General features: G+C 58.4%; 42 protein-coding genes and 2 tRNA genes. 18 read left to right on the top strand and 26 right to left on the bottom strand.

The genetic code is table 11. The annotated features are described in order from the left end of the window. Window positions 1-110: 110 nt before the first annotated feature. From HMPREF2787_RS00215 to gyrA, 4 genes are all read right to left on the bottom strand, one after another. A tRNA-Ala gene (locus HMPREF2787_RS00215) sits at window positions 111-183 on the bottom strand. 31 nt (window positions 184-214) lie between these two features. Further along, a tRNA-Ile gene (locus HMPREF2787_RS00210) sits at window positions 215-288 on the bottom strand. Between the two features lie 203 nt (window positions 289-491). After that, the gene (locus HMPREF2787_RS00205; RefSeq protein ID WP_049189406.1) at window positions 492-824 is read right to left on the bottom strand and encodes a DUF3566 domain-containing protein; all 333 of its coding nucleotides are present in this window, start codon (window positions 822-824) and stop codon (window positions 492-494) included. A 4-nt stretch (window positions 825-828) separates the two neighbouring features. After that, a complete protein-coding gene (gyrA, locus tag HMPREF2787_RS00200) occupies window positions 829-3,345 on the bottom strand; it encodes a DNA gyrase subunit A (protein WP_246824105.1) in 2,517 nt (838 codons plus the stop codon). A 257-nt stretch (window positions 3,346-3,602) separates the two neighbouring features. On the opposite strand from gyrA, the gene HMPREF2787_RS00195 reads away from it, so the two are divergent. Both HMPREF2787_RS00195 and HMPREF2787_RS00190 read left to right on the top strand, forming a co-directional pair. After that, entirely contained in the window at window positions 3,603-3,830 is a 228-nt protein-coding gene (locus HMPREF2787_RS00195) for a hypothetical protein (RefSeq protein ID WP_049170125.1), read from the top strand. Continuing rightward, a complete protein-coding gene (locus HMPREF2787_RS00190; protein WP_070595880.1) occupies window positions 3,827-4,165 on the top strand; it encodes a hypothetical protein in 339 nt (112 codons plus the stop codon). The genes HMPREF2787_RS00195 and HMPREF2787_RS00190 overlap by 4 nt, the downstream gene beginning before the upstream one ends. Window positions 4,166-4,178: 13 nt before the next feature. Here the strand turns inward: HMPREF2787_RS00190 and HMPREF2787_RS00185 are convergent, their stop codons facing one another. From HMPREF2787_RS00185 to dnaA, 7 genes are all read right to left on the bottom strand, one after another. Then, window positions 4,179-6,131 (bottom strand): alkaline phosphatase family protein, encoded by a 1,953-nt coding sequence (locus tag HMPREF2787_RS00185; RefSeq protein ID WP_070858076.1) that lies wholly within the window; start codon window positions 6,129-6,131, stop codon window positions 4,179-4,181. Window positions 6,132-6,178: 47 nt separating this feature from the next. After that, window positions 6,179-7,075: an alpha/beta fold hydrolase gene (locus tag HMPREF2787_RS00180; protein WP_369449440.1), complete on the bottom strand. Its 897-nt coding sequence runs from the start codon at window positions 7,073-7,075 to the stop codon at window positions 6,179-6,181. Window positions 7,076-7,149: 74 nt separating this feature from the next. Continuing rightward, the gene (gyrB, locus tag HMPREF2787_RS00175; RefSeq protein WP_016421743.1) at window positions 7,150-9,189 is read right to left on the bottom strand and encodes a DNA topoisomerase (ATP-hydrolyzing) subunit B; all 2,040 of its coding nucleotides are present in this window, start codon (window positions 9,187-9,189) and stop codon (window positions 7,150-7,152) included. A 289-nt stretch (window positions 9,190-9,478) separates the two neighbouring features. After that, a complete protein-coding gene (locus tag HMPREF2787_RS00170; RefSeq protein WP_049170117.1) occupies window positions 9,479-10,141 on the bottom strand; it encodes a DciA family protein in 663 nt (220 codons plus the stop codon). 5 nt (window positions 10,142-10,146) lie between these two features. Next, complete coding sequence (gene recF / locus HMPREF2787_RS00165) at window positions 10,147-11,346, bottom strand: DNA replication/repair protein RecF (protein WP_070549578.1); 1,200 nt, start codon at window positions 11,344-11,346, stop codon at window positions 10,147-10,149. 9 nt (window positions 11,347-11,355) lie between these two features. Beyond that, the gene (gene dnaN, locus HMPREF2787_RS00160; RefSeq protein ID WP_070600956.1) at window positions 11,356-12,546 is read right to left on the bottom strand and encodes a DNA polymerase III subunit beta; all 1,191 of its coding nucleotides are present in this window, start codon (window positions 12,544-12,546) and stop codon (window positions 11,356-11,358) included. Between the two features lie 502 nt (window positions 12,547-13,048). After that, window positions 13,049-14,797, bottom strand: coding sequence for a chromosomal replication initiator protein DnaA (gene dnaA / locus HMPREF2787_RS00155; RefSeq protein ID WP_070858075.1), 1,749 nt, complete (start codon window positions 14,795-14,797; stop codon window positions 13,049-13,051). Window positions 14,798-15,490: 693 nt separating this feature from the next. On the opposite strand from dnaA, the gene rpmH reads away from it, so the two are divergent. The 8 genes from rpmH to HMPREF2787_RS00120 all read left to right on the top strand — a co-directional run bounded on the left by rpmH (window position 15,491) and on the right by HMPREF2787_RS00120 (window position 22,012). After that, window positions 15,491-15,628, top strand: coding sequence for a 50S ribosomal protein L34 (gene rpmH, locus HMPREF2787_RS00150; RefSeq protein ID WP_005511646.1), 138 nt, complete (start codon window positions 15,491-15,493; stop codon window positions 15,626-15,628). Window positions 15,629-15,648: 20 nt separating this feature from the next. After that, window positions 15,649-16,029 (top strand): ribonuclease P protein component, encoded by a 381-nt coding sequence (rnpA, locus tag HMPREF2787_RS00145; protein ID WP_070858074.1) that lies wholly within the window; start codon window positions 15,649-15,651, stop codon window positions 16,027-16,029. Further along, on the top strand, window positions 15,989-16,321 hold the full coding sequence (yidD, locus tag HMPREF2787_RS10795; protein ID WP_083326608.1) for a membrane protein insertion efficiency factor YidD: 333 nt from the start codon (window positions 15,989-15,991) through the stop codon (window positions 16,319-16,321). The genes rnpA and yidD overlap by 41 nt, the downstream gene beginning before the upstream one ends. A gap of 87 nt (window positions 16,322-16,408) precedes the next feature. Then, a complete protein-coding gene (yidC, locus tag HMPREF2787_RS00140) occupies window positions 16,409-17,557 on the top strand; it encodes a membrane protein insertase YidC (protein WP_070858073.1) in 1,149 nt (382 codons plus the stop codon). 320 nt (window positions 17,558-17,877) lie between these two features. After that, on the top strand, window positions 17,878-18,513 hold the full coding sequence (rsmG, locus tag HMPREF2787_RS00135; protein WP_224783766.1) for a 16S rRNA (guanine(527)-N(7))-methyltransferase RsmG: 636 nt from the start codon (window positions 17,878-17,880) through the stop codon (window positions 18,511-18,513). A 278-nt stretch (window positions 18,514-18,791) separates the two neighbouring features. Continuing rightward, window positions 18,792-19,748 carry a ParA family protein gene (locus tag HMPREF2787_RS00130; protein WP_048733133.1) on the top strand — a complete coding sequence of 319 codons (957 nt, stop codon included), beginning with the start codon at window positions 18,792-18,794 and terminating at the stop codon, window positions 19,746-19,748. Window positions 19,749-19,769: 21 nt separating this feature from the next. Next, window positions 19,770-21,047 (top strand): ParB/RepB/Spo0J family partition protein, encoded by a 1,278-nt coding sequence (locus HMPREF2787_RS00125; protein ID WP_069358896.1) that lies wholly within the window; start codon window positions 19,770-19,772, stop codon window positions 21,045-21,047. Between the two features lie 11 nt (window positions 21,048-21,058). Beyond that, complete coding sequence (locus HMPREF2787_RS00120; protein WP_049170104.1) at window positions 21,059-22,012, top strand: hypothetical protein; 954 nt, start codon at window positions 21,059-21,061, stop codon at window positions 22,010-22,012. Between the two features lie 26 nt (window positions 22,013-22,038). On the opposite strand, the gene HMPREF2787_RS00115 is transcribed toward HMPREF2787_RS00120, so the two are convergent. From HMPREF2787_RS00115 to HMPREF2787_RS00085, 7 genes are all read right to left on the bottom strand, one after another. After that, window positions 22,039-23,223, bottom strand: coding sequence for an N-acetylmuramoyl-L-alanine amidase (locus tag HMPREF2787_RS00115; protein ID WP_048733139.1), 1,185 nt, complete (start codon window positions 23,221-23,223; stop codon window positions 22,039-22,041). A gap of 410 nt (window positions 23,224-23,633) precedes the next feature. Beyond that, window positions 23,634-23,954 (bottom strand): thioredoxin, encoded by a 321-nt coding sequence (gene trxA, locus HMPREF2787_RS00110; protein WP_016421730.1) that lies wholly within the window; start codon window positions 23,952-23,954, stop codon window positions 23,634-23,636. A 393-nt stretch (window positions 23,955-24,347) separates the two neighbouring features. Further along, complete coding sequence (gene trxB / locus HMPREF2787_RS00105) at window positions 24,348-25,286, bottom strand: thioredoxin-disulfide reductase (protein WP_049170102.1); 939 nt, start codon at window positions 25,284-25,286, stop codon at window positions 24,348-24,350. Window positions 25,287-25,450: 164 nt separating this feature from the next. After that, window positions 25,451-26,014, bottom strand: coding sequence for a sigma-70 family RNA polymerase sigma factor (locus tag HMPREF2787_RS00100; RefSeq protein WP_224783764.1), 564 nt, complete (start codon window positions 26,012-26,014; stop codon window positions 25,451-25,453). 235 nt (window positions 26,015-26,249) lie between these two features. Continuing rightward, entirely contained in the window at window positions 26,250-29,858 is a 3,609-nt protein-coding gene (locus HMPREF2787_RS00095; RefSeq protein ID WP_070858072.1) for a murein biosynthesis integral membrane protein MurJ, read from the bottom strand. A gap of 27 nt (window positions 29,859-29,885) precedes the next feature. Then, window positions 29,886-32,423: a hypothetical protein gene (locus HMPREF2787_RS00090; protein ID WP_070858079.1), complete on the bottom strand. Its 2,538-nt coding sequence runs from the start codon at window positions 32,421-32,423 to the stop codon at window positions 29,886-29,888. A 6-nt stretch (window positions 32,424-32,429) separates the two neighbouring features. Then, entirely contained in the window at window positions 32,430-33,278 is an 849-nt protein-coding gene (locus HMPREF2787_RS00085; RefSeq protein ID WP_070858078.1) for an NUDIX hydrolase, read from the bottom strand. Between the two features lie 169 nt (window positions 33,279-33,447). Between HMPREF2787_RS00085 and HMPREF2787_RS00080 the strand changes: the two genes are divergently transcribed. The 4 genes from HMPREF2787_RS00080 to HMPREF2787_RS00065 all read left to right on the top strand — a co-directional run bounded on the left by HMPREF2787_RS00080 (window position 33,448) and on the right by HMPREF2787_RS00065 (window position 36,673). Next, window positions 33,448-34,890 (top strand): CCA tRNA nucleotidyltransferase, encoded by a 1,443-nt coding sequence (locus HMPREF2787_RS00080; protein WP_016421726.1) that lies wholly within the window; start codon window positions 33,448-33,450, stop codon window positions 34,888-34,890. Next, on the top strand, window positions 34,890-35,531 hold the full coding sequence (locus HMPREF2787_RS00075) for a YqgE/AlgH family protein (RefSeq protein ID WP_048733149.1): 642 nt from the start codon (window positions 34,890-34,892) through the stop codon (window positions 35,529-35,531). Before HMPREF2787_RS00080 ends, HMPREF2787_RS00075 begins: the two co-directional genes overlap by 1 nt. A gap of 111 nt (window positions 35,532-35,642) precedes the next feature. Further along, complete coding sequence (locus HMPREF2787_RS00070; RefSeq protein ID WP_048733174.1) at window positions 35,643-36,326, top strand: AzlC family ABC transporter permease; 684 nt, start codon at window positions 35,643-35,645, stop codon at window positions 36,324-36,326. After that, window positions 36,323-36,673: a branched-chain amino acid transporter permease gene (locus HMPREF2787_RS00065; protein ID WP_049189416.1), complete on the top strand. Its 351-nt coding sequence runs from the start codon at window positions 36,323-36,325 to the stop codon at window positions 36,671-36,673. Before HMPREF2787_RS00070 ends, HMPREF2787_RS00065 begins: the two co-directional genes overlap by 4 nt. 50 nt (window positions 36,674-36,723) lie before the next feature. Here the strand turns inward: HMPREF2787_RS00065 and HMPREF2787_RS11200 are convergent, their stop codons facing one another. The 4 genes from HMPREF2787_RS11200 to HMPREF2787_RS00045 form a co-directional block, all read right to left on the bottom strand. Then, window positions 36,724-37,638 carry a hypothetical protein gene (locus HMPREF2787_RS11200; protein WP_048733154.1) on the bottom strand — a complete coding sequence of 305 codons (915 nt, stop codon included), beginning with the start codon at window positions 37,636-37,638 and terminating at the stop codon, window positions 36,724-36,726. Between the two features lie 14 nt (window positions 37,639-37,652). Beyond that, window positions 37,653-38,783 carry a DUF695 domain-containing protein gene (locus tag HMPREF2787_RS00055; protein ID WP_070858071.1) on the bottom strand — a complete coding sequence of 377 codons (1,131 nt, stop codon included), beginning with the start codon at window positions 38,781-38,783 and terminating at the stop codon, window positions 37,653-37,655. 108 nt (window positions 38,784-38,891) lie between these two features. Continuing rightward, window positions 38,892-39,875, bottom strand: coding sequence for a bile acid:sodium symporter family protein (locus HMPREF2787_RS00050; protein WP_070607150.1), 984 nt, complete (start codon window positions 39,873-39,875; stop codon window positions 38,892-38,894). A 72-nt stretch (window positions 39,876-39,947) separates the two neighbouring features. Further along, window positions 39,948-40,559: an SdpI family protein gene (locus tag HMPREF2787_RS00045; RefSeq protein WP_070858070.1), complete on the bottom strand. Its 612-nt coding sequence runs from the start codon at window positions 40,557-40,559 to the stop codon at window positions 39,948-39,950. Window positions 40,560-40,619: 60 nt separating this feature from the next. Here HMPREF2787_RS00045 and leuS point away from each other — a divergent pair, with 60 nt between their 5' ends. Next, entirely contained in the window at window positions 40,620-43,538 is a 2,919-nt protein-coding gene (gene leuS / locus HMPREF2787_RS00040; protein WP_070858069.1) for a leucine--tRNA ligase, read from the top strand. 156 nt (window positions 43,539-43,694) lie between these two features. On the opposite strand, the gene HMPREF2787_RS00035 is transcribed toward leuS, so the two are convergent. From HMPREF2787_RS00035 to HMPREF2787_RS00015, 4 genes are all read right to left on the bottom strand, one after another. Beyond that, complete coding sequence (locus HMPREF2787_RS00035; RefSeq protein WP_070858068.1) at window positions 43,695-44,111, bottom strand: hypothetical protein; 417 nt, start codon at window positions 44,109-44,111, stop codon at window positions 43,695-43,697. 43 nt (window positions 44,112-44,154) lie between these two features. Further along, the gene (locus HMPREF2787_RS00030; protein WP_005511918.1) at window positions 44,155-45,087 is read right to left on the bottom strand and encodes a universal stress protein; all 933 of its coding nucleotides are present in this window, start codon (window positions 45,085-45,087) and stop codon (window positions 44,155-44,157) included. Between the two features lie 158 nt (window positions 45,088-45,245). Next, window positions 45,246-45,737 carry a MarR family winged helix-turn-helix transcriptional regulator gene (locus HMPREF2787_RS00025; protein WP_016421708.1) on the bottom strand — a complete coding sequence of 164 codons (492 nt, stop codon included), beginning with the start codon at window positions 45,735-45,737 and terminating at the stop codon, window positions 45,246-45,248. 523 nt (window positions 45,738-46,260) lie between these two features. Continuing rightward, complete coding sequence (locus HMPREF2787_RS00015; protein WP_016421706.1) at window positions 46,261-47,346, bottom strand: inositol-3-phosphate synthase; 1,086 nt, start codon at window positions 47,344-47,346, stop codon at window positions 46,261-46,263. A gap of 272 nt (window positions 47,347-47,618) precedes the next feature. On the opposite strand from HMPREF2787_RS00015, the gene HMPREF2787_RS10965 reads away from it, so the two are divergent. Genes HMPREF2787_RS10965 through HMPREF2787_RS00005 form a run of 3 tightly spaced genes read left to right on the top strand, consistent with a single transcriptional unit; the run spans window position 47,619 to window position 50,671 of the window. After that, window positions 47,619-47,990, top strand: coding sequence for a DUF5318 family protein (locus HMPREF2787_RS10965; RefSeq protein WP_224433683.1), 372 nt, complete (start codon window positions 47,619-47,621; stop codon window positions 47,988-47,990). An 11-nt stretch (window positions 47,991-48,001) separates the two neighbouring features. Then, window positions 48,002-50,479, top strand: a complete 2,478-nt coding sequence (locus tag HMPREF2787_RS00010) for a transglycosylase domain-containing protein (protein ID WP_070858066.1) — start codon at window positions 48,002-48,004, stop codon at window positions 50,477-50,479. Continuing rightward, a complete protein-coding gene (locus HMPREF2787_RS00005) occupies window positions 50,480-50,671 on the top strand; it encodes a hypothetical protein (RefSeq protein WP_016421704.1) in 192 nt (63 codons plus the stop codon). It abuts the gene before it with no gap. Window positions 50,672-50,793: the final 122 nt, after the last annotated feature.

The following is a 50,793-nucleotide window of genomic DNA, read 5'->3' as shown; positions in this document are numbered from 1 at the left end:
CATTTTTGTCATAAACGCAGTCAGTAACTCGGCGTTCTTGCCCCCTCCCCGTCTACATCCCCAAAACGCAAAAATCCCCCGGCCTTACGACCGGGGGATTTTGTTCCTTGTGGAGCTTAGGGGAATCGAACCCCTGACCTCCTGCTTGCAAAGCAGGTGCTCTACCAATTGAGCTAAAGCCCCGTACACCGAGCAATTATACCTTGTTCGGCAGTGGGCCTAGGAGGACTTGAACCTCCGACCCCTTCGTTATCAGCGAAGTGCTCTAACCGCCTGAGCTATAGGCCCCGTGGAACGAGATATAACTTAACCCGTAACCATGACACTTCACAAATCGCCTGGTCAGAGGCCTAAATATTGAGTTAAAAAGCAGTCATTAAGTAGTCATTACGGCTACTCCATAACCAGATCACTGAAAACACCTCTGAACCAACGCGGCCCCGGGGCCACCGAACGGGGGTGACACCGGGGCCAGCGGGAGGCTAGGCAGCCTAGTCGTCGTCGGCAAGCGAAATCTTGAGACCTCCGACGAGACCGCCGCAAGCGTTGTAGATGACCGCGCCGAGGGCCATGAGCCCAATCGACAGCACCCACCACAGCGCTCCTACAGCGGCCGCCAGGCCAAGGACGAGACCCGCGCTGATGGAATCCTCCCCGCCGACCATTTCACTAATCGGAGCGAGCAATCCCATCCCGGAGAGCAAGAGGTAGAGCAGGCCAACCGCGGCAAGCCAGACGAGGAAGCCAATGAAACCAGTGGCCGCCGTAATGCGCATGGCGGACCAGGGGCTCACCTTGTCGACTACCAAGTTAGTTTCGGCCATACGCTTACTCCTTCTCCGCCTCCGAGTCACCGGACTCAGCGGCACCGGTGCTCTTGGTCGCGCCGGTGCGCTTCGGGACTACGTCCAAGGTTCCGGCCTCAGAGACCTTAGAAGCGGTCTCTTCGCCCTCATCCTCGACGTTGCGGTCGATAGCCAGCAGTTCCACGCCGTCAGCGAGGTTGACCAGGCGCACGCCCTTAGTGGCACGCGAGGTGGCGCGAATCTCGTTGACGTTGGTGCGGATGATGTCGCCGGCGGAGGTGACAGCGAAGATTTCGTCGTCGTTGTCGACCACCAGGGCGCCCATCAGCGGACCACGCTTCGGGTCGTACTTGAGCGTCAGCACGCCCATACCGCCACGGTTCTGCGGGGTGTACTCGCTGAGCTTGGTCTTCTTGCCGAAGCCACCGGTCGTGGCGACCAGCAGGTTGTGCTCTTCCTCGACCACGACCATGCTGAGCAGCTTGTCGTCGCCCTTGAAGCGCATACCCTGGACACCGGCAGTGGCGCGGCCCATCGGGCGCAGCGCGTCGTCGGAGGCGGTGAAGCGAATGGCCTGGCCACGCTCGGAGACGAGCAGCAGGTCATCGTCAGCAGAGCACAGACGAGCACCGATGAGGGAGTCGCCTTCGCGCAGGTTGATGGCAATCAGGCCAGCGGAGCGAGCGGACTCGTAGTCCTCCAGGCGAGACTTCTTGACCTTGCCCTCGCTGGTAGCCAGCACCAGGTACGGGCTGTCCTGGTAGCTCTGAATCTGCAGCACCTCGGCGATGCGCTCCTCCGGCTGGAACTCCAGCAGATTGGCGACATGCTGGCCGCGGGCGGCGCGAGTGGCCTCCGGCAGTTCATAGGCCTTGAGGCGGTAGACGCGCCCCTTGTTGGTGAAGAACAGAATCCAGTCGTGCGTGGAGCAGACGAAGAAGTGGCGGACGATGTCGTCCTGCTTCAGGTCCGCACCGCGCACGCCCTTGCCACCACGGCGCTGTGCCTTGTAGGCATCGACCTTGGTGCGCTTGGCGTAGCCCGTGGAGGTAATGGTCACGACCACGTTTTCGCGGGCGATGAGGTCCTCTTCGGTGACGTCGCCCTCAGCGGCCACGATCTGGGTACGACGGTCATCGCCGTACTTCTCCACGACCTCGCCCAGCTCTTCCTTAACGATGGCGCGCTGACGCTCCGGCTTGGCCAGGATGTCCTTCAGGTCGGCGATCTCGAGCTCGATCTCAGCCAACTCGTCAATGATCTTCTGGCGCTCCAGAGCAGCCAGGCGACGCAACTGCATCGCCAAAATGGCGTCAGCCTGAATCTCGTCGATGTCGAGCAGACCCATCAGGCCCGTGCGCGCGGTATCAACCGTGGCGGACCGGCGAATCAGGGCGATGACCTCGTCCAACATATCCAGAGCCTTGACCAGGCCGCGCAGGATATGGGCGCGCTTTTCCTTCTCGTCCAGGCGGAACTGGGTCCGTCGAACAATGACCTCAATCTGGTGGGCGACATACAGCGTCACCATCTGGTCAATGCGCAGCGTACGAGGCACACCGTCGACGATGGCGAGCATGTTCGCACCGAAGCTGGTCTGCAGCTGGGAGTGCTTGTACAGGTTGTTCAGCACCACACGCGGTACGGCGTCGCGCTTGAGCTTGACGACGATACGCATGCCCCACTTCAGGTCAGATTCGTCATCAATCGAGGCAATGCCCTGCAGACGCCCGTCCTTGACCTGATCCGCGATGTTGGCAATCATGCGGTCCGGGTTGACCTGGTACGGCAGCTCAGTGATGACAATCGACTGACGAGTGCCCTCCTGCTCAATCGAGGTCACACCGCGCATGCGAATCGAACCACGGCCGGTGGTGTAGGCCTCCTTGATGCCCTTATCGCCGACAATTTGGGCGGCAGTTGGGAAATCCGGGCCCTTGATGCGCTCCATGACCGCATCCAGCGTGGTCTTTTCATCCGCTTCCGGGTTGTCCAGGCACCAGTTGATGGCATCCGCGACCTCACGCAGGTTGTGCGGTGGGATATTGGTGGCCATACCGACGGCAATACCGCCAGAGCCGTTCATCAACAGCTGCGGGACACGCGACGGCAGAATAACCGGCTCTGTCGTACGACCGTCATAGTTCGGCTGGAAATCGACGGTGTTTTCGCGAATGTCGCGCACCATTTCCATGGCCAACGGCGTCAGACGAGCCTCGGTGTAACGCATAGCTGCGGGGCCGTCGTCACCGCGGGAGCCGAAGTTACCCTGACCGTCGACAAGCGGATAGCGCATGGACCACGGCTGCGCCATGCGCACCATGGTGTCGTAAATAGCTCTGTCGCCGTGCGGGTGGTAGTTACCCATCGTGTCCGAAACCGGCTTTGCGGACTTCACATAGCCGCGCTCCGGGCGGTAGCCGTTGTCGAACATGGCGTAGAGAATGCGGCGGTGCACCGGCTTGAGACCATCACGGATCTCCGGCAGCGCACGGCCAACAATCACGCTCATGGCGTAGTCGATATAGCTCGACTGCATCTCTTCATTGATGTCGATCGGGCGAACCTGGTGGCCCAATACTCCACTTCCGAAAGATGAGCCGTCGTTGTTGTTATCGTCGCTCAATGACTGCTTCCTTTACTTAAAAGAGGTTCGCATCCATTCTACAGGGCTTTAGAGCCCGCTTTACGACGCCGTGTGCAACTTTTCGATACCATTGTGGTATCAAATCTGGGGTTTTAGGCCTAGTAGAGACGAATAAGACGGCACAAGCTAGGCAGCAAGGAGCAAATGCGATGGCGATGACCTTGAGACTCACGAAAGAACAGGACACCGCTCTGGCGCTGCTGGCGCACATGGAGGGCGTGTCTAAACACGAGGCCGTCATTCGCGCCATCGAATCCGCCGCCACGAGAGCCCTTCAACAAGGTCAGGCCCGGGAAATTACGGCAAGCGTAATTGATACCGACATGGCGCTGCTGCGAAAGTTGAGCTCCCCAAGGCCCCGCGGAGTACAAGAATGAGCGCGCCCCAGATTCAGCCTCTCAGCGAGGCCGCTATCCTGGCGGCTACCGATGAACTGGTGGCCACAGTGCCGGAATTGGCCGACGCTACACTTGCGAGGCCGTGGACAATCAGCGCTATTGTCGCCGCCAGCTCAGGAGTCATTGCTGGTCACCGTAGCTTTCCCGCGATTTCTGCGGCAGCGCAGGCGGTCGCTTACGCAACGTTTCACGTGAAACCACTAAGTTTTGGCAACACCGCACTGGGCGCACTACTTGCACACATACTCCTCACCACCAACGGCGAAGAGCTGTCATTCGCAGAGACGTGGGAGCTAGTCAAAGGTGGCACTTAGCCGGGGACAGGGCCTAGTCACCCTTTCGGGTAAACGGGCTCGTCGGAATGCGATTGCCGGACTCCAGCCGGCCCGTGTAATACGCCGTGGCCTCACCTTCAGTCAGCTCGACCTCGTACCAGCCATCACGGACATAATCAGCCGTCCGGTCTTGCCCGCCAACCAGAACACGTCCCGCCGCGTGCTCCAAAGTGACTTCCGGCAACGCCTTCGCCGTCTTGCTGAATACACGCAGGAAGCGGTCCGGGCCGCACACGGTAAGTTCGCGCTCCAGGAGTCCAATTCGCAGCTCTAACGTACCGAGCACCGTGTGATGCTCCACCCTATTGCCACTGTAAACAGCAAAAACAGCCTCACGGGAACCGTCATTGACCAGTACAAGATTGCCGTCTTTGAGGTAGGCGTGCAGCCGGTACGGTGTCGGCAGCGCGGTCGCCTGCTCGGACTCCTGCACAGGATAGTCACCGGCCGGCTCCGCCTCCCAGCGCTTCACAAACTCCGGCGCTGGTCCCGGCTGCTCTGGAAGCTGCATTCCCGTAGACGCCGAGAAGTCCAGTGTGGATACCAAATCACCACATACCCGACGACGCCAATCAGTGATATTTCCGCAGCTCACGCCGGTGACTTGCTCCAGGAAACGGATCACCGAAGTGTGATCGAAGACCTCTGAGGACACCAAACCACCCACCGACCACGGTGAAATGACAGTCATCGGGACGCGGAAACCGAGCCCCTTCGGCTTGCCCAGGTACCACTCCCCCGGCTCATTCTTCGGCGGCAGCGGCGGCACCACATGGTCGAAGTAACCATCAAACTCGTCAAAGTTAATCAGGAAGATGGTCTTGGCCCACACCTCCGGGTTGGAGGCCAACGCATCCAACAGGCGGTAAGTGATATTCGCCGACTGAATCGGCGAGGACGCTCCCGGGTGCTCGCTTTCCGCGGCCGACGGCACAATCCAGGACACCTTTGGCAGCTCCCCAGATTCAACATCCCGTCGGAAAGCGTCGGTTAGCGTGCCCGGCTGGCGGCGGTGCAGCGCGCGATCATAGAGATCCCGTTCCGCCTCAGGCAGCTTCTCCACAGCGGCATTCAGGCGGTCGACCATCTGCTGCTGCTCTGCAGTTGGCGGCATCCCATCGCCCAGTTCCAGCAGCTCCTCGTGGAAGCCCGTCATGTCGAGACCAGGCAGCCCGGCCTCACGAATGACCTTGCGGCCAATATTTCGAAACGCGGCGAAGAAATCCAGGTTGTTGTCCGTGTAGTTATCCCACTCCTGGTAGACGCGCCATGGCACCCCAGCCGCCGAGAGATCCTCGGCATACGTGCGCCACCTGTACCCCGGGTGCGTCGGCTCGTACGCCGCATTGCCAACCGCTCCAGTCCCCCACGGTTCCTTTCGGGTATCACCCGAAAACAGGTAGTTGCGGTTCGGGCTTGTCGACGTAGGCATCGAGGAAAAGTAACCATCGCAGATAGTGAACGTCTCTGCGAGAGCGAATTGGAACGCGATGTCCTGACGGTCATAACAGGCCATCGTGCCCTTGCCCTTGGCCTCGATCCAGCCGTTACAGCGGCCGCCGTTTAGTGCAACCTGCCCGTCTTCCCAACCGTGCGGCAAACTTGCAATGTACTCCACCGAGAGATCACCGCGATTAGCGGCGTTGCGAATCAGGTATGGACTGACCCCACTCTGGTTGAAAACGCCCGGCAAAGCGGAATTGTCGTTGTACCCCCGCACACCTCGGAGCGTGCCGAAGTAGTGATCAAAAGAGCGGTTTTCCTGCATCAACACGACAACGTGCTCAACCTGGTCGAGGGAGCCAGCCGGTCGGGGCTGCGCGAGTGCATGGAGCAACGATGGCGGCAGCAGCGTGCTCGCAGCCGCTGCAGCACCGACTCCAGCGGCGGTCTGCAGGAAGTGCCGACGGGAAAATTCAGATATATTTTTAGGTGAAGTTGCCATAGGCATCTACGTTAAGAAGCGCAGATTACAGGCTGGAAAATTGTGGTTTAAATTTCCTCAATAAACCGCTCTAGACGGTCAACCACAGCCTGCGGCTCACGCGCCCAGCGATTGTGGCCCAGCCGCTGCTCAATGAACTCGTACTTTGCCGAATTCGGCAGCATCCGTGCCAGCGCCTGTGCGGAGGCCTCCGGGCAGTCACGGTCACCACCACAGTTCAGCAGCAGCGCCGGGGTAGTTACTTTCGGCATCTCAGCGGCATAGTCGATGTCTGCACCCCGTGGTCGCAGCAAGCCCGTGCGCGAGAAGCGCGCCCACTCCACCACATGGTTACGGGCCTGGCGGCCGTAGCCGGCCACATCAAACCTGCCCGCCGGCCAATAACCCAGAATCTGGGACACCACCTGCATAAACGGTGCTCCGTAGCGAAGCCGCTTGTACTCGTTGCCAGTAAAACACCTATAGTGCGGGGTGCCGGATCCGACCATCACCACGCCGGCCACATCCGCTTCCGGTCGGGCCAAATACAGAGAAGCAATCTGGCCGCCCATGGAATGACACAGCAAATAAACGGGAAGCTTCTCCCCTGCTGCCAGATGGTCGAATTCCTTCCGAGCACGAGCCACGGCCAACGGGTAATCCACCGATGCGAGATCCTGGTAGCCCCAATTGTGACGGCGGGTGGCCACTGCAGTCTGGTTACCCTGGCCACGCAACTCCGAGGTCAGGACGCAAAAACCTCGGCGCTGTAACTCTTGGGCAATCGGCCGGTAGTAGCGAGCACCCATGCCAAAGCCCGGCCAAATAACGACAATGCCCCGAGGCGAACCTTCGGGAAACCGAAGCGCCATCGGGGTCACGGAGCCATCTGGCAATGTCTCCTGCACAATACGTGGCTCGACTGGCGGTTCCCCGTTGACCATGCTTCCCCGAGTATCTTCCATTTCATAAACATTAATGGCTGAACGGAGGTTTTGTCAGGGGAACCGACAAGCCGATAACCAGACTTGGTATCGGCTTAGACGTCGAGGAAGCGAACGTCCTTCGCATTACGGGTGATGAACGAACGTCGTGAAGCGACGTCATCGCCCATCAGAATGGTGAACAGTTCGTCCGCCTTCTGCGCGTCCTCGAGGGCGACCTTACGCAGCACACGGTGATCCGGATCCATGGTGGTATCCCACAGCTCGGCGGCGTTCATCTCACCGAGACCCTTGTAACGCTGAACACCATCGTCCTTGTTGATCTTGCGATTGGCAGCCAGCCCCTCTTCCAGCAGCTGATCGCGCTCAGCATCTGAGTAGGCGTAGCCCGGCTCACCCTTGGCCCACTTGAGCTTGTACAGCGGCGGCTGGGCGAGGTAGACGTGCCCTTCATCAATCAGCGGACGCATCAGGCGGAACAGCAGCGTCAGTAGCAGCGTGGCAATGTGCTGACCATCGACGTCGGCGTCGGCCATCAGCACAATCTTGTGGTAGCGCAGCTTCTCGATGTCGAACTCGTCGTGAATACCGGTGCCCAGCGCCGTAATAATGGCCTGGACCTCGTTATTCTTCAGCGTCTTATCCAGGCGCGCCTTCTCGACGTTCAAGATCTTACCGCGCAGCGGCAAAATGGCCTGGAACAGCGAGTTTCGGCCTGCCTTTGCAGAACCACCTGCGGAGTCACCCTCCACGATGAACAGCTCGGACTGCTTCGGATCCTTCGAACGGCAGTCCGCCAACTTACCCGGAAGACCGCCAAGATCGGTCGCGGACTTACGACGCACCAGGTCACGAGCCTTACGAGCCGCCTGACGGGCATGTGCCGAAGCAATGGCCTTGTTAACAATGGCCTTGGCCTCGGCCGGATTGGCCTCTAGCCAGTGACCGATGTGCTCATTAGTCATGCGCTGGACGAAGGAACGCACCTCGGTGTTACCCAGCTTCGTCTTCGTCTGGCCCTCGAACTGCGGATCGGCGACCTTCACCGAAATCACGGCAGCGAGACCTTCACGGCAGTCCTCGCCGGAGAGGTTGTTTTCCTTCTCCTTCAACAGGCGGTGCTCACGCGCATAGCGGTTCATCAGCGATGTCAACGCAGAACGGAAGCCCTCTTCGTGCGTGCCACCCTCAATGGTGTTAATGGTGTTGGCGAAGGTGTGCACCGACTCGGAGTAACCCGAGTTCCACTGCATGGCGATCTCGACCTCATGGCCGTCACCTGCAGCATCGAAGGAAATGATGGTCGGGTGGATAATGTTCTTCGACTTGTTCAGAGTCTCGACATAGTCCCGCAGACCATTCGGGTAGTGGAAGACCTTGCGGCGCTCCTTCGGCTTGGTGGTCTTCTCTGCCTTCTCCTTCTGCTCCTCAACCGCATCCTTGGCGATTTCAGCGGATTCGGTCTCCGCCTGCTCCGCCAGAGCCTCGGCCTCGAGCTCCTCCTCGGAGACACGCTTGTCCACCAACGTGATGGTCAGGCCCTTGTTCAAAAACGCCATCTCGCGCAGGCGGCGAGAAATGGTGTCGAACTTGAAATCGGTGGTCTCAAAAATCTCCGGGTCCGGCCAGAAACGCTGCGTGGTACCCGAACCGCGAGTCTTCTTACCTCGGATAATTTCTTCCGGAACAGCCTGGTCGAAGTTCTGGTACCAGGTGTAGCCATCGCGGATGACCTCGGTTTCCATGCGCGTCGACAGCGCGTTAACCACCGAAATACCCACACCGTGCAGACCACCGGAAACAGCGTAGGACTCGGAGTCAAACTTGCCGCCGGCGTGCAGCTGAGTCATAACCACCTGCACCGTCGGCATACCCGACGGGTGCATTTCGACAGGAATACCACGGCCGTTATCGCGGACCTGAACGCCGCCGTCTTCCAGCAGAGTGACCTCAACATCGGTGGCGTAACCCGCCATCGCCTCGTCGACGGAGTTGTCTACAACCTCCCACACCAGGTGGTGCAAACCACGCTCACCAGTCGAGCCAATGTACATACCCGGCCGCTTACGCACGGCCTCGAGGCCCTCGAGGATGGTAATCGATGAGGCGTCATATTGATGTTCGGTAGCAGCCACGGTTCGGCGCGTCTCCTATTCTTGGTTCTCTCCCCGCGCAACATTCGTCAGCGCGCGAAAAATAGGCCGGCGGTCAAGTGCTATCAGCGCCAGCCAGAACCACCTAGGACTACTAGATAGGTCTGGCTAGTTTGGAAGTCGATAACGTCTCAAGAACCGCCTGCCGGTTTTCTCCTGCCCATCTTACCCCAACGTAGTCCCCTACTGTGGATATAGCCGATGCGCTCAAAGGACCAAATTTCGCAGTTTTACGCATACCGACGGCTAATCGTAGACCGTTTACCGACCTTTACCCGTAAGTATCACGCGGTCCTCGGCCCTCGATGTGCAATTTGCCCTTGCGCCAATTCGGCGCTTTTGGCCCAAGCACCTTAATTTCCTCAACCACTCCATCCCCGACGCGTTCCGCAATCGACTTCAAAACCTGTCGCTGTGCTAGCCGCAGCTGTGTTGCCCATGCTGTCGATTGGCACTCGACCACCAAAGTGCCGTCCTTGAACTCCTTGACCTGGGAGTGTTCCGCGACAACCTTGCCGACCATCGAATCCCACTCCGTCATGATCACACCGTGGGCAATATGGATCTGCCAGCCGCGATCAACTACTGCCTTATTCAGCACCGCACCAATCGGCGCAGGTCGACGGTCATATTTCCGGTACAGCCGAATCCCCGCCTCCTTCAATAGGCTCGGCGAAATCACCGTACCGGCACGATCTCGTACCACTGCTTGCGCTGCCCGCTGCTTATCGACGTCCGCAACAATCCCCTCCGCGGCCTTCACAGGCACACGGCTATCGAGGCCAGACCACGAGCCCTTCTTCTTCGGTGGCCGCTGGAGATTCGGTAACTTGTGACCGCCCTCCTTAGCGGCATCGCGCATGCGGAAGAAAGCGTCGCTAATCAGGTCCTTTTCTTCTTCCGGTGAGTTATCCGGCTCCATGTTCTCGACCATACCCGTCACTCTTCCGCGACTGGGTTTTCATCCAGCAGTGAGATTCGCCCCTGCTCAGTCTGCGCCACCGTCACCGTGTGATGAGTGACAGAAGAATCCTCGACCAGTGCCTGAGGCAACTCCTCCCCCACCGCCGAGGTGATCAACACCTGCTCAGCCTGCTGCGCGATTTCCATGAGAGCTTCCCGACGATGCCGGTCGAGCTCCGCAAACACGTCGTCAAGCACCAAGATCGGGTCGGGCCCATCGGCACGGAGCAAAAAGTACGCGCCGAGACGCAGCGCGAGTGCAAAAGACCAGGTCTCGCCGTGGCTAGCGAAGCCCTTGGCGGGGTCATTGCCGAGAATGAGGTTGAGATCATCGCGATGCGGACCAACGAGACAGGAACCGCGCTCAATCTCCGCGGTGCGGCGCTCCGCCATCTTCGTCAGCAGCAGTGCCTCGAGCAGCTCCGGTTCGCTGGGCAATGGCCCGCCATCCAGACTGTCGACCTTCGGCGCATAGGCAATCGTGGCTGGGCGCGAGTGCGGGGCAAGCGTGGCATAGGCCTCGCTGACGTGTTCCGACAGTTCGGCGATCAAATCCATGCGCGCAGCCATTAACGCCGCTCCCACCTGCGCCAATTGCGCATCCCAGGTATCCAGCGTGCTCAGTGCGGCCTGCCCCTCCGAGGAAGAATAGCCACGGCGCAGCGTCGAGCCCGCCGACTTCAGCAGCGCATTCTTCTGACGCAAAATCTTGTCATATTGAATGCGGATACCGGCGGACAGTGGCCGTCGTAAAGCGAGCAAATCATCGATGTATCGGCGACGGGAAGCGGGCTCGCCCTTGACCAGCGTGAGATCCTCGGGCGAGAAAAAGACCGACTTAACGATCCCCAGCAGCTCCCGCGGAGACTTCAGCCGCGTGCGATTGATCTGCGCCTGATTCGAGCGATGCGGATTGATGAGCAGATGCGCCGTCAGCTCGCGGCCATCATTGACCGCCGTCGCCGAAATGCGTGCCGACGGGGTCCCCGACCGAACCAGCGGAGCATCCGTAGACACTCGATGCGAGCCGAGCGTGGAGAGATACCCAACGGCCTCGACGATATTGGTCTTGCCGTAGCCATTTTGCCCGGTAAATACGGTAATTCCAGGCGTGAACTCGACTTCCAACTCCGGCCAGGAGCGGAAGTCCCGCAAGGACAAATACCGAATGTGCATAGCCGCAGACTAGCCCGGCAGGCGTACAGGCATCAGCAGGTAAGTGAAGTCGGTCTCCGGCGTTGGGTAGAAGCCGTCCTCACCGAGCTCCGGGATAGCTTCCGGCTCTGGAATGAGAATCGCGGGACGCGACGGCTGCGTAAAGCCCAGCAGAACGCGGTGGGAGCGAACAGCGCTGAGCCCCTCGAGCAGGTACTGCGGGTTGAAGGCGATCAGAAGTGGTTCCCCATAGAAGTTGCAGGCCACAGTCTCTTCTGCGTGACCAACTTCGTCGCCATGAGCGGAAAGGACAACTTGGCCGTCGGAGAAGTCCATGCGAATCTGTGCACCGTGATCCGCCATCAAAGACACACGACGGATGGCATCCTGCAGCTGGTCAACGCGGGCAACAGCCATGGAGGAATGCTGCTTCGGCAGCAGCGGACGGAACTTCGGGAACTCGGCGTCCAACAGTCGCGTGGTAGTGCGACGAGGATCGGCGAGGATAGCCAGCAGACCTTCGGAGCCGACCTCACGATCATCGGATCCGTCGCCGAATGCCAAGGTCACTGGCTCGCTGGAAGTGGTATCGAGAGTGCGGGCAGTCTCCGCGAAGGTCTTTGCCGGGATGAGCAGCTTGGTCTCCCCCTCCGGGATCTGCTCCCACTCGAAACTGCGAACCGCCAGGCGGAAACGGTCGGTGGCAGCGAGAGTGACCTCGTTACCTTCGGTTTCCATCCGGATACCGGTCAGCATCGGCAGCGACTCATCCTTGCCGGCAGCGATAGCGACCTGACCAATAGCCTCAGCCAACAGAGCGGCATCGACAGTGCCGGTAGCAGCCGGAGCTTCTGGTAGCTGCGGGTAATCCTCCAAGGTCAGACTTGGCAGCTCGAAGCGGGAAGAACCACAGCGAACGATGACCTTCGTGCCATCAAAGTGCATCTCTACCTGCTTATTCGGCAGCTTAGAGACAATGTCAGAAACCAACTTGCCATTGACGGCGAAGCGACCGGGCTCATCGACCTCTGCGCTAATACGAATCTGAGTGGAGACCTCGTAGTCATAGCCAGCGAGCTGCAGACCATTGTCATCCGCGAGAAAAATCATGCCACGCAGAATCGGCTGAGTCGGACGTGCAGGCAGGTTACGAGCAACCCAGCTCACCGCACCCGCGAGATCGTCCTTAGCCGCGCGAATACGGACATCGGTCTGCTCCATCGTTCCTCCACCGGTATTGGATGTCTGTTATTAGCCGTCTTTTGTGTTGTCAGCACGCTATGTCAGCGCACATGACTGGAGTTACAAAGATTCCATCGTACAACTCTACTGCAGACTGCCAAAGACCTCACTGGGATTCTTGTAGTCCGTCTAGTGCTTAATCGTAGTTCTTACTCGTTCTTGGCATTTATGAAGTTGTGCGCCAGAGGTTGTTTGCCCGAGGTTGTGCGCAGGCCCCCTTTTATCTAGAAGTTTCTAGAGATTTTTAAAGTCGGGAGTAGTAATAGGGGGTGTGCACATTGTGAAATTACATGATTCCCCCTGGTCTTCACTGGTTTCGAGCTGTGGATAACCAGTGCGTCTAACTGTGGATAACTTGGGGTGTCTGTGGATAGCGTTCGGGTTTCATCTTTCATCCACAAAATTTACGAGTTGTCCACAGCTCTGTGCACGGAAAAACCGCAGTTAATAACAAGAATTCCGCACGCCGAGCCCAAGGTTTTTAAGCCGTGCCGCGAGCTCGGTCACGAATGCGTGTAGTCAGGTCGTTGACCTGGTCCTTTGAGGGCTTCTTCTCCTGAATTTCCTTAACAATCTTGCGTTCAGCGTGCAAAACCGTCGAATGGTCACGATTTCCGAACTCCCGGCCAATCGACGGCAACGAAAGTTCGGTGAAGGACCTCGTCAGGTACATCGCGATCTGGCGTGCATGAGCGACCGGGCGAGTCTTACCCGGGCCCACCAAATCCGCAACCGTTAGGTCGAAGTACTCAGCCGTGGTGGAGATGATGATCTCCGGGGTAATCTGCACCTCGATTTCGTCGGCACCGAGGATCTCCTGCGCAAACTTCAAGGTCACAGGCTCATGAATCATGGATGCATGAGCGCTAATCTGCAGGAGACGCCCCTCGAGCTCACGAATAGAAGACGAGGTGTTCTCCGCGATGTACTGGAGTACATCATGCGGAACGACCAAATCAGACAGCTGTGCCTTCTTCGACAGAATTGCGATTCGCGTCTCCAAGTCCGGGTATTGCAGATCCGGATTGAGCCCCCACTGGAACCGGGTACGAAGGCGATCCTCCAGGGTCTTAAGCTCCCGCGGTGGGCGGTCCGACGACAGCACAATCTGGTGGTTGGACTGGTGCAGGGCATTGAACGTATGGAAGAACTCTTCCTGTGTACCTTCCTTGCCCTCCAAGAACTGGATGTCATCGATGATGAGCATGTCCAAATCGCGATAGCGACGCTTGAAGGATTCCTGGGCGTCGTCACGCACGGAATTAATGAAGTCGTTGGTGAACTCTTCCGAGGAAACGTAGCGAACCCGCAGGTTAGGGTACAAATGCTTGGCGTAGTGACCAATGCCGTGGAGCAGGTGCGTCTTGCCAAGACCCGAACCGCCGGAGATAAACAGCGGGTTGTAGGTGCGCCCCGGAGACTCTGCAACAGCGACGGCGGCTGCGGCAGCGAACTTATTCTGCGGACCAATAACGAAGGTCTCGAAGGTGTAGTTCGGGTTGAGGGTGGGCTCCTCGAAAGGCATGCTCATCTCGGTTGGAGTGCCGTGGCTCTCGGAACGGAAAGGACTTGTGACCTGGCGCTGATCAGCAATAGTCATCGGATTCTCGGCAGATGAGTGCGAAAGCCCCTGCGCCATTGAATCCACTGCGTCCATCGATCGGTGCTGTGACTGGGCACCCTGCTGATTATGGACATTCGGCTGGTGCGTCTGCGGGACTTGTGGCGTCTGCGTCGATCCCTGGTGCTGCTCGTGGAGATTGAAGTCGTTCGTATCTGCACTGGGGAACGGGTAGTTACGGCCAGACTGCTGCTGGTGCTGCTGGTTTGGCTGTTGACGCTGAGCTTGCTGCGGACGCGAAGCTGCAGATGGGGTCTGTCCCGAGTGCTGTGCAGGTGATTGAGTGGTCTCTGCTGCCTGGCTATCTTCAGCGTCGTCAGCAGGATCAGCAACGGTGATGACCGTTTCCAACTCCTCGCCGGTCAGCGAAGCTAAGACGGCCTCGATAATGCCCTTGAGCTCTTCTTTTACCAGCGCCTGCACCACTGGCGATTGAGTGCTGAGCAGGAAAAAACCTGGAAAGTCACCAGTGTGCGTCACTGACCGCAGCAGTGCCTTGTGTGGCGGGCGTAGTGGTGCAATACCCAACTCCGGCGCACCTTCTGGTGAAGTCAGGATAGAAACGACCTGCTCCCAGAGTCCACCTGGCAATTCTGGTTGTTCGCTCACTGTGTGAATGTCCTTTTACATGTTTACGTTCATCAAATTTATCGAGGCGACCTGTTTTTGTGGAGTGTTTTTGGCATGGCGAGAGCGCCATATATGCCCATTTGGGGGCTATTTCTTGTAATTCGCCCTGTGGGGTGTTTCTGCACAAGGCGCTATACGCCCCGAGCAGGACTTCCACATGTTTGTCCACACCTGTGGATAAACTTCGTCGCTAATTGACTAACAGTTTATCCACAGTTTGCCCACAATGAAAAATAGCCCCCTAGTCTGCGTTTACCTAGGTAAACGCGTTATTTCCCCTGCTCGCTGTGATTCATGGTGTGAAAGTTATCCACAGCTGATTGGATAAACACCCTGTGGATTGCAGTGCATAGGTCAGTATTTCCACAGGTCAACATTGGTACCGTCGGAAAACCTGGAAAATCATTCTCCAGGTAAATCCGGCGTGTTGATTTGAATTTCTCGCTCGATTCGACGTACCCTATCTGGGTGTTTCATATCCATTGAGATATGAGTCCGAGCTTGTGCTTGGACCCGACAGAACGCATGTAGCTTTCAATCTGTCGGTAAGTAATTTTTCCGTGCATCACGGGAATGCGTCAGACGCATCGCTGCCTCGCACTCGAAGCGAGGGTTCACTGCGGTGTGTTCAGCGTGGACTCGTGGTCGTTTGAGTTTCAAGGAGTGTCAACCGTGTCGAAGCGGACGTTCCAGCCGAATAACCGCCGTCGTGCACGCGTGCACGGCTTCCGTACCCGTATGCGTACCCGTTCCGGTCGCGCCGTTGTGGCAGCACGCCGCAGCAAGGGCCGTGCCCGCCTGTCCGCTTAAGTAAGAGGACGCCGATTTCGGTGCTCCCTCAGAGCAATAAGCTGCGTTCTTCGCGTGACTTCACGGTCACCGTACGACGTGGACGCCGAGTCGGACGCAAGACCTTGGTCTTGCATATTCGTGACACCGCCGCTTCTGGCGGTGAAGATAAGACCGATACGCAGATTGCCAGGTTTGGTGGTCCGCGTGTCGGTCTTGTCGTATCTAAAGCTGTGGGCAACGCCGTGACTCGTCACGCTGTATCCCGCAAGCTCCGCCATGTTATGGCCGCGGCCGCGCAGAATCTTCCGTCCACCATGGACATTGTCGTTCGCGCGCTGCCCGCATCTGCCACAGCCACCAGCCAGGAGCTGTCCCACGATGTGCAATCGGCACTCGCCACATACGAACGTCGGCGATAATTCGCTTGACGACGGTCCCCTCGCCCACGGCCCTGGTGCACGTGTGGCGGAGCGGGCGATTCTCTTCTATCGCCGTCGCATCTCTAACCTGAAGCCGACCAGCACATGTCGTTTTGAACCGACGTGCTCCGCATATGGTCTTGAGGCGGTACGTCGCTTCGGAGCAATTCGTGGCCTGTGGCTGACTCTCCTGCGTATCTTCCGTTGCGCACCCTGGCATCCGGGCGGCTGGGATCCAGTTCCCGCCACATTCCCCGGCCTGGGTTCGTGGTTGAAGCGAATGCACAGGTAACCTCTAGTAATGCTTAGCCTTTGACCGGGCTTTGTAGACGAAGGCGCGAGTGCGCTGTCCCCCTAAAGAACGGAGTGATCTTAGACCGTGCTCAATTTCGTGTATTGGCCGATTTCGGCCATCCTGTGGTTCTGGCATAAGGCCTCAGGTTTCCTATTCGATCCCTCCTCGGGTATCTCCTGGGTGCTGGCCATTGTTTTGCTTGTGGTCACCATCCGTATCCTCCTGTTTAAGCCGATGCTGAACCAGCAGCGTTCTGCCATCAAGATGCAGCAACTCGCTCCTGAGATGCAGGCGATCAAGGAGAAGTACAAGAACGATCAGCAGGCGCAGGCCCTTGCTATGCGCCAGCTACAGAAGGAAATGGGTGTCAACCCGCTCGGCGGCTGTCTGCCGATTCTGGTTCAGATGCCTGTGTTCATTGGTCTTTTCCACGTGTTGCGTTCGTTCAACCGAACGGGTACGTCGGGCAATGCGCTCGGCATGTCGGTGGAACAGAACTGGAATACGCCTAACTACATCTTCGGCGTAGATGAGGTGCGGTCCTTCCTGCTGGCTCGTGTGCTCAATGCTCCACTGTCCAGTTCGGTTGGTATGGGTGAGGATCAATACGCAGCCTTTACTGTGCCTGGTACGCCTGCGGACTTCACCCGCATGGACATCATGATCGTTGCCATTCCGCTGATTGTCATCGCGGCATTGGCAACGCACTTCAACGCTCGCATGTCTGTTGAGCGCACGCGTGCCCGCCAGGAAGCCGGTCTGGTGAAGCGCCAGGAAGGCGTTATGGGTCAGCAGATGGACATGATGAACAAGATGATGCTTTGGTTCTTCCCAATCATGATTCTTGTTACCGGTGCTTTCTGGCACATCGGCCTTCTTGTCTACATGGTGACTAACAACGTCTGGACCTACTTCCAGCAGCGCTACATCTTCGGCAAGCTGGATGAGGAAGAGAAGGAAGCTGTCGCAGCTAAGAAGGCTGCCAAGCGCGAGGCACAGGAGAAGCTCGCTCCGAAGGTTGGCCAGAAGCCAATCAATCCGAAGAAGGGTGGCAAGCGTCAGGCAGCGCAGAATGCGCAGCAGGCGCAGTCCGGTCAGGCCTCTGCAGCGAACAAGGCTTCTAGCCATCTTCCGGATGGTAATTCGGGGAAGGGACAGCAGGGCCCAGTCTCGAAGCCAGCGCCAGGACAGAAACCCGCAAATCGGAAGAACCGGAAGCGGAAAAAGAAATAGCTGAAGTGGAATCGCCCTTCGTCTACATAAGTTAATTAATCGAAACGCCCCGCAGTTGATGCGGGGCGTTTTTGCTTGCCTTGGTACTCTATCGCGCAGACAACGTCGCTGTTATTACAGGCATGTAATTTTCTGTGGGGCCTGGAGTTTGGCATCCAACTCCGGTCAATGTTTCACGTGAAACATGGCTGTTGCACTGTCGTACACTAGGGGTAATGAAAAGCTCGACGGGTGACGGCACAGCTGCCCCATTGGAAAGGTTAGTGGAACTGTTGAGTAACTCCGCGAAAGACGTCGATAATCAAGAAGCCTCCGCAGGTTTGGTCGATCCGGATCTGCGTTCGGTGATAGATACCGTGTTTGGAGGGAATGCCGATCGAGCATACCGCTACCATTCATGGTTGGCTGAGGAGGCTACAGTCCGAGGTTTGATTGGGCCACGTGAAACTCCAAAGCTGTGGGATCGGCACATTATCAATTCTGCGGTAGTTGGAGAAGCGATAGGCAAAGGGCTTCTAGTTGCGGACATTGGTTCGGGGGCAGGCTTGCCCGGGATTCCGCTTGCTCTTGCACGACCAGATTTGAAGGTGGTTCTTGTGGAACCATTGCTGCGCCGTACGACTTTCTTGAACGAGGTTGTGGAAGATCTCGAGCTGGACAATGTGACCGTGGTTCGCGGCCGCGCTGAGGAGAAAGTGGTTCGCGCTGAGGTTGGCCAAGTAGATGTCGTCACTTCTCGCGCTGTTGCCCCTCTTGGGAAATTGGCGGGCTGGTCGCTTCCTTTAGTTAAATCCGGAGGCGCGATGGTTGCACTGAAGGGTGGAACTGCGCAAGAGGAGATTGATCGGGACGCAAAGCTTATTGCCAAGGCGAAGGGAACTAATCCCCGCGTTGTAGAGGTTGGCGGTTCCGTGTTGGGAACTTCGACGTACGCCGTGATTATTCAGAAGAAGTAGGTTGTAAGTCCCCCTCCCCTACTCCACTGCCGGTTCGCTTGTGTTTTGGTTTCGACATTGAGGCGCGTAGTGCCGTCGGGCTAGAGTGGGATAAGTATCGCGGTATGGCAAAGTCCTACCGGCCAAGGTGGATGTTTCACGTGAAACATTTCCACAATCGTCGGCGTCTAACGCTTGTTGGGGCTTGATGATTACGCTTTTGCAGATAGTTACTAAGTTTTTATTCGCACTCCAGTGGCCATGATTGGTGATTGCTGTGCTTGTAAGGGGAATAGTTAATGAGCCGGAAGTCCTGGCAAGACACACCCATCGCTGCGGCAGCTCAACGGGCAGCGCAAGTTAAGGCCCCGAACCGTTTATCGCTTCCACGCCCCGAACGCCCGCGCCGTATTACTATCGCCAACCAGAAGGGTGGCGTGGGCAAGACCACTTCGGCAGTCAACATCGCGTCGGCGCTCGCGCGGCATGGTCTCAAGGTGCTAGTCATCGATAATGACCCGCAGGGAAATGCTTCTACGGCCCTGGGGATTGAGCATGTTTCCGGGACCCCGTCGACGTATGAGCTTCTAATTGGCGAACTACAGATTGACGATGTCATCCAGCGTTCCCCTGAATCTGAGAATCTCTTTTGTGTGCCAGCGACATTGGACTTGGCGGGCTCCGAGATTGAGCTGGTCTCGCTCCTGAACCGTGAGCGCCGACTTCTCGATGCAGTGTCAGATCAGTACCTGATTGACAACGGCTTTGACTTTCTCATTATTGACTGCCCTCCTTCGCTCGGTCTGTTGACTCTGAATTCGATGACTGCCGCCAACGAGGTTTTGATCCCGATTCAGTGTGAGTTTTACGCCTTGGAGGGTGTGACTCAGCTGATGAATAACGTGCAGATGATTCGTCAGCATCTCAATCCGGAGCTACATATTTCTGCTGTGCTGCTCACTATGTTCGATGGCCGCACCAAGCTTTCGGAAGAAGTTGCCAATGAGGTTCGTAACTACTTCGGTGAGGTTGTGCTACGTAATCTCATCCCTCGATCTGTGAAGGTATCGGAGGCGCCGGGATATTCGCAGACCGTAATTTCCTACGATCCAGGGTCTCGGGGCGCAGTTGCTTATCTTGACGCCGCGAAGGAATTGGCAACGCGTGGCGACTATTCAGCAGTTTCGGGTGGAAGTGCGATTGGGCAAAAACCAGCTTCCTCCCCTACCCCGTCCAATTCCACTGAGACAAATTAAAGCCACTAGGAGTAGTTACCGATGTCGAATCAAAAAAAGGAGAACCGCAAGGGAGGGCTCGGTCGCGGTATCGCCGCGCTGATCCCAACTGCTCCGGCGGCTAACCCCTCGGTAGGTGAGAGTGCCGCGGATATTATCTTCGGTCCCCGCCGTACCCAGGGGACGAAGCAGCCTGGAAGTAGCGGAGTTGCCGACGTACTGGGGGCAGCCGCGACGGGATCCGGCACCTCGTTGACTGAAGGGAAAAACGCCGGAAAATCTGCAAAATCCGGCCAGAGCAAGCCTCATACCGATGAGGCGCAGAAACGTCACAGTGACGATAAGGCTATTGGTAAGTCTAGCGATGTTTCACGTGAAACATTGCCCTCGGCGACGTCGGGAGTAGCGGACCATAGCAGCGCGGAGCCGACCGATGTTGACGCTTCGGCCGCAAACGAGTTTGGCGCGACCTATCGCGAGATCGACTTGAAGCTGATCACGCCGAACCCGAAGCAGCCACGAGAGGTCTTCGATGAGGAGCCCCTGAATGAGCTCGCTCACTCTATTCGTGAGTTCGGTCTATTGCAGCCGATTATCGTACGACCAATCTCTGAGGGTAGTCGTGCGGCCGCACTCGAGGCAGCGCGTAAGGAAGATCCGAACGCGCCGCAACCCGAGTTTGAAATCATCATGGGTGAACGTCGCTGGCGTGCTTCTCAGCGAGCTGGGGTCGACACGATTCCCGCCATCGTTCGCGATACTCCAAACCAGGACATGCTTCGCGATGCCCTACTAGAGAACATCCATCGCGTTCAGCTGAACCCACTCGAAGAGGCCGCTGCGTACCAGCAGCTACTCGAAGAGTTTGGTGTAACTCAGGCAGAGCTGGCGGATCGAATCGGTCGCTCGCGGCCCGTTATTACCAACATGATTCGACTCTTGCAGTTGCCGGTGGAGGTACAGCGACGAGTAGCGGTCGGTGTTCTGTCGGCTGGTCACGCACGCGCCTTGCTTGGAGTTAAGGCAGGTAAGGAAGAACAGCAGCGCCTCGCCGAGCGAATTGTTGCTGAAGGACTATCCGTCCGTGCGACCGAAGAAGCAGTGACATTACTCAATGCCGGCGAGCGACCGAAAAAGCAGCACCGCGAGCCCACTCCGCAGCCGGAGGTCCTTCACAATTGGGCTGACCGCCTGTCCAATTCTTTTGATACGAAGGTGACTGCCCAGATGGGCAAGCGTAAGGGCAAAATCGTTATCGAATTCGGCAACCTCGAGGACTTTGATCGCATCATGTCACTGATGCATCTCGACGAAGAGTAAACCCGGTTACTGTGACTGAAGTATTCATCGAGAAAATTTCGCTGGCCGACATCGAAGGAATCTATCCAGAGACGATGTTAAGCCTGTTTTGGGAACAGGGCATGGAGCATATCCGTACAGCAACTGCCCTACCCCAGTTCTCGACTGAGCCGCGCGAACCTAATTTGGACCCCAGCACGCCAGAAGAGGATGAAGCGCTCAACGGTGATTTAAAGCATTCGGACGGCCAACCCCCTACTCGGCCAGGCGGAGCTAGTGAAAGCCTCTTAAATGGCGATTTAAGCCCTGATTTAGCCGCCCAGGTGCGCTTGGAGAAGGAAGCATGGCTCAATACCGTCTACCTTTCCTGGGGACCGTGCGGATATTCACTACGACGAAAGCCACCGGCATCACTTATCGATGGGAAACTTGAGACCGTCGGCACGCTGCTCTTTGCTCCGCCACGCTTCTGCCCGACGACATTTTCCATGCCTTCCGGACCAATATCGCCGGATGCGATTGCGCTGACGAGTCTGCATTACAACGCTTTAGAGGTTGACGATGACATGCTCCGCGTGCTCATTGTGACCGCTCTGCACAAGCTCGCGCTGCGCGGGATTTCAGCGGTAGAAGCGTTTGGTTGCAGTGGCACGGCGGATTCTATGTCGGCATCCACGCCGTCGTCGCCAACGCCTGACGACGGTACGGAGAATCTAATCGCTGATTTCGAAGCGCAACTCGAAGAAAAGCTGAATCCAAAGCCGTGTATTTCAGATTCGTTGGCGGCGATTAACCATAACGCCGGTGATTTGATTCGTACGCGAACCCTTCTTGACTCCGGGTTTCGGGTGGTGACTCCACATCCGATTCATCCGAAACTCCGTATCGAGTTGGATGCGGAATTGGACTGGGACGAAGAAATCGGCCATGCGTTGGATCTAAGTGCGAAAGAACCCTTTATGCGCTCAAAGCTGTTCAGTCTTTAGCGCTGGGTTTCATTGGTCAGCCGTGTTTAGGCTTTTTCCTCTTCAATCAGCTGCGCAAAGCTGTAAGCGCCGGTCATTGGCTGCTGCTCTTCATCGCCCAGGTACAGACGCTTTACAGCGACAACGATAGATTCGGCAATTACGTCCCGCTGATCTGGGGAAGAAAGAATTGCGACGTCATCCTCGTTGGTCAGGTAACCAACGGCGACTTCCACCGTGGGCATCCTGGTCAGACGGAGGAGATCCCAGGTACGGGCGTGCGAGCGGCAGTCTACCAGGCTCGTACGGGCAACAATCTCTCGCTGGATAAGGCCAGAGAGCTGTTCGCCCAGAATGGAGTTGGAGCCCTTCATCGAGCCAAAGTAAAAGGTCGCAATACCGCTGGCGCGGTTGTTGTGATAGTGGTCAGCCTGCAGGGAGATGAAGACGTCAGCGCCAAATGCGTTGGCCATCTCAGCGCGATCCTCGATGGACGGATTGTCGGTACGAGGACGAGACAGAATAGTCTCTGCACCTGCCGCGACAAGGCGACCCTCAATGCGAGAGGCCAAATCCCAAAGAATCTCTTCTTCAGAAATCTGACCGTAAGGGCCGTCGACCACAATGCCGGGCTCCCCTGCCCCAAGACCTGGATCAATGACAATGCGCTTTCCAGAGAGCTTCGGCCCCATCGTGCGCAGTATTTCCTTCTCGTGGAAGGCGTTTACAGAGCCACCAGTAACCCTCCTGCCCAAGTAGCTGAGCGCCCGGAGAGTAACGGGACCACAGATACCGTCGGGCTCCAGCCCGTAATTGAGCTGGTATTCACGTACAGAGGCATCGGTCTTCGGGCCAAAGTGGCCGTCTACTCGGGCATCGTGGAAGCCGAGTTCCTGCAAGGTAGCTTGGAGAACGCCTACGTCCTCACCGGTCATTTGTGACAGTGGATCGTAGGACAGTACGCGGGTGCCCAGAGTGTACGAGGCTTCTCGCAGTAGGCGCAGGGTGCTGTCGCGGATAATCCCGTCGGCATAGACACCGCGGGACTGTTGGAACGCCAGAAGAGCGTTGCGCATGTCCTCATCAAAGAGGTCATCGTCACCAGACCACTGAGGCGAGTTCTCCTCCGCGGCTGAGCCCTCCCAATTGGGCAGAAGCCCAAGACGAGCCAGGGTAGAACGTACCTCGGCTACACGAGGTGACCTATCGCCCACCTTCAGAAACTCTGGCACGAAAACTCCCTTCCGAACTCCACAATTATGTTTAGGCCGTTGTGGGTCCTCACAACACTTAATCAGTATTACTGGCCAGTGAGCTAAACGAAACTTCAGTTAAGAAATCCCGCGCACTCTCAGAGGATATGGTCAGCAATACCTCTCAAGTTGGCGGCAACCTGGTTCCTTCACGGTATTAAGGAAGACGTAAACCGCCATTTCCAGCAAGATTACCAGGTCGCAGGCGCGAATTGATTGTTACGAGGGCGCGTCGGCTAGCCCGACGGCAGAACCCCAGGACTAACTCTAAATCACAACCACAACTTCAGTCACATCATAATGGGGTGTGTCCAACGAAGGTGGCAGTAGCGAAGTGACGGGTGGGCAGTCGTAACCTCGTATCGGATAAGGAGCAACCCCAAGTTCTTTTAAAGGTGCTTTTCGATGAGCGACGTGATTTCGCCCTTCGGGCGGACTCCGCGAATCTCTTCGACCTTCTTGCCGTCCTTGAATAGGAGCAGGCTTGGGATGGACATAATCTGGAACATGCCAGCCAGTGCACGCTCCTCATCGACGTTGACCTTGGCGATGACGGCCTTGCCATCGAGCTCGGTCGCAACCTCGTCCAAAACGGGAGCAATCTTCTTACACGGGCCACACCACTCTGCCCAGAAATCAACAAGCACCGGCTTATCGGATTCGAGGACATCGGACTTAAAGGTGTTGGCGGTGACGGTTACCGGAGCCATGAAATTCTTCTCCTTAGAATGAGCTCGTTTGAGTTCTTAGTGGTTTTGTTTTGTGGTCTTGATTCTAATTTTTCAACCTAGCTTCTTCAGCCTCGCGTACGGATTTGGCGCTCAAGGCGTCAAAAATTAGGGCTTCCGGTGGTGCGAGTGAAGTACTAAATTGTTAATTAATGGTGTTCTTGAGAACGCTGCAAGTGCTCGATGAGTACGGGGCGTACCGGGCTATAACACGTCCCGCTGCACCCTGATTGAGCTACAGCTAACAACAATTGGGCTTACCGACTATCGGATATTCCCCATAGTTGGATATCTGCAATCGTAGGGCTTATCCAACAATTGCGATACCCCAACTATTAGGTGTTTATCCAGCTAGTGCGACTGCCCTGCTGTCATCTACCGAGTAACAGTTTCCAAGTAGTGCTCAGCATCCAGCGCAGCCTTGCAGCCAGAACCAGCGGCGGTAATTGCCTGCTGGTAATGCGAGTCAACAACATCGCCCGCCGCAAAGACGCCCTTGAGAGAGGTCTGGGTGCTCGGAGCGGCTACCTGAATGTAGCCATTCTCATCGCAATCCAGCTGATTGCGAACCATCTGCGAACGTGGCTCGTGGCCAATTGCTACGAACATGGCAGTCACATCCAGGACGGACTTCTCACCAGTGACGGTGTCTTCCAGCTCGAGACCGGTAACCGAACCCTTGTCCTCACCAAGAACCTGGGACACAACCTTGTTCGTCGCAAAGCGAATCTTGTCATTGTTCTGCGCGCGCTCGACCATGATCTTCGACGCACGGAACTCATCGCGGCGATGGACAATCGTCACCGAGCGGGCGAACTTGGTAAGGAAGGTTGCCTCTTCCATTGCGGAGTCACCGCCGCCGATGACGGCGATATCGTGGTCGCGGAAGAAGAAACCATCACAGGTGGCACAGGCGCTGACACCATGACCAAGCAGCGCCTGCTCACCCGGAGCACCGACATAACGCGGAGCGGCACCGGTTGCCAGGATGACAGCGTGAGCCTTGTGCTCTTCTTCGCCAACCCAGACAGACTTGATATCGCCGGTGAGATCCATGCGATCGACAATCTCCATGCGCAGGTCAGCGCCGAAGCGCTCTGCCTGTGCGCGCATCTGATCCATCAGCTCTGGGCCCATGATGCCCTCGGAGAAACCTGGGTAGTTCTCCACATCGGTAGTCGTCATAAGCAGGCCGCCAAACTCGATGCCCTCGAACACCACAGGCTTCAGGTCGGCACGGGCTGCGTAGGTGGCAGCCGTGTAACCGGCGGGACCGGAACCGACGATGATCAGGTCGTGAACGATATCGCTCATGAAGACTCCTATAATTTTTATCTCTCACATCACATGGCGCACAGTGATGCTCAGTAGTAAGCAAATTTTTCAGCTCCGGGAAAGAAATTACCGGAACCAGCCACCTCAACCAACGTGAGGTTAGCCATCTCTATTCCCCCAGCCTCTCCCCTGCTCCGCAGTTGTTAGGCCACCTGCACTTCTTCCAATTGTCGCCGAAGCGTACGACGCGCCCGCGCCCGCCGAGACTTCAACGTCCCGCTCGGCTGCCCAATACTGCGAGAGGTCTCCTGCAGCGAATATCCAAAGATGTCCAAGTACAGCAGGGCATCCCGTTGATCCGTTGGCAGCTGCTCCAATGCGGCGGCCATAGTCACACGTAGCGGAACATCCGGGCAGGGAATCGGCTGTGAACTCATAAACGTCTCAAAATCCTCCTCCTTATCGCAGAGAGGGATCTCCCCGAAACGACCGCGGTTGTGGTCAATACACGCATTCTTCACGATGCACGTCAGCCACGTCGCCACCGTCGAACGCCCGCGAAAATTCGCCGCCCCCGCAATTGCCCGCGCCAGCCCCTCCTGTACCCCATCCAAGGGATCGAAATCATCCCGACGATAGCGCCGCGCCATCGCTACCAACTGCGGATAATAACGCCGTGCCAACACCGCGAACGCGCGACGATCCCCCGCCAGGTGCGCCTTCAATAATTCACGATCGACCTCGTCCGCAGATGCATGCTTTTGCATACCGACGACGCCACAATCCCCCAGTCGCCGACCCATGCGGGCCTTACGGTGACTGTCCCCAATTCGATTTCTTCCCCCAAAGTTCATGGCTCCTATGCAAACACGAAACCCGCGCTCTCCGCTTGGCAAAACTGCCGTGGAGACCGCGGGCTGTGGATGAATTTCAAAATGTCCCAGTAGCTGTGGATAACTTGGGACAACTTAAACTGTTGCCGCCTAAGGCAAGCTCAGAGCGTTATTCCGTACCACGCACCTGGATATCGCCAATTGCAACTGGCAGCAACGAATCCGGGGATTGCTCAGCCAGATTGCGGTCGCCGACAAGTGGGTTGTCCGCATCGGAATTCTGCGACTCAGCATCTGTATCAGCATCTGTATCAGCGTCAGTGTCTGAGTCGCTGTCGGCTACCGCTTCCGCAGCCGTCGGCAAGCCGGAGATCCAGACAACAAGGTTCTTCCACTCAGTGTCGCGGCTATCGATTTCGATGGTCGTCGTACCTGAGGTGGCAGTAGCGCTTCCGAGAACCGTTGTGTCATCCAAGTTCGTCGAGTCAGCATCTCGTAGGCCGCGAACTTCAATGTGTGCGCCCGGGGTCGCCGCGACCTTAAGCTCTCGAATGGTTGCCGGTTCATCGAGAGTGACCCGAATACCAACGCCAGGTTTGAAGTCCTCTGGACGATTGCCGAACTGGCTGAGGTAAGTCGAAGTTACCCAGAAGCTTTCCTCGTCACTATCGATGGTCAGCTCAGCCATGTCTGGATTGTCTGGACCGGCTGCCGGGTTGTCGCTGTCGGCCTGCCACTCGTTAGCGTCGGCAAGCGAAAGCGTCGTGATCGGAGCCGGGCCGCGTCGTACGGACTCGGAGTTAATCGGTGCGTCTGAGGAACGGTTAACCAGACCAAAGATGCCCGCGGCGACAAGTGCACCGACAATGACTACACCGACAACGACTGCGCCGGTGCTGAATGCGCGGGTGCGATTCTTGGTGTGGTGAGCGTTTGATTGGGCTGCACCGTCGGCATCGACGGATTCGCGCGCACCGGTGTCGGGGTCGATTGCGAGAAACTCCGAAGAGTCGGGGCCGAGCGCTGCAGTGCGCAAATCCTCCGCGAGTGTGCGAGCTGGCGACTCCTTTTGGTTGAAGTTCTCCGGGCGAACCTGCTTCGCGCGGTCGATGGCAGCAGAAATATCGGAGGGGATATTTGGCAAGTTGTAGAACAGCTCGTCGATGACAGAAAGCAACGCGTTGTAGTCCGAACGTTGCGAGCTATCGGGCAAAACGACGGGGAAAGCGTCGTAGATGTGGCCGTCGCTGCTGATGCGCAATTGTCCAGGCTTGTTTGTCAGGCCAAGGCAGCGTCCAGATTCGTGGGCGTCGGCGATTGTCTCGGCAAGTGATGCTACTGCGAGTGCCAGGGCATCCGGGTGGGCGGCCTGATCGAACCGCTCAATACCGATACTGCTGGTCCAGTCGGCGACGATGAGCACCTCGGTGCGTGTCTTCGCCACGCTATGAATGCGGGACATCCCGGTGCCGGCCAGGTCACGCAGCTCGTTGGTCGTCGTGGCAATCTTCTGGGCAGCAACCGATGGCGAAGTGTCGTAGTACGGCAGTGCAATCGTGTCGACGAAGACAAGTGCGACATCTGAGTTGTCGGGATCTCCCATATCCATGGCGCGCCACAGGCGCAGACCTGGGTAGGTCGCGACTTCAGAACGCAGACGGAAACGACCACCTGAGACCATCTCGCCGGGTACATAGCGGGTTGGGCGAGAACCCTGCGTCGGCATCGGCGGCAGCAGCGGCGAAGCGGTGAAGCCCTCGTTTGCCAGACCCGTGGCCTCGCCGATCAGGTTCGACGGGGCAATCGAGAAAGCATCAGCGGCGAAGCCACGTTCGCGCTCCATATCCTCACGGTCGGCGACGGCATTGTCGGCTGCATGAGGCTGCGGAGCAAAGCGACGTAGACCCGGAATGCGGCCGAGGAAGCCACCCAGAACGCGGACCTCTTCCAATGGAGCCTGAGCGAGCACCAGGCCGGTACCGATGAGGAAGACCACGCCGGTGACGATGGTCTGCAGTAGCACACCGAAGGAACCGAAGAAATCGAACAGCACAAGGTCGGTCAATGCGAATGCGCCCCAAGCAACGGCGACACCGACAAGCGACGCCCCCAGTGCCCACAGCACGGTGTGGACGGTCGCCTTACTGTCCAAGTGTCCGAGAGTGCGGCGCAAGAGCAAGAAGCCAATTACTGCGCCGGCGACGAAACCGAAACCGTTGGCGGCACCGAGCAACACGACGACGGTCTCGTCGTCAGAAGCCAGACGAGGAGCGAAGAACGACAGAATCACCTTGACGGTGGTAATGCCGAGGATGATGAAAGTCGGGGTCCAGGCCTCTTCACGGGCGTAGAAAACGCGCAAGTGCAAAAGCACAATGGCGTATGGAATAAGCGAGAACGCCGAGAAGGACAGCGTCCAGCCGAGAATCTCTGCGGTTTCGCGGGGGAACTCCAGATACGCGAAAAGACCGACGGCGATGGGGCGGCCGAATGCGGTGAAGAAGGCAACGATCGGCACCAGCGCAATCATGGTCAGGCGGGTACCGATGGACAGATCTCGGACCACTGCCCCATCGTTGCCGTCGGCTGCATTGCGGGACAGTCGCGGCATGATGGCGGTCAGCAAGGTAACGCCGATGATGCCGTAGGGCACCTGCAACAGCAGCCAAGCCTGCTGGTAAATCGTCGGCGCTGCCTTGGAGGCAGTCGAGGCAATATTGGTGGTGATGAAGTAACCAGCCTGGGAAATTGCCACGTAGGTGATAATCGCGACACCCATGCCGGTGAACTGTTTGATGCGGTCGTCGATACCCCACAGCGGACGCAAATCAATGCCCGCGCGCTTGAGGTAGGGAATCATGATGGCTGCCTGAATGACGACACCCAGGGTGGTACCAAGACCCAAAAGCAGGATGTGCGGATCGGAGAGTGAACCGTCCGAATCCGGACTCAACTGGCCGGGCAGGAACAGATATAGCAAGAGCGTGGCAATGGCCACGACGTTGTTGGCGACAGGTGCCCACGCACCGGGTTTAAAGATTCCCTTGGTGTTTAGCACCGCCATGAGCAGCGCAAATATGCCGTAGAAGATAATCTGCGGCAATAGTAAGAACGCAAATGACGTTGCCAGCGGAACGTTGACCTTACCGGCCTCGTTAAGGCTCAATCTGGTCAACAGTGGCGCACCTATCACCGCCAGCACCGTCACCACTGCCAACAGCGTCATAGAGACAGTCAAGAGACGTCTAATGAAGGCGGCACCGTGATCTGGATCCTCCTTCTCCGCGCGCACCAACACTGGCACCACCAGAGAAGTCAGCACTGCGCCGAGGACGATTTCCGTAATCAGGTTCGGCAGTGTGTTGGCGACGTTGAAGGCTGAAGCCACAGCCGGACCCAGCGTCGCGCCGATGAGCAGGTTTCGCAAAAAACCCGTAATGCGCGAAATCAGGGTAGCGATTGCCATCGAGCCCGTGGAGGCGACGATGTCCGAGTTCGACTGTCCCTGATTTGCGTCCGCCGTCGAGCCTGCGGAGGAATCGCTGGAAGCGGTTGCTGTCGCAGTTGCCGCCTTTGCTGGCGATGGTGATGCCGATTCCGTCATCGCGTCAGCGGCGGTATCGGCATTTGCCTTATGGCCGGATACGCGAGTTAGGTCCGGGGCCGCTTCGGCCGGCTGAGATTCAGCCGTTGGCCGCGCCGCCGGAACTGGGGCCGGTGGCGCGGGGCGACGAATGCGGCCTCGAAGTCCAGATTTATGCGCGTCTGAGTCAGTCACATGTCCTATTGTTGCTTAAAAGGGGGTCTATTTCCGAAAGTACTGAGACCGTTTTGCGGCAAAAAACCCACCAACAGTGACGATGACGAGGGTCACGATAGCCAAAACCCCAACCGAAGCGCCCGATTGCACGGAAATACTCACTGATCGAGAAATCGGCGTGCCGCCAGGTGATTCGAGCCACAGCAACAGGTTGTGGGAGTTGTCTCCACTATCCCGTGGCCGGTCTCCCTCTGGAGCATTGGTCGCCGGAGTGGATTCTGCATCATCACCCGACTTCGGAGTGAACTGAACAGTCACCGACCCCTTGGCGGGGATGGCGGCCTCATACTTCTCCTCCAACACCGAATCTCCAGCGCCGACGCGCACGAACGCGGGAACCGGCAGCGGCAGGCCATTACGAGCCAGCACCGCAATCGGCGACAGCTGCGTTGCGCGGGTGTAGACACCGCCGGGAGCTACCAACGTCACCGAATTGCGCAGGCGTCGATTCATAATCAGTGCCTGGTCGCTGAGTTCTTCGCTCCGCCGCTGCACGTCAGTTGACTGCAGCTGATTTCGCCGGCCGAGAGTTGTAAACGAGCGCAGCAAGTCGTGCCGCAGGGGACGGGTGAATTCATACCGCGTCAGCGCGACATTGGGATCGTTGGACATGATTGTGGTCAGGTCGGTGATCTCGCGGGAGGCCGTCTGAGCCTTCTCCACGAGCGTCTCACTCACTGGCGCGGGATCGGCAAGCTTGTCAATTGGAGTAACCGAGCCCGCATCCAGGTCGTGAGCTGAAGCGGTGATGGAGTCCATCAGCGGAGTCAGCTCAGCCAGGTTATCGTCCACGGCTTTCCGGACCGCGGACATGAAATCTTCAGCGTCGCTAGCGCGTGGATTCCAACCGGACGGTGGTGCTGCCACCACAGCCGCGCGAGGGTCATCCGAATCAGTCAATGATTGGAACAGAGTGCCAATCGCTGTCTGCATCCGTGCAGCCTCGGAGTCGATTCGGAAATCGTAGCGTCCGAGCAGATTCGAATACGCCACAGTCTGGGGAGACCGTCCTGTTGCAGCCAGAGAGGTTGTCAGTGCCCCAGGGAGGGCGAAGGCGCGGCTACCGTCGGCAAGCACGCCACTATGGCCGGGGCGCAGTGTCTGACCATCGGCGGTGAAGGCGGTGTTGTCTGCGACTAACACGGTGGTGTCGTGCGCGGCTTCGGGTGGAGTGGGCGACGGTGGCATCGTCTCGCCGGTATCTACGCGGTTTTCGAATGCGCGCTCCGGGGTGGTCCCGTTCAGGGCCGTGGCCGCCGAGTACAGCGGGGCGCTTTCCGACGTCACGTATCCCTCGGCCGGCAAATAGAGGCCCGGCAGTGCCTGAACGTCCAAATGCTTGGCGATAGTCTGCCGACCAGCGGCGAGTGCCTCCATCGAAAGCTCGTGATCCCCCACGCGAGCCACGGCGCTGGCATCGGTGCCGCCCCATGGCAGTGACAGTGTGCAGGTGTCCTGTGTGAGATCGTGCAGCCGATTGAGCCAGGCGGCAGCATTGTCACTGGCGGGCATATGCGTGAGATTGGTGTCATCCGCGTTTCCCCAGGAATCCCGCAGTCGCGGAGAGGACTCCACAGGACTTGGGCGGCTGGTGCCAATCCAGTAGTCGCGGGTCATCCTGGAGATTGCGTCGAGGGTCTCCGGGTCGATGGCGATGCAGGTTGATTCCCGCAACCTCTGCCCATCCGGGCCGGCAAAGCCCTTTTCCAACGAGGTGAGCAAACCGTCGAGGCGGCCACCGCGTTCGAGAGACTCGGCCAAAGAATTGTCGGTGAGGATGAGATTCGGCGACGAGGGTGCGTCACCGGTCTCACCGCCGACCAGTGGCACTGGCTGGCTGATGGGCCAAATCAGCGAAAACGGCACGGGGTCGCGGCGGGTGGGCGCATCGGAATTGTCGGTCTCATCGTTGTCGTTCTCATCACCGGCAGGCGGTTCCGGCTCATCATCTGCGGCTTGCGGATCCGTCACCGGTAGCAGTGCGCGTGTTTCCGCCAGCAGGCGGTCGATGTCATCTGCCGGTTGCCCGTTAGCATTGATGAGCAGCGGAAACGTGCCAGCTTCCGTGATGTCGAGTCCTTCTGGGGACGGTGCGGAGATAGGAACACTTAGCGTAATTTCACGCGTCTCCCCCGCCTTCAGCTCAATGGGGGAACTGAAGGTCCCAGCCACATCAAACACCGATTCAGGCTCAGCGAGAATCGTCCGCGCATCTGCAGAGGAAGCCAGTGCGCCGGCCCGCTGTGGGCGCAGCGCAACATTGCTGATATCTGCATCGGAGGTGTTGTGCACCTGCACCTTGATGGTCAGCGTCGAATGTAGAGCCGCGACATGCGGAGTGAAGCTGGTTATCGAAAGCCGAAGGGGGCCCTGTTCACCGACACGATTGGTGCCACTGCCCCACAACTGCTCATCTTGCGCAAAAGCTGGGGGCGCAACGGCCGTCGGCAAGCACAGTATGAGCGCTGCGGTGGCGGCCGTGACTTTACGAACAACATTCCTTGGCAACTGCAACCTGAACATGCGCAATCACCTCGGCGTCTGCCGGCCTGCTCGCTTTTCCGCGCGGGCGAGATCGGGCAGCAGATTGTGCGCGCGCCGGGCCAGTTTGCGTTCGTCAGCGTAGGCCAACCGTTCCACCAAGGTGTCTACAGGAACCCACATGACCTGGGTGACCTCGGGGTCTTCGTCGTTCAAATCGCCATCGACGTAGCGCAGAAGGTGATGGTGCACGGTCTTGTGAATCCGCGTGCCATCGGAGACAAACCAGTAGTCAATCACACCGAGCTCTTCGATGACCTCGCCGCGAATGCCCGTTTCTTCCCACACCTCACGTTCGGCGGTGGAATCGAAAGCTTCGCCAGGCTCGACATGGCCCTTAGGCATCGACCACAGCAGGCGCCCGCGACGATCGTGCCGACCAATCAGCGCGACATAAATCCGTGACAGGTTGACCTTGCCGCCATCGCCGACAGCCTCAGCAAGCCCCGAGACGACCAGTCCGCCCGCCGAAGTCTCAATCGAGGTCTGCATCGGCGCCGCATTTTGCGCGCGCGACGAGTGCGCACGGCGATTGTTCGTGCGCTTCGTCTGTGCGTGACGACGGCGATTGTTCCTATCCTGACCGTTCTTACGGCCACCGCGGTTGTTCGACTGCTTCGAGGGTCGTGCCGACTTCGGTGATTTGGAAGATTTCTTGGCGCCACCGGAGTTTGGCTTGGCCGATTTGGGGCCATTGGCACCAGAGCCACTACGTTTCGCAGAATTTCCGCTGGTAGTAGCGTTGCTAATGTTGGTGGACGAGGAAACGCCACCCCTTCTGCGCGGTCGCCGACGACGTCGACGGCTCTTCGCCACCGAGTTGTCATTGCGTACCACGTTGTTCATTCCACTTAGACTACCGGGTTTATAGGTATAAGCGGGTATTGTGTCGGTCGTGACACAATCGACTCCTTCAACGACAAATGGTGACCAGCCCGGGGGGACTACACCTCACGGCGCTACTCCGGCGGCTGCTGACGCGGACCCACAGGTGCGCAGGACGGCAATGCTGGCAGTGGCGGATCAGGCGATCGCCAAGGAGTCGGAGATCCTCGATTCGCTTGCAGCTGCGTTTAGTGCAGCCGGCCATCGCCTGTACCTCGTGGGCGGTTCTGTGCGCGATGCTCTCTTAGGGCGACTGGGCGTGGATCTCGATTTCACCACCGACGCGCGCCCGGAGGTGACGCGCGCGATCCTCGATGACTGGGCGGACATTGTCTGGGATACCGGCATTGAATTCGGCACACTCTCCGCGGAACGGCATGGCCGTCAGGTGGAGATCACCACCTTCCGTGCGGATACGTATGACCAGGTCAGCCGCAATCCGGAGGTCACTTTCGGTGACACGCTGGAGGGCGATCTAATCCGCCGTGACTTCCGCTGTAACGCCATCGCCGTGGAGCTCCACGGCGACGGCACCCGCACCTTCCTAGACCCGCTCGGAGGTTTCGAGGATCTTGTCGCGGGTGTGTTGGACACCCCGGGGGCGCCGGAGGTCAGTTTTGGCGACGACCCCCTGCGGATGCTGCGTGCCTGCCGCTTCGCATCCCAGCTGGGGTTCGACGTGGCACCGCGTGTGCTCAAGGCGTTGAAGGAAATGTCCAGCGAAATTGACCGCATCACGGTCGAGCGCATCTCCACCGAGCTGAACAAGCTAATCCTGGGTGCGGACCCAAGCCGAGGTATCGACCTGATGGTGGAATCGGGGTTGGCCGACCGCGTGCTGCCGGAGATCTCCGACATGCGCATGACGCAGGATGAACACCGCCAGCACAAGGATGTCTACCAACACTCTCTGCAGGTCATGCGGCAAGCTATTGACCAGGAAGAACCCGGTGAACCGGACCTCGTACTGCGCTGGGCGGCACTGCTGCACGACTGCGGCAAACCCGCTACCCGTGCCTACAACGAGCAGGGAAACGTCACCTTTTACCAGCACGAAGTTGTCGGCGCGAAGCTGGTGCGACGCCGCCTTCGGAAACTGAAGTTCCCGAAGAAGACCAACCACGAAATCTCGCAGTTGGTCTACCTGCACATGCGCTTCCACGGCTACGGCGAAGGCAAGTGGACGGACTCGGCGGTGCGACGTTATGTCAACGACGCCGGAGATTTGTTGGAACGACTCAACAAAATCGTGCGGGCCGACTGTACGACAAGAAACCGTCGTAAAGCAGCACGCCTCGCACGCGCCTGCGACAGCCTGGAAGCGCGAATCAAGGAGCTCGCCGAGCAGGAGGACCTCGCACGTGTCCGCCCCGACCTGGATGGCAACGAAATCATGGAAATTCTGGACCTGAAGCCCGGCAAAGAAGTCGGACAGGCCTGGAATTACCTGAAAGAGCTGCGATTGGAGTCCGGTCCGCTGGAGCGTGAAGATGCTATCTTGGCGCTGAAGAAATGGTGGTACGAGCAGTCCGGTGAGCAGGCTGAAAGCGAAAGTGAGAGCTAATGGCATCGATTAATCCGGAAAATCTCTACGGCGACCGGCTTTTTACCAGCCTTGAGCGCAACGACCCGGCTGCCGGTATGCTGCTGCTCGCAGCACCCGGCATGCTCTCGCCGGAGTTTTCCCGCTCGGTGATTTTCCTCATTGAGCACGATGAACACGGCACCCTTGGTGTCGATCTCACGCAGCGTTCGCAGACGCCGGTGCACAATGTGCTCGAGCCTTGGGCGCCGCTGATGGCCAAGCCGCCGGTGCTCTACGTCGGGGGTCCGGTCAACCAGACACAGCCAATCTGCATTGGTGTGGTGCGAAACGGCGCCACCCTCCCAGAGGAGACCGACAGTATTACCGGTACCCCGCTGATGGAACGCATCGCCCACAGGTTTGCGCTGGTCAACCTCGGTGCGGAGCCGGAGGACGTACGCGACCGCATAGATGGCGCACGCATCTTCGCCGGTTACGCAGGCTGGGACCCGGGACAGCTGGAAGACGAGCTCGACCGCGGTGACTGGTACGTCGCCCCTGCCCTGCCCTCTGATGTACTCGCTCCTGCTGCCGCGGACATCTGGGGTGATTGCATGCGCCGTCAGCCATGGCCGCTGCCACTGTATGGCACCTACCCCGTAGATGTACGTGACAACTAGATGAGTGAGCACATCAATACCGAAGGAAACAGGGCTGAAGGAAGTAGCGCCACAGGAAACAGCGACCGCAGCGACATAGCTGCCGGCATCCGGCAGACACTGCCCGTGGGCATGGGACTCATTCCGCTGGGGCTCGCATTCGGCCTGCTCATCGCACAGACTGGCTTTAGCTGGTGGTGGGCCCCCATCTTCTCCTTCGTGGTCTACGCGGGGTCGATGGAATTCCTCGCTGTCGGCCTGGTTATGGCGCATACGGGTCTGCTCGGCTGTGCCGTGACGTCCTTTATGGTCAACTTCCGCCACGTCTTCTATGGGCTGACGTTCCCACGCGACCGGATACAGTCTCGTCTCGGTCGCGCATACTCCACATACGCGCTTACCGACGAGTCGTATGCCATCGTCTCTGCGGCAAATGCGGACGAAAAGATGTCGGGCCACCGACTGCTGACGATTCAGATTCTCTGCCAGTTATTGTGGGTGGGCTCCGGTATTGTCGGGGCTCTAACCGGCGCAGCACTGCCCGAGGGTATCCGCGGTGCCGAGTTCGCACTGGTGGCGCTCTTTACGGTGCTGGCCATGGACGCGTTTGAGACTTCTAAGGACTGGTCACTGCCCCTGTCCGCTATCGTCTGCACGCTGGTGGGCTGGCTGATTAACCCGAACCAGATGCTGGTTATCGGACTGCTGATGTACTTCGGCCTGCTGCTGTTGCGCGTGTGGTCACCGCGGGTGGATCGGGTGATGCGCATGACGTCGGCAAGCAATCAGCGTGTAACGGAGGGAGAGCGAGCATGACCGCGATGCCCGATTCCGGCTATGTGCTTGCCGCGCTCTTTGCGATGGGTACGGTGACTCTTGCGCTGCGTGCGCTGCCGTTTGCGTTCGTGCGCACTCTGAAAGGGTCTCCCCTGTTCGAGTTCCTCGGCACGACCATGCCGGTTGGAGTCATGGTGGCGTTGGTTGCCTACACCGTCTTCGGGCGGCTAGGACTCAGTGGTGAGAGTGGCGACCCCGGCGCTGCCTGGGCCGTGCCGGTAGCACTGGTGGTCACCATTGGCCTGCACTGGTGGCGGCGTAACACCGTGATTTCGATTTTTGTAGGCACGGCGCTGTATATGGTCCTCGTGAACCTTGTCGCGTGAGGTGCGCTGTGTGTGGACAGTGCCAGCGAACCAGTGGCTAGCGGCAGTGGCTAGAACTGCGCCGGTACCTGGCCTGTGAAGTCCGGTAGTCCCGGAATCTGGGGCAGCTGCGGGGTTTCCGGCAGATTCAGTAGTTCGCCGAGATTCGGGCTCTCGGGCAGGTTCGGGACGCTTGGGATGCCCGGCAGGCTCGGGCTGTCGGGCAGGCCAGGCAGCGATGGAGTGCCCAGCGTGCCGTCGAAGGCATTCTGAACATCGCTGGTGTGAGTTTCCTTCGTGCCGTAGGTGTTAGCAGCGACGCTGAAGTCAGGTCCAATGGATGCCGAGGCGTGAACGCTCTGGCGGTCATCGGACCAACCCCACTTTGTGCCAATCACACCCGGCAGCGTGGCGGTGCCATAGTCCTGGCGATAGCCGTCCGCCGCCTCAGGTGACGCGGTGCTCATAGCAACCAGCACCGGGTCAGAGGGGTTCTCGCGCTTCTTGGCCTCCAGGAATTTCACAGTGTCCGCGCTGGACGTAGTTGAATTTCCCCAGTGACCTGCGCCGTGGGTGTTGCTGAGGCCGTATTCACGCGCAGTGGCGTTGATGGAATCCGGGTATCGGCCGTAGAGCTCACTGGCGATATTGTCATCGGAGTAGCGAATCATCTCTGTGGCCTTCGCCTTGTCCGCTTCTGTGCCATGTTTGAAGACGTAGTCCGCAATGTAGAGCTTGACAATCGAAAGCCCCGGACGAGCTTCATTCTCGTTCGCCGTACCGTAGTGCGTGCCACTTGGGGTGTGGGTAAAGCTGATCTGGGTTCGCCCCGGAGCATCAATAGTGCCCTGCGGAGTCAGTTTTGGCTGCGGAGCCGCAGCGACGTTTCCAGCTGCCAGCGGAAGGCTGGTGACAGCGATGACACCGGTAAGACCCATGCGAATCGCGCGGGAAGGCCGTGGAGTAAGACGATGACGAGCGTTCATAACAAAAAACCAATCTACACGCGCAGGTGACCGACGCGCTGCCAAGCTGGATCGTAACCGGTATCGACGACATGCTCTCCCTCGGCCCACGTCTCCGCAACAGCTCGCAGACCCGCCTCCGCATCAGATGCCGGGTCAATAAAGAAGTGCATCAGAGCCATGCCATCGGATTGCTCAGTTGCAACAAAAATACCCTTGTCCTCAGCGATGGCTTCAGCGGCAGCGGTATTGAACTCGGAGAGGGATTCCTTGGATGCGTCCGTCGGCAAGCCCTTGTCGTCAATATTGCCGAGCATGAGCTGAATCAGCACATGCTGCGTCATAGTCGGGCTCACCAGCTGCGTAATCGGCGCGCGAGTAGCGACGACGAGTGGCTGGCCGTTGGCTTCGGCATCAATGGTGAGCCACTCCGGGCACTCTTCCGCGAGCTGCTCGACGACACCGCCCAGCTCCGGTAGCGGGATCGCACCTTCCGGCTCCTCGCCGGCGAAGGCAAAACCGCGTAGCCATAGGCCGAAGTCCTCCTCCCCCAGAGCCAGCTGCAGCAGCGTGAAACCGAGCTGAGCTACCAAGCGCTCACCGTCCTCCAACTGAGCAATTGCCGGGAACAGCGGGTGGAATAGGCGAACGTCCACTGCCCCATGACCACTGCTAACAGCCACGCGGGCGTCTGCCGGATCGACCTCGGCCGGAGCATCGGCCTCGAGAGCACCCTGTGCAACCAATGTGGCCGCGACATCCCCCAGCGACAGCTTCATCGCCGGATCCGCCTGGCGGAGGTCGGTGAAAGACCACACCGCGCCGTCGTCAGGCGCGGCCTCCAGCCAACGGCGAGCGACCGGACGCAGCTCCGGATCGCCGGCAGCGCTAACAGTCAGAAGGTGGCGAGAATACGGAGCGCCAGCCTCAAACCCCCAGATGAGCCGGTCATTAATAGCGGCGATGCGGCCGCCGACCTCCTTCTGGACATCAATAATGTCCACATCGGCGGCGTTCGGGGCACCATCGATACCGAGCTGGACACTAAACATTGAGTCGAGCGCATCGGCGCCAAAAGAATTCCACCACGACCAGAACTCGTTGATTGCGGTCTCTTCTGCGGCGCGCTGTTCCGGGGAGAACGGAGCCGGATTCTCGTTAGCCATGCTAAATCTCACACTTTCGTTTGCTCGTTTAAAACCGAACCATATGTTGTGCGCCCCAGTATATGTGCCAAGCCGGATTCGCCCCTCAGGTCCATGCGCTAGACCGCGTTAAGCGGGTTGTGGCTCCGGCTCAGCTTCTGCTTCCCTGCCCCAGCGAGCGGCGTAGACCGCACAGATCATCAGCTGAATCTGGTGGAAAATCATCAGCGGCAAAATGTAGAGGCTGGCATCGGCACCGAAGATAACGGCAGCCATGGGCAGACCGGTGGCCAGGGACTTCTTCGAACCGCAGAACTGAATCGCAATGCGGTCCTTGCGGTCGAAGCCCATCTTATTTGCGATGAATCCGGACAACCGCAAAACGAATTCCACCAGCACGACCGAAAGCACACACAGGATGACAATGTCCCCTGCCGGCACCTTCGACCAGATGCCCTGCACCATGCCCTCGGAGAAGGCTGCGTAAACGACCATTGCGATGGATAGGCGGTCAACGTTCTTAGTCGTCTTCGCGGCGGCAAACTTCAGGGTCCAACGGCGAGTGAGCTGGCCGATTGCGAATGGCAGCAGCAACTGCAGCGAAATATCCAAGAACACCGACGAATCCACATGAATGCCGCCACCGGTGGCCATCAACAGCATCACCAGCACCGGTGTGACGACGATGCCTAGCAGGTTAGATGCCGAGGCACTGACGATTGCGCCGGCGACATTGCCCTTGGCGATGGACGTGAAGTTCACACTCGACTGCACCGTCGACGGTGCCAGTGTCATGTACAAAATGCCCAGGTAGAGGCCAGGCGAGAGAATCCAATCCAGGGGTTTCATGAGCAGGCCGAGGATTGGGAACAGCACGAATGTGAAAGCCAGAATGGTTATGTGCAGCCGCCAATGCTTAACACCGGCCAACGCATCCTGCGGGCTCAGGCGCGCGCCATAGAGGAAGAACAAGAAGCCAATGGCGATCTTTGTGGCCCAGCTGAAAACCTCAGCGGTAGTGCCGCTTGCAGGAAAAATAATCGCCAGTATCGCTGCAGCAACGATACCGACGATGAGGGGATCTGGACGCCAATTCACAATTCGTTGCCACATGGACAAATAGCTTAGTGGGCAACCAGATGTTGTCTTACTATTTTGCAGAAGCTTTTCTCTGCAATAATTTTTTTACTTCTTCCGCTCAGCTGCCTTGCGCAGCGCATCCTTGTCCACAGGCTTGAAAGTGGCATTTGCGGAAGAGCCCTTGTCCGTGCACAGTCCTTCCAGACCACAGGAGCTGCAGCCACCGGAGACACCGCAGTCAGCTGCCGGGTTGTCGGAGCAGCAGGCATCATCAGCCGCAGTGTCGGCGGCATCAGTGGCGGCGGAGCCACAGCCGCAGCCGCTGTCACCGTCACCGCACCCACAACCGGAGCCGGACTCGGCGGAGACCTTGGCGTCGTAAAGCGCGATGGTGTGCGAGCCGATAGCCGCACCAATGCCGAGCATGGCGATACCGGCGAGCAGAGCGACGGCGTACCACAGCCACATCCAACCAGAGGCCTCCGGGCGGATGGCGAGGAAGCCGAGCATGGCGGCACCGAGGAAAGCGACAGCGGACACAGCCCACGGCGGGCCGGCAACGCGGTGCGTAATATCCCAGTTTTCCTGGGACTTTCGAGCCTCAGGCGCTCGAATTCCGATCCAGTCATTACCCGGCAGTTTCGCCGACCATGCCAAACCAGCGACAACGGCTATGCAAACAGCCAGAACCAGGGTAATTACAGGGATGACAATCATGCTTCCAATTTATATAGGTGGTTGAGCACGTGCCAAACGCACCTATTAGACTGTGAGACCATGACCAACAGCGAAAAGTCCTCGTCCTCGGCAGAAGCCACCGACTACCGCTACTCCCCCGAGCTGGCGACTCAGCTAGAGGGAAAGTGGCAGGCGTATTGGAAAGATAACGGCACCTTCTACGCCCCCAACCCGGTGGGCGATTTGGCAGCTGCCGACGGCTCGACTCCGCCGAAGGACAAGCTTTTCGTCCAGGACATGTTCCCGTACCCGTCCGGTGTCGGTCTGCACGTAGGCCACCCGCTGGGATACATCGCCACCGATGTCTTCGCGCGCTTCCACCGCATGCAGGGCGCAAACGTGTTGCACACCCTGGGCTACGACGCCTTCGGTCTGCCGGCGGAGCAGTTCGCAATCCAGACCGGTACGCACCCGCGCGTGACGACGGAAGCGAATATCGCCAACATGGAGCGCCAGCTGGGCCGCCTGGGACTTGGCCATGACCGCCGCCGTGTTTTCGCGACCACTGACCAGGACTACTACAAGTGGACGCAGTGGATTTTCCTGCAGATTTACAACGCCTGGTTCGATGAGGATCAGAAGAAGGCCCGTCGCATCGATGAGCTGATTCCGCTGCTGGAGTCGGGCGAGATGGCTACCAAGGATGGTCGCGTCTACGCTGAGCTCAGCGAGACCGAGCAGCGCGAAGCAGTCGACGAATTCCGTCTGGTTTACCAGTCGAATTCGATGGTCAACTGGTGTCCGGGCCTCGGCACTGTGCTGTCCAACGAAGAAGTGACCGCCGAGGGCCGTTCGGAGCGCGGTAACTTCCCGGTGTTCCGCAAGCGGCTGGGCCAGTGGATGATGCGCATCACCGCATACGCTGACCGCCTGGTCGACGACCTGGAGCTGCTGGACTGGCCGGACAAGGTCAAGTCCATGCAGCGCAACTGGATTGGCCGCTCCCGCGGTGCCGAGGTCGACTTCACAGCCGAGGTCGGCCCGAAGGTCTCCACTAAGATCAGGGTCTTCACCACTCGTCCGGACACTCTCTTCGGAGCCTCTTACATGGTGCTCGCTCCTGAGCACGAGCTGGTGGATCAGCTGGTTGAAGCCGGCAGCGGTTCCTACGAGGGCGTGGATGAGCGCTGGACCTTCGGCAAGGAAACCCCAGCTGAGGCCGTCGCCGCTTACCGCGCCGCAATTGCCTCCAAGTCCGACCTGGAACGCCAGGAGAACAAGGAGAAGACCGGTGTCTTCCTGGGCGCTTACGCCACCAACCCGGTGAGCGGTGAGCAGGTGCCGGTATTCATTTCCGACTACGTCCTGATTGGCTACGGCACCGGTGCCATCATGGCTGTCCCGGCCCACGATGAGCGCGACTACGAGTTCGCCACTGCCTTCGGTCTGCCAATCCGCGAGGTCGTCGCAGGTGGTGACATTGCAAAGGAGGCGTACGTCGGTAACGGTACGTGCGTGAACTCCGCCAATGATTCCGGCCTGGACATCAATGGCCTGGACAAGGACACCGCCATCGCCACCGTCATTGAGTGGTTGGAGAAGGAAGGTGCTGGTCACGAGAAGGTCCAGTACAAGCTGCGCGACTGGCTGTTCGCCCGCCAGCGCTACTGGGGCGAGCCCTTCCCCATCGTCTACGACGAGGACGGTCACGCCCACGCGCTGCCCGAGTCCATGCTTCCGGTCGAGCTGCCAGAGGTCGAGGACTACAAGCCGGTCACCTTTGACCCGGACGACGCCGACACCGAGCCAAAGGCTCCACTGGACAAGGCCACTGACTGGGTCAATGTCGAGCTCGATCTCGGCGACGGCAAGAAGAAGTACCGCCGTGACACCAACGTCATGCCGAACTGGGCAGGTTCCTCCTGGTACCAGCTGCGTTACATCGACCCGAATAACGCTGAGGAGTTCGTTGACCTGGAAAACGAGCGCTACTGGACCGGCCCTCGCCCGGAGACTCACGGTAAGGACGACCCAGGCGGCGTCGACCTCTACGTCGGTGGCGTCGAGCACGCAGTGCTGCACCTGCTCTACTCCCGCTTCTGGCACAAGGTCCTCTTCGACCTCGGCTACGTGACCTCCAAGGAGCCGTACCGCCGTCTGTTCAACCAGGGCTACATCCAGGCTTACGCCTACACCGATGCCCGTGGTGTCTACCAGCCGGCGGATCAGGTTGTTGAGCGCGATGGTAAGTTCCTCATCCCGGGCGGCGCCGAAGACGGCTCTGACCTGGAGGTCTTCCAGGAGTACGGCAAGATGGGCAAGTCCCTGAAGAACGCTGTCTCCCCCGACGAGGTCTGCGACAACTACGGCGCCGACACCCTGCGCGTCTACGAGATGGCCATGGGTCCGCTGGACACCTCCCGCCCGTGGGCGACGAAGGATCTGGTCGGCTCGCAGCGCTTCCTCCAGCGCGCTTGGCGCCTGGTGGTCAATGAGGACTCCGGGGAGCTCGCCGTCACGGACGCAGCGCTTTCCGACGACGACCTCAAGGCGCTCAACCGCACCGTGGAAGGGGTTACCTCTGACTACGCAGAGCTGCGTGACAACACGGCCGTCGCAAAGCTCATTGAGTACGTCAACTACCTGACTAAGACCTACGGTTCGACCGGTGCCCCGCGCGCCGCCGTGGAACCGCTGGCCCTCATGCTTGGCCCTGTGGCACCGCACATCGCGGAGGAACTGTGGAGCCGTCTCGGCCACACCGAGTCCCTGGCACACGGTCCGTGGCCGGCAGTTGACGAGAAGTGGCTGGTCGACGACACCGTTGAGCTGCCAGTTCAGATTAACGGCAAGGTTCGCGCTCGCATTGACGTGGCTACCGATGCTTCCCGCGAGGACATCGAGGCCGTCGCGCGTGCCGACGAAAAGGTTGTCGCAGCTGTGGAGAACGCCGGTGGCAATATCGTGAAGGTCATTGTCGTTCCGGGCAAGATGGTCAACCTGGTTGTGAAGAAGTAGCCAAGGAGACTAGTGCGTACAAGAAAGTGTCTGGGTTTATGACAGTTTGAGGCCTAAAATCGACTCAAATTTGTCATAAACCCAGACACTTTCTCGCTTGAGGCTTTCTCGCAAAAACCTCAAGAGGGTGGCTCCGAGGCTGGCCGCCTCTTACCCCTACTTAACGCCCAGAATCAGGACACCGAATGTGGAGAGCATCCACATCAAAGTGAAGGGCATGAGCACCCAGCACATAGCGAGCCACGCGCGCCAGTTGCGGAAGTTTTTCCACTCCACGTAGGTCTGCCAGAAGCCCAAAAGGCAGCCGACCAGGGAGATTACGCCCGGGACAACGGGGAAAAGGATCTCCCAAGTGCGGGAGCAGAGGAAGCTGGACTTACCCGCATCACAGGTGGGGCCACCGACAATGGCGCCGGCGATGCCAATAATGAGGCCCGCGAGCAGCGTCGTAAGAATCACACCCGCGGTGTAGATGTAGGCGCGCTTGCCGGAATACATCTTGCGCTCAAGCTCGTCGAAGATTTCATCCTCATTGCGCTCTGGTGTACTGCGTTCCGATGAATTATCCACCATCTGCTCCCCTCGCCTCTAAATGCCGTCTGATGTGCCTGCCATACTAGGCCGGAGTAATCAGCATTGGCACCGGGCTGTGGCGAACGATGTGGTTAGTCGACGAGCCGATGAAAATTCGCCCGAATGGGCCAAGAGTAGACGAACCCAAAACGAGCAAGTCGCCCTTTTTCCACTTGATGGACTGAATGGCCTCTTCCCAACCGTTGCCGGAGGCTACTTCCGCATCAATGGAAAGGTCTGGGTAACGGGTATGTGCGCGGTCGATACCGCGGTCGAGCAGCCCCATAGCCTGCTCGCGCCACTCAATCATCAGGTCAGAGGAGGGGCCGTAGCCGTTCTCCGTCGGGTACATGGTCGCACCACGCGGCGTAAACGAGACCAAACGCAGGGGAACTTCCCAGCGATATGCCAGGTCAGCAGCCTTATTCAATGCATGGTGGGACTGCGGGGTGTCAATGTAGCAAATGCTGACACGGGTCACACCGTGCTTAGAAAGCTTCGCGCCGGGGATAGCCAATCCCAGCGGGATTGGTGAGTAATGCAGCAGCGCATCCGAGGTCGATCCCGCAGTAAAGCGACTGCGGTTCTTGGCGGCCCAGTCCTTGGTATTGCTTCGACGGGTGCCAAGCAGAACCACATCGGCTTCGAATTCTTCGGCTTCGTTGCAGATAGTTGTGGATTCGCTGGAGGATTCGATGATCCGCACGGCATCGTCGTCAAGCATGCCCTTGCGCAGGCCAGCGAGCTTTAGCTCATCCTTGATGATTTTTTCAAGAGACTCGGTTTCGTGGGAAACCCAGGAGTCATTGGTGCTCAACCGAGCCAGTGAGGTCAGCGGCCAGCCACGCGACAGTGCGCTGACAACGCGAATCTGCACCTTCGTGGTGCGAGCTAACCAAGCGGCGTAAGCAAGCGTTTCGGTGCCGTACTCGCCTGGACGCCACGCAATCATGATACGAAGCGGGCGGGAAGCCATCGCTAATCCTCCTGTGATTACTCAGAAATATCCAAGTGGTGCTTCTGGGTAATAGCCTACGTGGATAGGCGGGCATATTTAAAACGGCACCGAGGAAGTGTAAAAGCTATGTATCCTGCCTGTGGGCTTAAAGGTGGCAGGGCTAGCTGGAAAAGAGACTAGACGCTTGGGTTTGTCTTTGGGTGCTCCGGGTAGTTTTCGAGGATCTTGGACAGAATCGTCTCAAGACCAGCGCCAAACTCCAGCTCTTCCTGGGTCAGCGTGCTGAACATCTCAGCCATCTGCTGATTGCGCTCTTCAGAAACGCGGTGCAGCTCTTCACGGCCACGGTCGGTCAGTTCAACGCGGACGCCACGGCGGTCTTTGCTGTCGCGGACGCGCTCCACCATGCCGGCGACCTCCAAGTGGTGCACGGCGTTCGAGGCGGTGGGCATGCGGATGGCCTCGGCCTCAGCCAACTGGCTGATACGGCAGGCGCCCAGTGCCTCCAGGGTCATCATGATGGACAGCTGCGCGCGGCTGAGCTGGGACTCCGAGGAGCGGCGGCTGTAGAGCAGCTCAGCGCGAGTCAGGAGAGGGCGAATGCGCTTAGCGAGCGACAGAGGAGTAACGGCATCAGGATTGCCAATCGAGCCCGAAGATAATGTCATAGCGACGATGTTATATGCGAACAGTGCTAGTTGCCAATACGAAATTTATTTGGGGTGCTATTTATTTTTCTACAACTGGTGATTTCGGCGATGAAATCACCAGGAATTTTCCACCAAACATCTAAAACCCCAGTACAAAACATTAAACCTATCTGCGTATAAGGTTTTTCGGTGCTGGCAGAAACCCCCTAAAGTGTCACTTCTTCTGTACTTAGAACGTTGGGTTGGAGGTAGCCATACGGCTACTTTCGCGAATGCTTTTGGCTTGTGATATGTCTCGCAGATTCATCCTCGCGGGTGTATTGCTGTCTGCTTTACGACGACTGCAGCGCACGCATCCATGGCGGGGACGAGATGGGCGCAGCAGCGAGTAGGGCGAGGAGGAAGAGAAGAGCGTGGGAGGGCGCGGGGAGGCTAGAGAAGCACAAAAGCGCCAGCGGCTACCGCATGGGTAACCGGCTGACGCTTTTCAAGGAACATGCTCTCGGAGCTGCTCGCTTGTACTTTTGAGTGCTTGTACCTTTTAGTCTTCGCCCTTGATGAATGCTTCGAGCTGTGCTCGCGCAACATCGTCGGCAAGCTGCTTCGGCGGGGACTTCATCAGGTAGGAAGAAGCGGCGTAAACCGGGCCGCCGATACCGCGATCCTTGGCGATCTTGGCAGCGCGAACAGCATCGATGATGATGCCAGCGGAGTTCGGGGAGTCCCAGACCTCGAGCTTGTACTCAAGGTTCAGCGGCACCTCGCCGAAGGCCTTGCCCTCGAGTCGGACGTAGGCCCACTTGCGGTCATCCAGCCAGTCCACCCAGTCGGACGGGCCGATGTGGACGTTGCGGTCATCGATCTTGCCGGCCAGCGGACCGGTGAGATTGGAGGTGACAGCCTGGGTCTTGGAGATCTTCTTGGACTCGAGGCGGTCGCGCTCGAGCATGTTCTTGAAGTCCATGTTGCCGCCGACGTTGAGCTGCAGGGTGCGCTCGAGGCGAACACCGCGGTCCTCAAATAGCTTGGCCATGACGCGGTGGGTGATGGTTGCGCCGACCTGGCTCTTGATGTCGTCGCCGACAATCGGAACCCCTGCGTCTTCGAACTTCTTGGCCCACTCCGGGTCGGAAGCGATGAAGACCGGCAGGGCATTGACGAAAGCTACACCAGCGTCAATGGCGCACTGTGCGTAGAACTTGTCAGCCTGTTCTGAACCGACCGGCAGGTAGGAGACCAGGACATCGACCTTGGCATCCTTCAGCGCCTGAACAACGTCGACCGGTTCAGCCGGGGATTCGTCGATGGTGTCCGCGTAGTACTTGCCAACGCCATCCAGGGTCGGGCCGCGCTGAACCTCAACGCCGAGAGTCGGGACATCGGCAATCTTGATGGTGCAGTTCTCGGAGGAAACAATGGCCTCGGAGAGGTCCTTGCCGACCTTCTTGTCGTCAACATCGAAAGCTGCGACGAACTCGACATCGGAGACGTGGTAGTCGCCGAAGACGACGTGCATGAGGCCAGGAATGGTCTCATCGGGCTTTGCATCGCGGTAGAACTCGACACCCTGCACCAGGGAGGAGGCGCAGTTGCCGACGCCGACGATAGCGACGCGAATTGAACTCATTTGGTAATTCTCCTTGAAACTATGTGCTCGGAGGCTTTGACCTCGCGCCGGGAACTCACACCGGGAACTCGCATCAGGACCTAGCATCAGGACCCCGCGCCAGGGCCTTACGCCAGCGGTGCGGCCGTGAGTGGGTGCACGCATTGAGGTAACGAGCGTGACGTTATACCTTTATGCGTTTTTTGCCGATGCCCGAACCGTGAGGGGGCATGTGTTTACCGATAAAGCGGGGGTGAAATCAGCCCGCACGCGCCTGCTAATCTGTCTTCGTGATGACATGGCAGGGCGAGATCGATCACTCCTTGCTCAAGAAGCAGTTATTGGAGCAGTGGCGTGCAGGGGAGATTTCACGGAAATCACTCTGTGATGCCGATGCTCGGCTGGTCGCTGCCGCGCGTTTTCACGGCAGAAAGCCCCAGGAAGAGTGCCCAGTATGTCGCAAATTCGACCTCCGACTCGTATTCTGGGTGTTCGGAGAAAACTTGGGCCGTCGTTCCGGCTCTGCTTGTACTGAAAACGAATTATCCGCAATAGTTAATGAATATGGTTCGTGCACCGTCAAAGAAGTTGAGGTGTGCCCCGACTGCAAGTGGAGTTTCCTGACCCGGACACTTCAGGCAGCTCGAGAAGAGTCAGAAAACTAGGGAGAGCACCCGTGAGCAATGATCGACCCGATAGCCCAGGCGGTCCTAACAGCCCTCACGAGGGCCAGGGTTCTAATTCATCAGGCGAGTGGTGGGATCAGCCGGATGCTGATTCCTTCAATACGCACGCACACTCCGATGACGCATCGCTTGACGACGATTCCAGTGACAGCATTGATGCTGTTTCGGTCGGTGGCAATGACGAGGGTCTGGCTACCGGTTCAGAGATGACGTCGGCAAGCGAGCCGGATCCGGAGAAGGGGCAGTACGCCCCAGATGACCATGAACCAGATGACCATGAAGAGGAAAGCTCGATGGCGCAAGAAGAACAGCCGACTGACAATAAGCGGCGAATTTTAGCGTGGCTCGGTCTAGCCGTGGCGTTGGTCGTGCTGTTGCCGGTAGTTGTGTTCGGTGTTGCTTATGCGACAACGGACGTGCCGGAGCCAGAGGAGTTGGCCAATAGCCAGATTGCGGTGATTTATGACCGTTCTGGTGAAAAGGAAATCACGCGCATCGTCCCCGAGGGCGGTAACCGAAGCAACATCACTATCGACAAGGTGCCGGATGCTGTACGCAATGCAGTGCTGGCAGCTGAGGATCGTGATTTCTATACCAACCCGGGTTTTTCCTTGACTGGTTATGCCCGTGCGGCTCTGGGAGTCGTGACTGGTAATTCCAGTGCCGGTGGCGGCTCGACCATTACGCAGCAGTACGTCAAGAATGCTGTGGTGGGCAATGAGCGCACGCTGACCCGTAAGGCCAAGGAACTGGTCATGTCGGCGAAGATGGCGCGGGAGTGGACTAAGGACGAAATCCTTGAGGCCTACCTCAACACGATTTACTTTGGTCGTAACGCATACGGTATCGCGGCAGCGTCGAAGGCCTACTTCGGTAAGGAAGTCGGTGAGCTGAATGCCGAAGAGGGTGCCGTGCTGGCAGCCTCGATTCAGCGTCCATCCGCACTGGATCCGTGGACTAACCGCCCGGAGGCTGAGCAGCGTTGGAACTACGTCCTCGATGGCCTGGTGGAGATGAACATCGTCTCGCCGCAGGACCGCGCGGGAATGCAGTACCCGGAGACCATCGATCCGGCGTTGGCGCCGAAGCAGGCTCCGGAGCCCGGCCCGGCTGCCATGATTAAGAATCAGGTTCTGGCTGAGTTGGAGCGCGAAGGTATCTCCGAGCAGGAGGTCAACACTGGCGGTCTACGCATTACGACGACCATTGACCCGACGGTGCAGCAGGCTGCCCTGGATGCGATGGAAAACTACGTCGATCAGTCAACGGGTTTGCGTGCCGCCATCGTTTCGGTGGAGCCGAAGACAGGTGCTGTCCGCGCTTACTACGGTGGCGACGATCCGACTGGTTGGGACTACGCGAACAGCGGTCTGCAGACCGGCTCTACTTTCAAGATTTTTGCGCTGGCAGCAGCGCTCGATCAGGGCATTCCACTGACCGCGCAGTACTCTTCGGCACCTGTGCAGTCCGGTAACGTCACTCTGCACAACGACGGCGGTGCCGGCGGTGGCGTGCTTCCGCTTTATGAGTCCCTGAAGCAGTCGCTGAACACCCCGTTTATTCGCCTGCAGCGCGACCTGAAGAATGGTCCGGATGACACCGCCAAAATGGCTCATCGTCTGGGCGTGGCTGAGTCCATCCCGGGTATTGAAAAGACTCTGATGGACGACAACGGTCACTCGCAGGACGGTATCGCCCTGGGTCAGTACCTCTCACGTCCGCTGGATATGGCCGTTGGTCTGGCTACCCTGACTAACGATGGCGTCTATCAGCAGACTCACTTCGTAGAGAAGGTCGAAAACTCCAAGGGCGAGATTGTTTACGAGTCCAACGCTGACAAGGGCGACCGTCGAGTTTCCAAGGCAGTGGCCACCAATATGATATCGGCCATGGAGCCTATTGCCGGTTACAGCAACAAGCCCTTGAGTGGTGGTCGCCCGTCGGCCGCCAAGACCGGTACTACGCAGTTGGGTGACACCGGCCAGAACAAGGATGCGTGGATGATCGGTTCGACACCGCAGCTGTCGACTGCAGTGTGGGTTGGCAACGTCGATGGTTCGGCGCTCTACAACTCCTATGGTGGCATCATGTACGGCTCGCAAACCCCGGGCGATCTGTGGAAGTACACCATGGATAACGCACTGTCTAACGAGGACTTTGAGTACTTCACCAAGCCGGAGCCAATCGGTGGTGTCGCAGGTGCGCCGCAGTACCAGGCGCCGTCGACCTCTGACTCTGGCTATGACCAGGGCTATGCCCCGGAGACCACAGAAGAGGAGTCGGCCGAGGAGTCGACCTCTGAGTCCTCCGAGGAGCAGCCTGCACCGCTTCCGGTTCCGGGTGGCGATGGCGGAGGCGGTGGCGGCGGAATCGCTGACCTACTGCCCATCCCGATTCCGGGAGGCGGTGGTTTCGGCGGTGGCAATGAAGGCGGCGGAGACCCCGGTAACCCTGGAGGTGGACAGTAAGTGGACACGTGGGTGATTTTCACCATCGTCTGCGTCGCGATTGGCTTCCTGATGTTCGGCACGGCCTTTTGGGGCTTCATGCAGAAGTGGAAACCGGCAATCATTTGGGCTCTGTGCCTGGCAGCTTTCCTATTCGCGACAGTCATTCCGGTGATTATTGCGTTGGCACATGCTTCCTCGACATCAATGTAGGACGCAGGCCAGGTAGTCAGTTGCTAGAGCGTTAACTGCCCACCAAGCACGCGACAACTTCACAATTCAAAGAGGCGCACGCAGTAGCTCTGAACTGCTCCCCATTAGTTGGACTGAGAAAT

The sequence above is a fragment of the Corynebacterium sp. HMSC061H03 genome (genome assembly GCF_001838215.1).
Lineage (GTDB): Bacteria > Actinomycetota > Actinomycetes > Mycobacteriales > Mycobacteriaceae > Corynebacterium > Corynebacterium jeikeium_D.
The sequence above is the reverse complement of the archived record's forward strand: the minus strand, read 5'-3'. Positions and strand labels throughout refer to the sequence as shown.

What these genes read in the sequence shown, in the direction of transcription:
- HMPREF2787_RS00075 (WP_048733149.1), top strand. Translation starts at nt 34,890, where the DNA reads ATGGCATCGATTAATCCGGAAAATCTCTACGGCGACCGGCTTTTTACC.
- trxA (WP_016421730.1), bottom strand. Translation starts at nt 23,954, where the DNA reads ATGGCTCCGGTAACCGTCACCGCCAACACCTTTAAGTCCGATGTCCTC.
- HMPREF2787_RS00070 (WP_048733174.1), top strand. Translation starts at nt 35,643, where the DNA reads ATGGGACTCATTCCGCTGGGGCTCGCATTCGGCCTGCTCATCGCACAG.
- HMPREF2787_RS00100 (WP_224783764.1), bottom strand. Translation starts at nt 26,014, where the DNA reads ATGCAAAAGCATGCATCTGCGGACGAGGTCGATCGTGAATTATTGAAG.
- HMPREF2787_RS00080 (WP_016421726.1), top strand. Translation starts at nt 33,448, where the DNA reads ATGCTGGCAGTGGCGGATCAGGCGATCGCCAAGGAGTCGGAGATCCTC.
- HMPREF2787_RS00185 (WP_070858076.1), bottom strand. Translation starts at nt 6,131, where the DNA reads ATGGCAACTTCACCTAAAAATATATCTGAATTTTCCCGTCGGCACTTC.
- HMPREF2787_RS00170 (WP_049170117.1), bottom strand. Translation starts at nt 10,141, where the DNA reads ATGGTCGAGAACATGGAGCCGGATAACTCACCGGAAGAAGAAAAGGAC.
- leuS (WP_070858069.1), top strand. Translation starts at nt 40,620, where the DNA reads ATGACCAACAGCGAAAAGTCCTCGTCCTCGGCAGAAGCCACCGACTAC.
- HMPREF2787_RS00015 (WP_016421706.1), bottom strand. Translation starts at nt 47,346, where the DNA reads ATGAGTTCAATTCGCGTCGCTATCGTCGGCGTCGGCAACTGCGCCTCC.
- HMPREF2787_RS00065 (WP_049189416.1), top strand. Translation starts at nt 36,323, where the DNA reads ATGACCGCGATGCCCGATTCCGGCTATGTGCTTGCCGCGCTCTTTGCG.
- HMPREF2787_RS10965 (WP_224433683.1), top strand. Translation starts at nt 47,619, where the DNA reads ATGACATGGCAGGGCGAGATCGATCACTCCTTGCTCAAGAAGCAGTTA.
- HMPREF2787_RS00195 (WP_049170125.1), top strand. Translation starts at nt 3,603, where the DNA reads ATGGCGATGACCTTGAGACTCACGAAAGAACAGGACACCGCTCTGGCG.
- HMPREF2787_RS00030 (WP_005511918.1), bottom strand. Translation starts at nt 45,087, where the DNA reads ATGGCTTCCCGCCCGCTTCGTATCATGATTGCGTGGCGTCCAGGCGAG.
- HMPREF2787_RS11200 (WP_048733154.1), bottom strand. Translation starts at nt 37,638, where the DNA reads ATGAACGCTCGTCATCGTCTTACTCCACGGCCTTCCCGCGCGATTCGC.
- HMPREF2787_RS00090 (WP_070858079.1), bottom strand. Translation starts at nt 32,423, where the DNA reads ATGTTCAGGTTGCAGTTGCCAAGGAATGTTGTTCGTAAAGTCACGGCC.
- HMPREF2787_RS00035 (WP_070858068.1), bottom strand. Translation starts at nt 44,111, where the DNA reads ATGGTGGATAATTCATCGGAACGCAGTACACCAGAGCGCAATGAGGAT.
- HMPREF2787_RS00045 (WP_070858070.1), bottom strand. Translation starts at nt 40,559, where the DNA reads ATGATTGTCATCCCTGTAATTACCCTGGTTCTGGCTGTTTGCATAGCC.
- yidD (WP_083326608.1), top strand. Translation starts at nt 15,989, where the DNA reads ATGTGCAATCGGCACTCGCCACATACGAACGTCGGCGATAATTCGCTT.
- HMPREF2787_RS00025 (WP_016421708.1), bottom strand. Translation starts at nt 45,737, where the DNA reads ATGACATTATCTTCGGGCTCGATTGGCAATCCTGATGCCGTTACTCCT.
- HMPREF2787_RS00055 (WP_070858071.1), bottom strand. Translation starts at nt 38,783, where the DNA reads ATGGCTAACGAGAATCCGGCTCCGTTCTCCCCGGAACAGCGCGCCGCA.
- trxB (WP_049170102.1), bottom strand. Translation starts at nt 25,286, where the DNA reads ATGAGCGATATCGTTCACGACCTGATCATCGTCGGTTCCGGTCCCGCC.
- HMPREF2787_RS00205 (WP_049189406.1), bottom strand. Translation starts at nt 824, where the DNA reads ATGGCCGAAACTAACTTGGTAGTCGACAAGGTGAGCCCCTGGTCCGCC.
- HMPREF2787_RS00190 (WP_070595880.1), top strand. Translation starts at nt 3,827, where the DNA reads ATGAGCGCGCCCCAGATTCAGCCTCTCAGCGAGGCCGCTATCCTGGCG.
- HMPREF2787_RS00130 (WP_048733133.1), top strand. Translation starts at nt 18,792, where the DNA reads ATGAGCCGGAAGTCCTGGCAAGACACACCCATCGCTGCGGCAGCTCAA.
- gyrA (WP_246824105.1), bottom strand. Translation starts at nt 3,345, where the DNA reads ATGCAGTCGAGCTATATCGACTACGCCATGAGCGTGATTGTTGGCCGT.
- HMPREF2787_RS00180 (WP_369449440.1), bottom strand. Translation starts at nt 7,075, where the DNA reads ATGGAAGATACTCGGGGAAGCATGGTCAACGGGGAACCGCCAGTCGAG.
- dnaN (WP_070600956.1), bottom strand. Translation starts at nt 12,546, where the DNA reads ATGGAGCAGACCGATGTCCGTATTCGCGCGGCTAAGGACGATCTCGCG.
- recF (WP_070549578.1), bottom strand. Translation starts at nt 11,346, where the DNA reads ATGCACATTCGGTATTTGTCCTTGCGGGACTTCCGCTCCTGGCCGGAG.
- HMPREF2787_RS00050 (WP_070607150.1), bottom strand. Translation starts at nt 39,875, where the DNA reads ATGTGGCAACGAATTGTGAATTGGCGTCCAGATCCCCTCATCGTCGGT.
- HMPREF2787_RS00125 (WP_069358896.1), top strand. Translation starts at nt 19,770, where the DNA reads ATGTCGAATCAAAAAAAGGAGAACCGCAAGGGAGGGCTCGGTCGCGGT.